We start from the raw sequence: 57,671 nt of genomic DNA on the forward strand, positions 1-57,671 counted from the left end.
TAGGAATTCTTCATATAGACTATTACCATCAACATTTATTTCCAGAGCAATGGAATTGGCTACATCTTGTACCAAATCTTCAAATATAGCATTATCGATAAAATGTATTTGTGAACGAACAATTGTCTGGTTGAACGGATCATCCTGGCGCAATCCTTTCTCACGCAAAATCATCATAAACTCATTTTCTAGTTCATCGTGCTGATGTTTGCCCAACAAAGCAAACCAGTGATAAATAGCTCCTTCTCTTTTTACTTTGGATCGAAAGAAAAATATATACCACAAGTATGCAAGAATAATGGTAATTAAAGTAAATGCTAGCGCTCCCCATCCCATAAAAAACATTAGAGCCAGCGAAGAAATAATACCGAATATTTGCATCCATGGATAAAGGGGCGAACGATAGCCGGGATCGTATGAAGCTATTTTACTATTTCGAAAAACGATGACAGAAAAGTTTATAGCCATGAATATGAACAATTGAAATGTACTTGCGAGTTTAACAATGCCCTCTTCGGAAAGGATGATAATAAACATTATAATTAATCCTGTGGTAAGGAGAATTGCAGGAACGGGGGTTCCCCAGCGACTGATCATGCTAAATTTTTCAGAAAATAATTTGTCCCTAGCCATGGCTAGAGGATAGCGCGAAGTGGCAAGAATACCTGCATTTCCCGTAGAAGCAAAGGCAAATAAAGCAGCTATTACAATAATATACAAACCTGTTTTTGGCGGTAACCAACTGAATAACTGCTGCGCTGCAGTAGCAGCAGGCGAAAGGTCTTGTGAAAGTGCTTCATTACCAATAACACTTACCATAACAAACACACCAAACACATAGATCAAACCGGTTACCAATAGCGACAAGGCCATTCCTAAGGGTATATTCCGTTCCGGGTTTTTAATTTCTTCGGCAACACTGGCTATTTGTGTAAGCCCTAAATAAGAAACAAAAACGAAACCAGTTGTAAAAATTAGGCCATTGACTCCACCGGTAAAAAATGGATTATAATTGTACTTGTCAAATCCTAAGGAGGATTTAGTTCCTGACAAAATATTCCAAAAACCATCCGCGATAAATGCCCCTAGAACTAAAAGTAACACAATCACTAATATTTTTTGAATACCGGAAGATTTTCGCGCTCCGAATATATTCAGAATAGAAAATATTATGGCAAAAATTACTGCGGTTTCTTTTATTGGGATATCCCAAAATATGGAACCATAAGCGCCAATTCCAACAAGCGCAAATGCTGTTTTTAAAAGAAGGGCTATATATGTTCCGAATCCGCCAATCGTCCCCATCAACGGTCCCAGACTTCGATCAAGAAAGAAGTAAGCTCCGCCAGAGCGTGGCAAGGCAGTGGATATTTCGGCAACACTAAACATTGCCGGCATTATTAAAATTCCGGCAAGAAAATATGCCAAAATCACCGATGGTCCGGTATGATAAGCGGCCAGCCCCGGCAATAGAAAAAAGCCAGAACTAAACATAGCTCCCGTACTTAAAGCGAAAACGTCAAACAATCCTAGTTCTTTTTTTAGTTTCATAGCTTTCTTCTAGTCGTATATATGTCTGCTTATACTTCAGGCAACCCCAAAAGTGGAGTATTTATACCTTGTCATAACTGGGGTTCCAATTTTAATGACTTCACTATTATGATAATCATTTAATTCTTGTGGCTATGCTGTTGCACCATTTTAATAGAGGACTAACCTACTAATTATCAATATCATCGGGTTAAATAAAGATAAGGGTTATTTTTAATTGAAATGCTTTTTCAGATTTTATGGAATTTTTTAAAATAACATTTGAAGATTTACTAGAGTCAAATGCGACCATGATATTATTAAATAATTTCATAATAATTAATTTGTTTGTCACTTCAAGCTTGAAAAGGTTTGAGCTTCATTGATTGAATTTGATAAACGTTAATACTAATTATAGTAATGCCATTTTAATGATAGTATTCCCATCAGAATAAATAGTAAAACTTACGTGTCTTATTCTGAATAATGGATATTAATTATTCTTTTTTTTAGATCAATACCTCGCCTGACTGATGTATCTGGTAAATAAAATGATGCCAAAGAAGTCTAAACAATGTTGAATTATTTTGCAGATAAGCTGTTGTTAGAGAAGTAATGGGGTACGTTTTTATTCCTTAATCTCAAAATTCAGTAATTATTTTTAGTAAAGTCTGTATTTTTAAACGTCAGGTCCTAAAATAATTGTTAGCAAGGATTTCATTTTAAGAAATCCGCCTGTCAATAATTATACATATTGCTGGCAACCGTTTTTTTTATGCGTATTCAACCTCTAAATAGCCAAAATCGATAATCCAATTTTCGTGTTCAAAATCAGATGGTTAAAAATTAAATTCCCGATAAATAGAAAATTCATAATCCATAGAATCGCAACCAATGGTTCTAAAATGAAAAACCCTAACCATCCAATCGTAATTGCTTCTAAAAATAAAGCCATAAAAAAAACGGTTTAGAGTGAACTAAACCGTTGTCTTTGGTACATTTTATTAATGTAGCGAGAGGGGGGCACGATCCCCCGACCTCCGGGTTATGAATCCGACGCTCTAACCAACTGAGCTACCTCGCCATTGCCGTTTTAAGCGGGTGCAAATATAGAGTTAAATTTCTTCCCAATCAAAATTCAAAAGGAAAAAATAATATTGGGCAATTATTTTTTTATCATGTAGAAATATATATATTGTCCGACGAAAACATTATATAGAATGAGCGATAAAGTGAAGTTTGAAGTTGAGTTTGTGATACAATCATCTCAACCCTTATTATACCAATATATTTCCACTCCTTCCGGCTTATCAGAATGGTTCGCAGATAACGTAAACTCAAGAGGGGAACGCTTTACCTTTATATGGGATGGGGCAGAAGAGGAAGCTAAATTATTGAAGCGAAAGAGTGATGAATTTGTACGATTTGCTTGGAACGAAGGAGAAGAGGATACCTATTTTGAAATGAGGATCATTGTGGATGAAATAACTTCCGATGTTTCTCTCTTCATTACAGATTTTGCTGACGAGGATGAGGTAGACGAAGCCAAGATGCTTTGGGAAAACCAAATCTCCAGTTTAAAGCAAGTTTTGGGATCTTCCTAAAACTTTTAGGCTATAAATCGGTATCTTTGCGCCTTGAATTTTCAAGGCTTTTTTTATGGTTAATTTTAACGGTGACATTCTATCCAAAGACACATTTTTTCTCAACCACGAAAACAGGGGATTGAGATATGGGGACGGACTTTTTGAAACCATTAGAGTGGTCAATGGTAAGGTTTTCTTTTGGGAAGACCATTATCTTCGTCTTATGGCCTCTATGCGAATTATGCGCATGGAAATACCGATGAACTTTACCATGGAATTTTTGGAGGAACAACTGATGCTTACCATAGCCTCCAACGGATTGGAAAATGCACCTGCTAGGGTTCGCTTGTCCGTTTTTAGGAACAATGGAGGGTATTATTTGCCAGCAACCAATGAAATTTCCTATATCATAGAGGTAGGGCAATTGGAGTCGCCCTTCTATATGATGGACCAGCAGGACTATGTTGTGGAGTTGTTCAAGGATTTTTATGTTAACCCTGACATGCTCTCAACATTGAAATCGAACAACAAGGCCATTAATATCGTAGGCAGTATTTATGCCAAGGAAAATGGGTACCAGAATTGTCTGTTGCTCAATAATCAGAAACAAGTGGTAGAGGCCCTAAACGGCAATTTGTTCTTGGTCAAGGGCAATACGATCAAGACCCCTCCCAAAAAAGATGGTTGCCTAAATGGCATTATTAGAAAGAAACTGATTGAAATGTTGGGCAAATTGGAGGCCTATACCCTGGAAGAAGTGTCTATTTCCCCATTTGATCTTCAAAAGGCCGATGAATTATTTATTACCAATGCCATTGTTGGGATTCAACCTATTACCAAGTACCGAAAAAAGGACTTTGAAACCAAGGTTGCTTCGGATTTGTTGGGGAAATTGAATGCTGCCGCTAGGTTGGGCTAATTGAGGTTCGGGTTTTCCGGAAAATTGGACCATAGGACGTATTCCCCGCCCAGTTCAATCATCTTTTCCTTCCAAAATGTATTGGCAGATTTGTGGATGATGTCACTTTTGTATTTATTGTGCACGACCACCCATGATTTGGAGTTGAGCTCTTGATCCAATTGTAGGGAATTCCATCCGGAGTAACCCAAAAAGAACCTGATATCCTTTTCGGTAATAAGGCCTTTATTAATGAGATCCACTATATTTTCGAAGTTGCCTCCCCAATAGATGCCATGGGAAATCTCAATACTGTCAGCTATCAAATGTGGTACCTTGTGAATGAAGTACAAGTTGTCCTGCTCTACGGGACCACCGTTATATACCTGAAAGGGTACGCTGATTTCAGTGACCAATTCATTGATGCTGTACATTAAAGGCTTGTTGAGTATAAACCCTACGGAGCCCTCTTCATTGTGTTCCGCGATCAAGACTACGGACCTGTTAAAAGAAACATCGCCTGTAAGTGTTGGTTCTGCAATTAAAAGTTTTCCTTTTTTTGGTTTAATGCTGACCATGACACAATGGTTTTTACTAAAAATAAGACAAATCTTCTTAAAAACAAAAAGGCACCCCATTTTAGGAGTGCCTTTTTCAAATTTATAAAATATAAATTAGTTTACTGCACCTGCCAATTCAGCACCTGCCTTAAACTTCACAACGTTTTTAGCTGCAATTTGGATAGTTTTTCCAGTTTGTGGATTTCTACCTTCTCTAGCTTCTCTTTTAGATACAGACCAAGATCCGAAACCAACTAAAGAAACTCTTCCACCTTTTTTAAGAGATCCTTCAACATTTCCTAAAAAAGATTCTAAAGCTTTCTTTGCTGCTGCTTTTGTGATGCCAGCGTCTGCTGCCATTGCATCGATTAATTCTGTTTTGTTCATAATTGAATTAAATTAATTGTTGTTAAAATAATTTTATACTCTAACAAATTTATACGGATTTGTCGTTAACGCAAGTAAAATCAAGGGAAATACCCTATTTTGTTGATAACTTCGGGGGTTTGTTGATAAAGTAGGGTTTTTTCTACATTTCTTTCAGCCCTTTGATAGCAAGGCTTTAGCGCACATAAGCGTTTTTTGACAAATTAAGGCCATTTAAAACATCCTGGGTGGCCATTTTTCGTTTTCCGGGCAATTGAATTTCCATAAGCTTTAAAAAGCCTCCGTCAACGGCCACTTTAATGGTTTTTTTATCCAATACCAAGCTACCCGTTTCCTGTGAATGCGATTCTTCCTCTTTTTCAGCTGCATATATCTTTAAGAAGAGTTCCTCATCACCGTTGTACAAGGTGGTCCATGCGGCAGGATATGGGCTCAGGCCCCTGATGTGGTTGTAGATATCGGCTATGGGTAAGGACCAATTGATTTCACAGGTCTCTTTGTGAATTTTATGGGCCAATTTTAGCTCTCCCGTCTGTGGTTGTTTGATGGTCTTTACTTCTCCTGACTTGACGAGCTCAACGGTTTTTAAAACTAGATCGGCCCCAAGGTGCATCAATTTGTCGTGCAGGTCCCCAGCTGATTCCTCCGGACCAATAGTGGTTGCTTCCTGCAATATGATCTCTCCCGTATCAATTTTGTCATCGATAAAAAAGGTGCTGACCCCTGTTTCTGTTTCTCCGTTGATAATAGCCCAATTGATCGGAGCAGCTCCACGGTAATGGGGCAGCAGGGAGGCATGAAGGTTAAAAGTGCCAAATTCTGGCATTTCCCAAACGACTCTAGGCAGCATACGAAAGGCTACAATGATCTGTAGATTGGCTTCAAGGGCTCGCAGTTCTTTTAAAAAATCCTCGTTCTTTAGATTTGTTGGTTGTAGAACGGGCAGATCATGTTTCAAAGCGTATTGTTTGACCGCTGATTCCTGCAAATTTCTTCCACGTCCTGCAGGCTTATCGGGAGCTGTGATCACTCCGACCACATGGCAAGAGTTTTGGACAAGCTTGTCCAAAATGGCAACGGCAAAATCTGGGGTTCCCATAAATACGATTCGTAAATCTTTCATGTTATACTATTTTATATTCGTTTTTTGTGGTGATGGCTATGCGTCCATCTTCCAATAGGCCCTGTAATACGATCAAAATGGTTTCTTCCCTATAGGTCAGTGCCAAGGTTAGGTTTTTTGAGGACTGATCGCCTTTGCGCAATATTTTTAGAATATCGTCCACCACTAAATTTTGTATATCCGAATCTATCTTGTTTTTGCTCAGGCACACATCACAAATACCGCAGGCTTTCCTTTCTTCTCCAAAATAATGTAGTAATTGTTTGCTCCTACAAACCTTATCATTGTTGATATAGGACAACATACTTTCAATATTATTGATTTTGACCTGTTGCTGTTCCTTAACTTTTCTCGCGAAAATATTAATGGTCCGATCATCTTCCCGTGGGGCCAGAAAAATTATTTCCAGATCGCTGCTCTGTGCCTTATAATCAACAATGCCATCCGTATGCATTTCTTCAAGCGCTTGAAGGATTCGTTCCTCTGGGATATTGGTTTTTTTGGATATTAGTATGGGATTGATTTTGGTTGGATGTTCAAAAATGCCCCCATATGTCCTCAATATGGTTTGGATCAGTTGGGCAATAGACTTGTGGGTCTCCAAATAGTAAAATACCTGTGCTTTGGTGGCTATAAATTGAAGTGTGACCTTTTTGGCGAATGACTCTGAAAGGGAAATCACCGAATTTTGATCCAAGATCCGAAGCCCGTTATAGGTCAAAGAGGTATTTAATTTATAGGTGTCACAAAATCTATTGAAATGAAACTGAAACGTCTCAGCGGTACTTTCACCATAGGAAATTTGGAAATAGTTGTTTAATTTTCGATACAAAAGTTTTAGGAATTCAACATCCGGTAGAACGCTCAAAAATTGCTGTTTTACCTGGGTTTCATCCGCTTTGTTAAGAATCATCACAGCCTTGGCAGGTGCACCATCCCTTCCGGCCCTTCCGGCCTCTTGAAAATAGTTTTCCAAGCTATCAGGTATTTGATAGTGTACCACTAGTTCCACATCGGGCTTGTCTATACCCATTCCAAATGCATTGGTGGCTACCATGACCTGTACCTTGTTCTCCAACCATAATTGGAGCCGCTTCGTTTTTTCCTTTTTGGGAATGCCACCATGGAAAAAGGTAGTGGCACATTGATCGGAATTCAGGAGGTCCGACAGTTCTTGGGCAGACCTTCTTGTTCTCACATAGACTATGGCGCTTTTTTGCAGGCCTTGGCATAATTTTTTTAATTGGAACTTTTTGTCCTCATTCCAATTCACCTGAAAAGAAATGTTGTCCCTGGAAAACGAATCTTTGAAAACTGCAGCCGCTGATAATTGTAGGTTTTCCGTAATATCTTGAGCCACTTTTGGTGTTGCGGTAGCGGTAAGGGCAATTATCGGGACTTCCGGTAACAGTTCGCGAAGTACATTGCAATTGAGATAGGCTGGTCTAAAGTCGTTCCCCCATTGTGAGATACAATGTGCCTCATCAATAGCGATAAGGTTTACATTCATCCTTTGAATCCGTTCTTGTACAAGTTCTTGTTGCAAACGTTCCGGTGAGAGGTACAGGAACTTGTAATTGCCAAACATACAATTGTCCAAAAGGTCTATCACTTCATCGAAAGAAATACCTCCAGTTAAGGAGAGGGCCTTGATCCCCTTGTTTTTTAGGGCATCTACCTGATTTTGGATCAAAGCGATCAATGGAGATACCACAATGCAGAGTCCGTCCTTTGCCATGGCAGGGACCTGATAGCACAGTGATTTTCCACCACCGGTTGGAAGGAGGGCCAGAACATCCCTTCCTTGGATCACGGTCTCAATAATTTGTTCCTGTGACCCTCTAAATTGGGAAAAGCCCCAATATTTTTTTAATATTTCCTGAGGGTCCTTGATCACTATTAAATTTTTACTTTGTTGAGAATAAAGGACAACCTTTCTTCCACCGAACCCTTGGGCACGTGAATAGTGTTGTAGCCATATTTTTCATAGCTGGCCTCCAAGCAATCATGGATTCGAAGGGCCTCATCATAATTTTCATACCGTTCCCCGTCTGTCGCATAGATTTCCTTCCAAGGGGGCAAAAGAAATACCGTATCATAAATATACTTTTCACAGGCTTCAATATAGCTGTGGTCATAACTTTGGTCAAAACAGTCCAAATAGGCCACAACATCGGGTAGTCCACGATCCATAAAAACGTGCTCGGCCTTCATTTTTGATGCCTCGTGAAACTGGTTGATTCTGCCTTCGGTGATTTTTTTGCTGAACAATAGGGGGTCTGTCACAAACAGTTGTTCAATGCCCTGTTCCCTGGCTTCCAGGGTGACACTTCTGGATATTTCATGAATACAGGGCAGCCCCATCAATTCTATTTTTTCTACAATCGATGTTTTTCCGGTACTAGGACCTCCTGTGATAACAATTTTTTTTGGCTCCAATAAAAATGTTTTATGCGGCAAAGTTAATGAAATAGCTACTAGAGTAAAAAATTGCAGCGGTTACTTTATATTTGCAAAAAGAATTATATGGATCCTGAAAAATCGGAAGAATTTTACAGAAAGCTAAAAACCCAATTGGAAGAAACCAGCACATGGCCTTCCAATTACCTCTATAAATTTATTGTTCCCACTGATCAGGAACGTATTGTCCAAATCCATAAGATCTTTGATAATACGGGTGCGGTCATAGAGTCCAAACAATCCAAAAAAGGGAAATACACCAGTTTATCGATTACTGTAAATCTCAAAAATGCCGATGCGGTCATCGAAAAATATAAGGAAGTAGGGAAGGTCAAAGGGGTTATATCACTTTAATAATAGTAATTGTACCATATTTTTGTTAATTTGCAGTCCTTATAAGTTTACTTCACTTATTATTATTTATTTAAGCAAATTCTTTTAATTTGAATCTAGTAGAAAACATAGAGTACAATACTGAGCGCCCACAGCTCATTATTCCTGAGTACGGAAGACATTTCCAAAAAATGGTGGACCATGCCATGACCATCGAAGATAGATCGGAACGCAATAGGATTGCCAAGGCCATCATCAGTGTCATGGGTAATATTCAGCCGCATTTGAGGGATGTTCCGGACTTTCAGCACAAATTATGGGACCAACTGTTTATCATGTCCGATTTTAAGTTGGATGTGGATTCACCGTATCCCATTACAAGTAAAGAGATCCTTCAGAAGAAGCCGGATCCTCTTGCCTATCCACAAAATTTTCCGAAATACCGTTTTTATGGGAACAACATCAAAAGAATGATCGATGTGGCCGTGAAATGGGAAAAGGGCGACATGCGTGACGGTCTTGAATATGCCATTGCCAACCACATGAAAAAATGTTACCTGAACTGGAACAAAGACGTGGTAGATGATAGTGCCATATTCAATCATTTGTATGAACTGAGCAACGGACAGATCGATCTAAAGGGTGAAAACCTCACAGAAAGTGGACAGTTCCTTAAGAACAGGGTTGCCAAAACCCCAAGGAGCAGCAGTTCCAAGAAGAACCAAAGAAGCAGTACTAACCGCGGTAAAAAGCGATATTAATATTTTCAACGTAAATGGGAACATTTAGGATTGAAGGTGGACACCAACTACATGGTGAGATTACACCACAAGGAGCAAAAAATGAGGCACTACAAATTTTATGTGCCGTTCTATTGACTCCAGAAAGCGTTACAATCAACAACATACCCGACATTGTAGATGTCAATAAACTGATTTCCCTTTTGGAGGACCTTGGGGTCAAGATCCAAAAGAAAGGCAAAGGATCCTTTACCTTTAAGGCCGATGATGTGAATTTGGAATACCTCCAATCCGACCAGTTCAAAAAGGACGGTAGGGGTCTTAGGGGCTCCATCATGTTGGTAGGGCCTTTATTGGCTCGTTTTGGAAAAGGGTATATCCCAAAACCCGGAGGGGACAAAATAGGTCGTCGTCGTTTGGATACCCATTTCGAGGGGTTGATAAAACTGGGAGCAAAATTTAGGTACAACAAGGAAGAGTTGTTCTATGGGGTAGAGGCGAAAAAATTAAAAGGCACTTATATGCTTTTGGATGAGGCTTCTGTTACTGGAACGGCCAATATCCTAATGGCAGCCGTATTGGCAGAAGGGGAAACCACCATTTACAATGCAGCCTGCGAGCCTTATTTACAACAGTTGTGCAAAATGCTCAACAGGATGGGGGCAAAGATCACAGGAGTGGGCTCCAATTTGTTGAAAATTCAAGGAGTAGAAAAATTGGGTGGGACGGAGCATACCATGTTGCCCGATATGATTGAGATTGGAAGCTGGATTGGTCTTGCTGCCATGACCCGTAGTGAACTGACCATAAAAAATGTAAGTTGGGACGATCTGGGCCAGATCCCTACCGTTTTTAGAAAACTTGGGATTACCTTGGACCGCAAGGGAGACGATATTTACATTCCAGCCCATAAAGATGGGTACGAGATACAGAACTATATTGATGGATCCATTTTAACCATAGCCGATGCCCCATGGCCTGGTCTAACACCGGATTTGCTGAGTATAATCTTGGTGATGGCCACCCAGGCAAAGGGTGAAATATTGGTACATCAAAAGATGTTCGAAAGCCGTTTGTTCTTCGTGGATAAGCTGATAGATATGGGAGCAAAGATTATTCTTTGCGATCCGCATAGGGCAACGATCATTGGTCACGATTTTAAGTCGACCTTGAAGGCAACAACCATGGTGTCACCTGATATTAGGGCCGGAATTTCCCTGTTGATAGCGGCGCTATCGGCGAAAGGAACCTCTACCATCCATAATATTGAGCAAATAGATAGGGGTTACGAAAACATAGATGAACGTCTTAGGGCCATTGGTGCCAAGATCGTAAGGTTGTAATTTAGGGTTTTATCCATTCCAGGATACTCCAAACACAGATTAAATTCCATAACATAGTACGAATCCAATTTCTTTTTTCCAGTTGATGTAGATCTTCCGGGAAGAAGGAGTTGGATTCTATTTTTCGATGTAAGGGCACAAAAATGGAGAAGGTAATGACCCAAAGGGATAGTACAACAATAAAACTTCCAATAGTATATAAGGATTGGGCCCGGTAAACTTGGATGCCACTAATGATAAGCTGCCCGAGCATTAGGGGAATTACAATGTAGGCGATGCACGTCGTGTATTTGTGGTGCCATTTGACCAGATCAGGAATAGCAAAGAATTTAAAACTGGGATATACCACCAGTTGTACCATCCAGATCAGTACGACAAGGCCAAAATCAATTAAAACTCTTAAATTTTCAATCATCTATAGATGTAACTTGAAACAATTTATTTTTCAACGATAGATCCATCAGGGTATTGGGCAAACCTGCCTTTTTCTCGGGGGTGAACATGATCTGGATAGGGCCACGGCCATCCCCCAAATTGGGTCAATTGGTATTCTTGCATGGCCTGTTGTATCTCCTGGTCCGTATTCATTACAAAGGGGCCATATTTGGCAACCGGTTCATCTATTGGTTTTCCTTGAAGCATCAGAAAGGAAGCCTTGCTCGAGCTACTTTTTAGTACTGTTTCTTGGTCCGATTGCAAATCGATTCCATGAGAGGAAGCAATTTCCTTTTCGCCCACCAGGCAGTGGTCACCTTCATAGAAATATAGGCTCCTATTTACAGCTTTGCTAGTGGGGGGCAATACAAATTCGGAATTGGGTTCCAAATGGATATTCCATACCGCAACCTCATTTTCTGGATCTGCAGCCCATGAATTGGGAGCGGGTTTCGGTGCTACATTTCCTTTGAAGCTCCCAGCTATGACCTTGACCTTGGATCCATGGCTTTGTACCATGGGAATATCTTCATGCCATAACATGGCAAAATGGGGGTCCACAAATTTATTGGATTTGGGCAGGTTCAACCAGATCTGGAATAGCTCCAAGGGGTTTTCTTCCGCTGTTTTAAGTAACGGGAACATTTCGGAATGTTGTACCCCTCTGCCCGCTGTCATCCATTGAACATCTCCCTCTCCAAAGCGTCCCGCTGCGCCCAAAGAGTCGGAATGGTCACAGTACCCCTTGTTGACAATGGTAATGGTCTCAAACCCCCTATGTGGATGATAAGGAAAACCAGGGATGGTCTGTCCGTGATACATGCGCCATCCATCCTTTATGGTAAAATCATTTCCTAGATTTCTTCCTGCAAGGGAAGCAGCAGGTCCCATATCCTCATTGCCCTTGGGATAATGGTCCAAATGGAACACACAAAATAAAAAAGGATCCTGTGTTTGCCATGGGAAGCCCAAGGGGTACATGTTTTTGATGGAGTCTTTCATGATTGAAGAATTTAAATAAGGCGTAAAATATGCAGATTCAAAACTGTTAATATGCGGCATCGTTAATTTCTATCCAGTATCCTTCGGGGTCTCGGAGATAAATCTGTTTCACTCCATCGGCCCTTAGGGTAATGGCGCTCTTGGTTCCGGGCCAATCCTCATATTCAATATTATTTTTGTTCAGATGGGTGATAAACTCATCCAATTTCTGGGTAGAAAGGCAGAGATGCATGGACTTGTGTTTTTTCATGACCACCGTATCCTTTAAAATAAGGTGTAGCTGGGTATTCCCATGTACTTTGAACCAGCGGAATCCAGGATCATTGGTAGGATGGGGAATTTCTTTTAGTTGTAGGACGTTGGCGTAAAAATCACCACTTTTTTGTAGATCGTTCACGATCAAGGACGAATGGTCAATGGCAAAATCAAAGCTTTGGGCCTTGATCGTGGCAGTGCAAAGTAAGAGGAGCAATAAAGGAAAATATCTCATGAAATATAAGTTGTATTATGAGGATACAAGATACTCAAAATAACCAAAGCTCATGGCAGTGTTTTTTCCATGACCACATAGTCTATATGATCTTTTCTAAATGTGATGGACGTCTCCTGCAGACCAAATTTATGGTAAAAACCAACTTTATCCTTTCTAGCATTGCACCATATTCTCTTGACGCCTTGTTTTTGTGCTTCCTTTAGTACATGCTCCAAAATCTGACTACCATATCCCTTGTTCTGTTCTTGCGTCATAGTGGCCAATTTCCTAAACTGTGCCATATCCTCTTTTACGAATAAAGAAACAACTGAAAGAAGTTTTTCGTTCTCATATAGCCCAAAATGTCTGCCTTCCAGATCTTCGGGCAATTTTACGTACTCCAAAGGTTTATTGGGCCACATGACCTCCTGTCTCAATTTCCAGGTAGCATTTGCTGGGATGATTTTTATATGAATACCCATTTATAAATTGTATTTTCCTTTAATATCAATTGTTGGATCGGTTTAAATAGATGAAGATGAGATATTAAAAGCAGGTAAGGGCATTATTTTTAAAATTCTTAGGTCAGTCCGATTTATAAATGATTGTCCTATTCTTGCCTATACTTTGTCATAATTTCTTTAAAGAGTTCACCGGTGGAGGGTGGGGTATAGGATATGGCATTTGCCCCACATTGAATAACCCTTAAGATACTTTCATCATCTTTTCCCCCAGTGGCCAAAATGGCTACCTGATCATTGTACTCCCTGATACGATTTACAATTTGGTCTGTTTTATCGGCTCCGGAAACATTGAAGATGTCCACTCCGGCTTCAATTCTTCCTTTGAAATCGTCCTTTTCAGAAACAACGGTAATGGTCACCGGGATATCTATTTTCTCCTTTAGGCGTTTAATAAGATCATTGGGGGTAGGCTTATTGAGGACCACACCCAAAGCTCCTTGGTATTCTGCCTGCATGGCCAGTTCCAAAGACCTTTTTCCTGTGGTCATTCCGCCTCCCACACCACAAAAAATAGGTTTGTCGGCCGCAAGGATCAAAGCGTGGGCAATCATGGGTTGAGGTGTAAACGGATACACGGCAATAATAGCATTGGCATTGGTGTTTCGTATGATGGCCACATCGGTTGAAAAAAGGAAAGACTTTAAAAGCTGTCCAAAGACGCGGATGCCCGAACACTGTTCAATAGATTCGGGTACGGTAACAATGTTGTTCCGGAGCTTACTACCAAAGGAAGGGATGTCTCTCATGGCTTTTGTGATGGTACGATTTATAGTTCCTTATAACTTGACATTTTCAGATCTAAAAATAGGAATTGGCAGGAAACAATTTGCGTTTTATACAATCATCTTTTAACTCCATGCGTGGTGAAGGAAATTCCCTGTTGTCCCGTAGTGGAAATCATGACTGCCTCAAAAAGAGGTTCGTGTATGTTTTTTTTGGTCGCCCATTCAAAGGTGAAGTTGGCACCTGTTCCACCGTGCATATCATCTTGGTCTATGACAATGTGAATGGTTTCTAAAGGCTTAATGAAAATGGGCTCTTTAAAATACGTCCTTATCAATTTTCCTTTAGTATCAAAATAGTCCGTACGAAGGATATACACAGAATCTTTAGAACTGATATTGCGCAGACTCGCCGTAGCGGTTAAACTATGTGTCCCTTTTTCACTTCTATCATAGATTTCTGAATAGATGGACAAATACGTACTTCCCTTGACCAGACTATCGGTGGGATTGAGCTTTATTTTTCGCTTTTCCCAGTTTACGGGGTCCATATGACTTACTTCCTTGGATTCCTCACATCCAACAGTAATTAAAATACAGAATAGGAGTAGGCTTATGGACCTCATAATCACTAGTTTTTTAATCATAATATAATCTTTATAACAGTCAATCTTAAAATACGCTGACCTTGCTGTTTATGATTTTAGCTTAGTTGGTGCCTATTGGAGGAGGTCCTGCCGGTACTATGGCCTCGTAGACCTCGCTTCCTTTTCGTTCCTTGTATTCCGCTTTTACCTTTTCAACCAATTTAGGGTTTTCGAACAGGTCTAACATGGTCATTCCCATGGCTTTGGCTGCGTGTGCCATGCCTTTATGACCAATGCTCATTCCAGCACAGGCAACGACTGCCCAGGAGTGCCAAGGGGTGTCTTTGGGAGCAACCGTTACTCCCAAATTAATGTTTGCTACATTCCAACTGACATCTCCTACATCCGTAGATCCACCACCAGGATTTTCAATGGTTTCTTCCAAAGGGGTAATATTGCTGTCCATACCTACTTGAGCTTTTCCCGTTGCCTCTTGGATTTTTTTGCCAAAGGCGGTCTCTTCATCTGTATAGGTAATTGGTCCCAAAAGTTCTAAATTCTTCTGCATGATCTCTCCTCCGGAGCGGTTTACCAAGGTTTCATATATACCTGAAATCAAGGATATCTTATAATCCACATTGGCCATAATAGCAGCACCTTCTGCCATTTTCTGAACCCTTTCATAAACTGGCATCATGCCACTTCGCTTACTATCACGTACTCGGACCCATATTCTGGAGTAATCTGGAACCACATTGACCACTTGCCCCCCGTCTTGAATGTGGTAATGGATACGTACGGTTGGCTTAATATGTTCTCTATAATAATTGATACCATTGGTATACAATTCCAGGGCATCGGAGGCGCTTCGGCCGTTCCAAGGATCCATGGAGGCATGGGCTGCCTGCCCAAAAAATTCTACTTTAAAATCTACCAACGCCAAGGTACTTTGGACATCTGCCTTCGTATCCGCACTTGGGTGCCAACTAACGTTTACATCCACTCCATCCCAAATGCCTTCTCGGACCATCCAGATCTTACCAAAGAACTTTTCTTCTGAGGGGGTACCCATAAATTTGACGGTCCCTTTTATTTTTCCTTGTTCCATCAATTCTTTTACGGCAATGGCCGAACCTAAACTGGCTGCACCAAAAAGGTTATGTCCACATCCATGTCCGGCAGCCCCTTCGTTCAAAGGGTCTTTGGTAGGCAGCGCCTTTTGCGATATTCCGGGAAGGGCATCAAATTCTCCCAAAACACTAATAACGGGACTGCCGCTACCGTAGGTGGCAACAAATGCTGTGGGAATTCCTGCGACGCCACGCTCCACGGTAAAACCATTTTTTTCGGCATAGTCCGCCAATATTTTTGAGGATTGTTTTTCCTCGAAGGCTGTTTCTGCCAATGCCCATATAGAGTCGCTAATCTTGATCAAGGACGCCTCATGTCGTTCCACGGAAGCAATGATAGCCTTCTTGTTAGTGTTCATTTTTTGGGCAAATACCGTGGTGGAGGCCAGCAGTATCATGAGAAGCATTGTTTTTTTCATGTGTTTGGAATATTTATGCATTATTTTTTTGATCAAAATGGTTATAAGAGGTTGTAATCAGTTCAGTGAGAATATCCATGTCAATATCTGATAAATTTTTAATATAGAGGCAGGATTTTCCCGTTTTGTGCGGCCCCAATTTATCCATTAGTTCTTGGAACCCTCCAAAACCAGACATGATATAAAGTGTTAGATTTTGTTTCCTGGGAGAAAAGCCGGTAAGAAGTATATCGCCTTCCCTACCACTATCGTATTTGTAATGGTAGCTGCCAAAACCTACAATGCTGTCTCCCCACATTACAGCAGGTTCACCTGTAATCCCTTCCATTAGCTGGCGCATGGCGAAAGAGTCTTTCCTTCGCGTCTCATTCTCAATGGAATTTAAGAAATCGGTAACCGGGGCATTGGTAGGTGTTGTTTTATTTCCGGACATCTTTTTAAGCTTTCCTAAAGATAACAATTATGAAAGAACGCCAAAAATAAAACAGCTCTACTGTTTATGTTGATTATGGGGTTTTTGCTTGTCCCATACAGGTCTTCCCGGCAACGTATGCTTGTTTATAATTCTGGCACCTTCTATTTTTACTTGCCTGGAATTTTTAGACTTGTACAGGGTATCACTGGCATATATTCTTGCCTGATGTAGATCAACAATGGGATGTGGATAATCTATACCAAGAGCGAAGTTTAAAAACTGTTGTTCCATGCTGGGAATGTTCCATGGCTCGTGGACGTATTCCTTTGGAAGATTTACCAATTCTGGGACCCATTTTTTTATGAAACGACCTTCTGGGTCGTGCTCTATTCCGTTTTTAACGGGATTGTAAATCCTGATGGTGTTTATTCCTGTTTCCCCTGCCTGCATGTTGAGTTGTGGAAAATGTATGCCTGGTTCAAAATCCAAAAAGTGTTGTGCTAAATGTTCCGTACAATCTTGCCATGGCTGCCATAATAGATGGGTGAAGAACGATGCCAGGAGGGCCCGTAGCCTAAAATTGACAAATCCGGTCTGTACCAGACAGCGCATAGCGGCATCAACCATGGGCACTCCCGTACGACCTTCCCGCCATGCCTGTTGAAAATCTGGCCTTATGGGTTTGACCAGCTGGTGGTACCCTGAATTTATACTTACAAATTCCATGCTTCCCTCCATTTCAAATTTTTGAATGAAGTGTGCCTGCCAACGAAGGCGGGAAAGAAATGAATTTAAGGTTCTTTTATCCTTGACGTCATTTTTATGGTTGGCCGCGAATTGACACACCTGTATCATGGATAGATTTCCCCAAGCCAAATAAGGGGAGAGTCTACTACTGTGCTTTCTGGACGATAGGGGTTTGGAATAATGAAAATTGTATCCCGATATCCTTTGCTCAATAAAAGAGCGCAAATATTTGACACCTTGGGAGGTGCCTCCTTTTTGTAAATTGGGTTGATGGACCCATGAAAGATCTGGAGCACTAAAAATTGGTTTGAATGTGGTGTGGAGTTCTTCGGTCGAATAAAACCGTCCGGCTTCCATACTTGGGTTGATAGGATTTTGATTCATGAAGGACACCCAATCTTTCTGCCATTCCGACCTATTTTTACGACCTCGGAAAACTCCATTTTGGATACTTTCCTCCCAAGTAATATTATGGTTTCTGCACCATTGGGCAACTTGTTTGTCCCGCTGATAGGTGATGAGCATACCCGTTTCCTGATGTGAGAACAAATGGGTTATTTTTTCCACGTCCTGCAGTTTCTGCAATGCCTCGGGAATATCTTCGGAAATACAGAACACTTCGGTATGGTGTGCTGCCAGTTGCATGTTGATGTCTATGAGACTTTGCTTGATAAAGTTAAAATGTAATTCGCTATAATGCGGATCTTTTGTCCAAAAAGGCTCGAAGCTATAGAGCAACAAAATTTTCTGCTTTGTCGCTATAGCTTTTGCCAAAGGCTCATGGTCCATGAGTCTTAAGTCCCTTTTAAACCAAACAATGACCATTATGCCAAAGCCTGCTTATAGGTACTTAAACAGCGTTCCCTTGCCTCTTTATGGTCTACCATTTTATCAGGATAAGAGCTTTTTTCCAATTCAGGTATCCATTTATGAATGTATTGCTTTTGCTTGTCGAACTTATCAATCTGGGTCATGGGATTGAAAATCCTGAAGTAAGGAGCAGCGTCCACGCCGCTTCCCGCTGCCCATTGCCAGTTCCCCACATTACTGCTCATTTCATAATCCATAAGCTTTTCTGCAAAGTACGCCTCTCCCCAGCGCCAATCGATCAACAGGTGCTTGCACAAAAAGCTAGCCACCAACATTCTTACCCTATTGTGCATATAGCCCGTAGCATTGAGTTCCCGCATCCCAGCATCTACAAGGGCGTATCCTGTTTGTCCATTTTTCCATTTTTCAAACTCCTCTTCATTGTTTCTCCAAGGAATCCGGTCGTATTTAGATTTAAAGGCATCGGTAACCGTATGTGGAAAATGCCACAGGATCTGCATAAAAAATTCTCGCCATACCAATTCGCTCCAGAAGACATCATTTTTTTCAGCCAAGGCCTTTTTCATCATTTTTCGGATCGATACCGTTCCAAATCGTAAATGAGGTCCTAATCTGGAGGTGCCATTTTCCATTGCCGGGAAATTACGGGTATCCTCGTAGTTTTCTATAAGGGTTGGAGTTACATCGTAATCATGGACTTTGATGTCCGATGCTTTAAACCCAATATCGGATAAGGAAAGATTGGGAAGCCTACTATGTTGAATTAGGTTTTGAAGGTATTGGCTAGTGTAGTGAATTTTCAGATCTTCTTTCTCTGAAAAGGCTTCTTTCCATTTTTTTTTATAAGGGGTGTACACCACATAAGGATCTCCATCGTCTTTGACCACCTCGTTTTTTTCAAAAATCACCTGATCTTTAAAGGTATGAAATGGGATATTGATTGTTTCCAAAAGTTCTTCAATCCCAGAATCCCTCTTCAAAGCATATGGCTCATAATCCCTATTGGTATAAACTTCGGCAATTTCGTATTCTTCAAGAAGTTTTTTGAAGGTGTCCTTTGGTTTGCCCTTGAGAATGGCAATAGAGCTATTGTGTTGATTTTGGAGCTCGGACCGCATCTGTTGCAACGTTTCATGTATAAAGTTTACTCTAGGGTCATCTTCAGGGAGTTTTTCCAGAATTTCACTGTCGAAAATGAAAATGGGCAGCACAGGGTATTCACCTTTCAACGCCGCTAAAAATCCCACGTTGTCATCGAGGCGTAAATCCCTTCTAAACCAAAAAATGGAAACCTTCTTACTCATGTACAATGTTACTTTTTAATTGATATTCAAGGTAGATAGACCTCCATCTACACCAATAATCTGTCCGGTCATCCAGCTACTATCATCGCTCAATAAAAATACGGCTATATTCGCAATATCTTCGGGTGTCCCCACTCTTTTTAAAGGGTGCCTGTCGGCCATGGCCTCTCTCTTTTTCTCGTTGTTCAAAAGTCTTGTGGCCAACGGAGTATCTACAAGGGAAGGAGCTACTACGTTTACCCTTAATTTTGGAGCATATTCAGCAGCGAGCGACTTAGCAAATCCTTCAATGGCACCTTTAGAGGCAGAAACACTGGTGTGGAATGGCATACCACTGGTAACTGCGACCGTACTAAAGAAAACCATGCTGGCATTATCGGCCATTTTTGGCATAATGGTTTTTAAGACCCTTACAAGACTAAAAAAGTTCAACTGCATATCTTGTTCAAAGGTATCCAGTCCCATCATCTTGAACGGTTTTAAGTTGATACTACCCGGGCAAAATACAAATCCATGGATTTCTTCCGGTAATTGATCAGTGCCTATCTCGTCTTTGGTAGCATCAAATAAAATATGTTCTACATCAAGGTTGTCCAAGCCTTCATTGGTTCTTGAAGCAATAAATAAATTGTGATCTGAAGCTATTTGTGAAACAATAGCATGTCCTATTCCATGTGTTCCTCCAATTAATACAATGTTCTTTTTCATATGTTCTGTTTCTTATTTATAATATATCCGTTTTGTTAAAAGGAATCAAAAATTAATTCATTGGGCATATTCTCCATGGATCCAAATAAACTGGTCAATTTTTGCTCTCTGAATTTAAAAATTTGCTTGAGTTGATTTTTTACTAGTAAGGGATGGGCCATCTGTCCCAATATCCCCAAGGGTATCTTATAATCGATGATATCTTCCATGATCACGCCACCTTCAATAGGGTTGATAAAGTGCTTGTGGTGCCATAGGGCATAGGGTCCAAATAATTGTACATCCACAAAGTAATGCCCGTGGTCCACGTGGGTGATTTCTGAGACCCATTTGGTAGTAAATCCAGGAAATGGGGAAACCTTATATTGTATGATCTGACCAGGGAACATGGGCTTATCGGCCCCTGATAGAATATGAAAGCCCATATGCTCTGGGGTGATTTCCTTGAGGTTCTTAGGCTGGGATAAAAACTCCCACGCTTCTTTTTGAGTAATGGGCAATGCTTGTTTGGAACGCAGTTGGTACAATTTCATGGCTTAGGTTTGTCCAAAGATAAGTGTATTTATGTTTAAATTATAATTATAAAAGTTAAACAAAATTAAAATATCAAGAATTTTGAAAGCATCATATTGAGGAATGGGTTTTATGTCATCGGGATATTGAACACAGATAGCCGAATTTATTTATTCGTTGGTTCTAAATTTGTAAATTTCCCCAAGCGTTATAATCATGAAAGCAGTTGGTTTTGTTTATTTCTTTTTTTTAGTTGTTGCCATCAGCCAGGCGCAGGACAATGTGAGGGAATTGGGTATGATGCCCCAAGCTGTTTTTGAGACTTCGGGGTTAATCTACCACAACAATAAACTAATCACCCACAATGATTCTGGCAATACCGCCCAACTTTTTGAATTGGATACCCTTACCTTGGAAATAACGCGTATCATCAATATTGACAATGCAATCAATGTAGACTGGGAGGACATCACGCAGGATGACACCTATATCTACATTGGGGATATAGGTAACAACAATGGCAGTAGGCAGGATTTATCCATATATAGGATATTGAAAAGGGATTATGACCGGTCCGATATTGTGATGGCCGAAAAGATAGAATATGCCTATACTGACCAGACCAACTTTGATTCAAGTCCCAATAGCGATTGGGATGCCGAGGCTCTTTTTGTTTTGGGGGAGGAGCTGGTGGTTCTGACCAAACAATGGCAAAAAAATGGGACTGCAGCCTATTCCATTCCCAAAATCCCTGGGACCTATAAGGCATTAAAGATTGGGGATTATCCTGTAAATGGTTTGGTTACCGGTGCCAGTTTTAATCCAGATACCGAAGTCCTTTACCTCATTGGGTATTCAAAATTCTTACTTCCTTTTACCGTCCGGGCAGACAACTTGGGTTCGGAGAATTTGTTTTCCGGTTCTGTGGTGAAAAAGGAGTTGAACTTAGGTTTTTTACAAGTGGAAGGGATTACCTATAGGGATGAAAACCACTATTATTTTTCTTCCGAAAGGTTTACCAGCAATAGTCCTATGATTACTTCGGAATCCCGGCTCTTTTCCTTTGATACATCCGATAACGTTATTGTAGAACCAGCCCCTGTAGAAGATAAACATGGCCTACGCATATATAAAAGATTTGGCTCCAATGAACTGGAATACGATATTAATAGCGAAATTTTGGGGAGGGCCATTTTTGATGGTAATGGGAGGAGAGTAAAATATATTTTGGGAAAGGATATTAGGGAAAATACCGTCAACCTGGCCACCCTGAGTTCAGCCATCTATTATCTTACCTTTTATACGGACAAGGGGATCGTTTCGGCACCCTTTTGGATGAATTGAAAAGAAAGCACCACACTATTATTTAAGAAACCCTTAACAAATCTACCCTTGTATTATAAGTAGTTTTGAGGAAACGTATAAATCGTAATCAAATGAAAAAAATAGTACTAGTATTATTAGCTGTTGTTGCCACATATTCAGTACAGGCGCAAATTGAGACTCCAGCTCCAAGTCCTGCTGCAAAAGTATGGCAGACTGTGGGATTAACAGAGGTAACCTTGGAATATTCCAGACCATCCATGAGAGGAAGAACCGTCTTTGGAGATTTGGTTCCTTTTGACATGCTATGGCGTACTGGTGCCAATGCAAGGACAAAAATCACTTTTAGTGACGATGTAATGGTAGACGGACAGACCCTTAAGGCTGGTTCTTATGCCATATTCACTAAGCCCGGTGCAACTTCTTGGGAGGTATTTTTCTACACAGATACTCAAGGAGGAGGAACTCCAGCAACTTGGGATGAGTCCAAAGTAGCTGCAAAGACTACAGTAGAAGTATATAACATGGAAATGCCCATTGAAACATTTACCATGACTTTCGATGATTTGACGAGCAATTCTGCTGTTTTGGGAATACTTTGGGAAAAGGTTTATGTAGGTGTTAAGTTTGAAGTTCCTACCGATGCCATGGTGATGAAGGATATAGAAAAAACAATGGCTGGTCCAGATGCTGGAGATTATTATGCCGCTGCTGTATATTTCTATAGTGAAGGAAAAGACATCGCAAAAGCAAAAGCTTGGATGGATAAGGCAATGGCCATGACCGCCAAACCGGCATTCTGGCAATTGAGACAACAATCATTGATCTTGGCCAAATCTGGGGACAAGAAAGGTGCTATTGAAGCCGCCAAAAAGTCTTTGGCCGGTGCAGAAGCTGCGGGGAATGCAGATTATATTAAAATGAACAAAGATTCCCTAAAAGAGTGGGGTGCAAAATAAATGGAACCCCTAAAAAATACCAAAAAGCCCAACTGTACTGCAGTTGGGTTTTTTTTATGTACCAAATAAAGAATATGGATTCCTTAAATAGGAGGTAACAGTTGGGTGGCATTTTGTCTGGATTACCTTTTTGATCCAATGAACATTTTATGTGGAAAGCAATTCTAAACTATTCCCTATCTGGACAGGGTAATGGATAGCGGTTATACCTGTTTTGGCCTTATAGGCTGTAATAATTTCCTTTATGGCCTTCGCTGCAAGTTCCTTTTTGATCAGATTGATGGTACAACCGCCAAAACCGCCTCCCATCATTCTAGATCCGATTACGCCCAACTGTTGTACGGCAATATTCACCAAGAAATCCAATTCTTTTGTACTAACGTCATAGTCTGTGGATAGCGATGAGTGGCCTTCCCATAGGAGGGTTCCCACACCTATTGCATCTCCTTCCTTCAGGGCTTTGGCCATTTTTAGGACACGATCATTTTCTTGGATAACATGAAAGGCCCTCCTGTAATCTATCTTCGAGATAGTACCTTCTATGCTCTTCAGATCCTCTAAGGAAGCGGCCCTTAATGATGTTATGTTCTTGTTGCGTTCCTTTAGTCTATCTAAGACGGCTTCGCATGATTTTCTGCGTAAATTATATTCGGAATCCACGGCCAATTCATGTTTCACGTTGGAATTGATCAATATCCATTGATACCCTTTTAATTTGATGGGAATATATTCAAAGCTTAGATCTTGGCAATCCAAGAATAGGGCGTGGGATTTTTTACCGAACAATACCGCATATTGGTCCATCAAACCGCAGTTCAAACCTATACGGTGTTCTGCTGCTTGCGCAATAAGGGCTATTTCTGATCTGGGGATATTTAAATTGAAGGTCACAGAAACGGCATAGGTAAAGCCGCAGCAAAGTGCAGCCGAAGAGGATAGGCCAAAACCGATGGGAATATCACCCCCAAATACACAGTCCAACCCCTGAACGGGATATTTTCTTTCCAACAAGATTCCCCATATTGCCTGGAAATAATTTCCCCATGGAGATTCAAATTTACCCGGCGTACCATCTACGGATAGCGTGATTTTTTCTGGCTGACTTAAAAAAGCTTCAATCTGAAGGGATTTGGTGTTATTTTTTTGAATGGCAAAGTAGATCGATTTTTCTATGCTAGCCGGCAATACATAACCTAAATTATAATCGGTATGCTCCCCAATAATGTTGATCCTGCCAGGGGCTTTCACCATGATGGGATGGCGACCGTAATGTTCTTTAAAGTATGCCGCTACTATTCCTTGTGTCATCTAAAAATAAAATATAAAAACAATGGAAGGTGTACCTTACTGATGAGGATACCTCCTGCCAGTAAGCTATAACGTTCTATCCCTACTTACAGTGCATTAGGGGTCATGGTTTTAACAAAAGATATGTTGTACTAAAAAATCTTATTCCTCGTGAACCGGTATTTATAAGTCTTCAGGCTTGATGGGCGGATTTTTGAGCAACCTATCAAATCCTTCCAGGATATGGGCGAGAAGAATGACCAGGGCACAACCAAAAGCATTTAACCAAAGGTAGGACATCCAATCGTATTTAAATCCTATGATCACTATTATCTGTGTGATAATGGCCGCAACAAAAACACCATTCCCTTTAATAAATTTAAAGAAGAATGCAATGAGGAAGATACCCAATACATTTCCATAGAATATAGAGCCAATAATATTCACCAATTGGATAAGATTATCAAATAAATTTGCCACGCAGGCAATCAAAATAGCTACGATTCCCCATAATAGGGTGAACAACTTGGATACCTTCACGTAATGCTCTTCCGTAAGTCCGGCCGTCTTGTACCGCTTGTAAAGATCCAGTGCGGTTATGGTTCCCAAGGCATTCAGCTCCGAAGCAGTGGAGGACATGGCAGCAGATAATATTACGGCCAACAATAGTCCCACAAGTCCCTTGGGGAGGTAATTTAAGATAAAATGTATAAATACATAATCCTTGTCATTGGTTTCAATGGCACCATCTGCTTTTTGGATCATGGCTTTGGCGGCGTCCCTGTTATATCTTTCTTTTTTATTGATGGAAATAATATCCTGCTTAGCATCTTCAGTGGCACCGTACTCCTTAAGGTCCAAGGCTGCTGAATACCTATTTTGGGCCATTTTCTTTTCTATTTCCAACTCCAAATGGCCTTCCTCCAAGATTTCATAGTCTTTTGCCAAGGGAGATTGCATTACGGCATTGGTTGCAGCGGGATTGAAATTCAAAGGAGATGGGTTGTATTGGTAAAAAACAAAAACCATCACCCCGACCAAGAGGATAAAGAATTGCATGGGTATTTTTAAGATCCCATTGAAAATTAATCCCAATTGGCTTTCCCTGATTGATTTCCCGGATAGATAACGCTGTACCTGACTCTGATCCGTGCCGAAATATGCTAGGGCCAAGAACAATCCACCGGTAATACCGCTCCAAAAAGTATATCTGGTATCCGTATCGAATTCAAAATTCAGGATGTCCAATTTATTGCTGGCACCTGCAATTTTCAGGGCCTTACTAAAATTAATATCGTTGGGTAAGTACCCCAGGATAAAAAAGAAGGCAATGAACATTCCTGTCATGATAATGAACATTTGCTGCTTTTGAGTGACACTGACAGCTTTTGTTCCACCGGAAACGGTGTAGATGATCACCAAAATTCCAATGATGATATTCAAGGTCCTTAAATCCCATCCGAGAACTGCCGATAATATAATGGAAGGGGCATAAATGGTAATTCCAGCGGATAAACCGCGTTGAATCAGGAAAAGGAAGGCTGTTAGGGTCCGCGTCTTTAAGTCGAACCGGTTCTCCAAAAGCTCATATGCGGTATATACCTTTAATCTATGATAAATGGGGATGAAAACAATACAGATGATGATCATCGCCAATGGAAGTCCAAAATAGAATTGGACGAATCCCATACCGTCGTGGAATGCCTGTCCGGGCGTGGATAAAAAAGTAATGGCACTTGCCTGGGTTGCCATTACGGAAAGGCCGATAGTCCACCATTTTGCCTCGCTTCCTCCTAAAACATAGTCATTGACACTTTTGCTGCCCCTTGTTTTCCACACCCCATAACCTACAATAAATAATAAGGTTCCTATCAGGATACTCCAGTCTAATGTTCCCATATTACTTATTCAATGTCATTATAAAGTAAAAAATAACGATATAGATTACGTTTAAAATAATGACCGCGGTATATTCTTTTTTCCAATCAAATTTATCTTGCATGGTTAGTTTTTTGGCGTGTTATCCAGGTTGCTATTAGTTTTGCCTAAAGATAACATATTTGCGAATAGTTTATAGGCGCCGGCAACACCTTCCGGTAATTCCCTAAAGAAGCTCAAACCGGTGTATATATAATTACCTTTTCCATATGGTGCCACCAAAAGGCTTCCCTGGGTAGCGGACTCCCCTTTGTCGTGCATGGATAGAATAGGGGTGAACTCCTTGCCCCATTCGTTTGGAAAATACAATCCCCTTTCTTGAACCCATCCCTTGAAATCATTTTCGGTGATCTGGTTCGGGACATTGACCAAGGGATGGTTATTTGCCAATATGGTCACCGGAGAATTTTCATCGGTCACGCGATCCCTGGAAACGGTAAGGGGGTAGGGGGCGAGATTAGGGAAATCCAGACCACTTCTTCCAGAGGTATTGTACTGGATTATAAGATTCCCACCATTTTTTACATAGTCCAGCAAATATCTTTGCTTAAACCTCAGGGCATCCACAACGTTATAGGCCCTTATCCCAACAACAATTGCATCATAATTGGCCAATGTACCTTCCTGAACCTCATTCAGATCAATGGGAAACACCTTGTAACCGATCTGTTCCAAGCTTTTTGGTACATCATCACCTGCTCCCATGATGTAACCTATATTTTCTCCTGCCTTTTGGATATTAAGGCGGACTGCTTTTATGGAGGCTGGCAATAATACGGATTGCCTTGGAATATGATCGTAATTGATGATTACCAATTCTTGGGAGTATACCTTTTTGTCTATGGTCACTTTGGGAGTTATTTCCCCCTCACTTTCTTTATTTGGAGGTGTTACTTTAAAGTGTACCGTGTTTTCATCACCTTTCTGAGCAATGGAGAAATCAATTTCAGAGGGGGTCACTTTCCAACTTGGCGGAACGGACAATGAAATCTTTCCGGCAACATTATCTCTCCCAGCCCTGATCTGAACTGGAATATCCTTGGAATTTGAGTCAGAGAATATGATGACCTTATCATTTATTCTGGCAGTAATTTCCGGTAATACTTCAAAGGGTTCATAAAGTTCTCCCTTGTCCGGTTTTGAATAATGATGGACCACTGGTCTTTTAAGGGCTATGGGCGTACCTTCAATTGCCATATGGAAGGTTGCCATAAATGGAATTGGGGTTTCTGCTCTTCCAATAAGTTCTTGGTCATCTACGGTATACATTCCCAGACTACCTTTTTTGGCAAGCCAATAGGGACTGGTATAATTGGTGTTCTCAGGGATTTTAAAATCTATTTTAAAGTTCTCCTTGATATTGGTTTTTAAGGGTATGTTTGTTGAAAGCGATGTTGCATTCCCCGTGATCGAAACACTGTTCAACTTAAGATCTGCCTTACTGCGTTTCAATGCTTCCACATCAATGGTAATCTTGCTTCCGGGAACTGCATCGGTCTCTTCGGAGGAAGCTTCCAGATAGAGTCCTAGGACATTGGCAATGACTTCCTCCAATTCTAAGGTTTTGATAGCCTTCCAATGCTCATCCGAAATATTCTGGAGTAGCTTGTAGGCCGCTAACAATTGCGGTAGGTGTTGGGAGGGGTCTTTGAAATTGAAGTTGTTTTCTACCCCATACAATAGTTCTCCAATGGCTTTTCCCCCTTTCACCCTGGACCAAGAGGTGTCTATGCCATCAAATATATTGTCCTTATTTTTGGGCAAGTCCCCTTTGAGCAGTTCAATATATTCATTTTCACTACCTCTACTTGAAACACGACCAAATCCTTGACATAAATGCTGACTGCTGGCCATAGAGGCAATCTCATTATTGGAAAGGCCCATCAAAGGGTAATAAACACCTACATCCAACGAAAGCATCTTGGACTTATCTGCATTTCTAAAATTCTCTTCACTGCCATAAAACCACCAGCTGGTATTGAAGAACAATCGTTTCGGTTGCCAGGTATCTGTTAGGGATAATTGCGATGCATAGGCACTCTGGTCACTGGCAAGATCAAACGCCTCTACACTCAGCATGGCTGATGAGGTATGGTGGCCATGCGTGGAGCCGGGAGACCTATGGTCGAACCGATTGATGATCACATCTGGTTTAAGAGTCCTTATGGCCCAAACAACATCGCCCAATACAGCCTTTTTGTTCCATATTTCCAAGGTTTCATCCGGATGTTTGGAGTAACCAAAATCGTTGGCCCTTGTGAAAAATTGCTCACCTCCATCTATTCTGCGGGCGGCCAATAATTCTTCTGTTCTGAGCACCCCCAATAATTCCCTCAACTCGGTTCCTATAAGATTTTGCCCTCCATCACCACGGGTCATGGACAAATAGGCCGTTCTGGCCTTGACCTCGTTGGATAGGTATGAAATAAGCCTTGTGTTTTCATCATCTGGATGGGCTGCGATATATAGGGCAGTACCCAAAAAATTTAACTTTTGGACCGAATGGTAAATATCGGATGTGGAGCTTTTTTTTGGCAGTTGGGCTATGAGCAGATTGGTGGAAAAGATGATCCCAAAACAAAATACCAGAAAATGGCGCATACGGAAGATTTTTAGTTGGCTTTCAAATATAGAAAGATTAACAACCAACCTCCATTTTTTAGAACTTCTTTAACAAGACTATAGTATTCCACTGCCATCCTCATCCAAGTGCACCTGTTTCTCAATAAGGACCACTCCTTTTTGCAGTAATAGATTATTGGGGTAGGTAAGCTGTTCCCCTTGGTCGTTCATCAGGTGAAAATAAAATGCCTTAATATCCAATATCACGGCCTCATCGGGGAAGTCCTTATCCAAAATTCGAATTCTGTCACCAATTTTGAATGGAAAGGAGAAAAACAGAATGACCCCTGCCGTAATATTGCTCAAAATGGACCAGTTGGCAAATAAAGCGACACCCAGTACCGCGAAAACAGAGGAAAATACGACACCTAATTCCTCTACATTGACACCCCATATAAAAATTAGTACACCAAGTCCTAACATGGTATGGCCTACGGAAACATATTTTATGACCAACCTTGTCCTGGCCTCATGGATATCTCCCAGTTTCCCGACTTTTCTTATCGCTTTGGTACTGGCAATTCTAGAAATGAGCAAAACCAAGATACAAATAGTGGTACCCAGTAATTCCCTTTTGTATATATAAAAAAACTCCTCCATTATCTTAAACCTAAACTATCGCGCAAAAATAGGTCACTGTTGTGATTTTCTTGCCAATAAGGTGTGTTTAATGTTTTTATTTTTGTGGCGCGTGTCGTAAGTTGCTTTGCCCCAGGGCCAAAGCCACTAGGTGCCGTTTCCGACCAATTTTCAATGGTATAGGGAAAATGGGAGCTGAAGTTGATTTCCAAGGTCCTATCCAGTTCGGGATAGGAAATGATATAATTGTTCATGGTTCCTTTGTTGGTGAGAGTTGCCGATGCTTCATAGGCCCTTAATTCCTTATGGTTTAACCGCACATATTCCAAGGAAGGAATAATTTGGATGGTACCTGTAGGGAGGCTATTTGGATCAACCCTGATCTTGTTCCATAATTCATCCTCCAAAAGGGCCTTTTCCAATTGGAATTCTTGATCTGCCTCACTTTCAAAATAGGAATGGGACATAATGTCAAATTTCTCCCTATTGTTCAATTGGGCATATACATGACCGCACCATTCCTGCACGCTATTGGAAATTTTGATGGCATGGCCATTATCATGTACGGGGTAGAAGGTACTCGTCATGATAGAGTAGGGGTAAATTCCCGTCAAAAACTTTTTGGTAGTATTTAATTTTAGCACTGGGATATTACTTGAAGCCGTCCTGTCTGCCTTTACTTGTTTATCCGCTAAAAATGGCTCCGTCACATAGATCAGCACAGCCTCACCACCTCTCATTTCCCCATACCTGGCCTGCTCCAATGTATATGAAGTAATCTCTGCCGTTCCCGAATACCAATAATCTTTAAAAGCTTGGGATAGTTCTTTTCTGGGAGCAACCCTATCTTGGACGCTGCTTTCTTTTGGTGATGTTTCCTCGGTCTTTGCTACTTTTCTACAAGACATAAAGGAGAGGGTCAGCAGAACAATACATAGGAAATGCTTTCTAAAAAGTAAAGGAAGTTTCATAGTGTGGTGTTTTTCTCAAAATTACCCAAAATCACCTAGGTGGCCATATCCATTAACGTTTTGTAAACGATGTGGGTGGGTAGTCCAACCACATTGGCATAGGAGCCTTCAATTTTTTCTATCCCAATAAGTCCTATCCATTCCTGTATTCCATAGCCCCCCGCCTTATCAAAGGGTCTGTAGTTTTCTATGTAGTACCAAATTTCATCATCCGAGAGTGGTTTGAATTTCACTTTGGTGCTGTGGTGCTCCGTTTTTTGCGTTGTGGTCGTAGTGAAACTGACAGAGGTGATCACCTCGTGCCAATCGTTGGAAAGGGTCTTGATCATCTTGTAGGCCTCTTGTGCATCCTCAGGTTTTGCCAAGGAAATAGCATTGTGCCATACCACGGTATCAGAGGTGATCAAAATTTCATTTTCTTTTAGCTCGTTTTTCAAGGGAGAGGCTTTTAATGCCGCCAAGTAGTCTGAAATTTCCGATCCCTTCAAATGACCGGGGTATACCTCTTCTACAGGCTTCAGCCGTATCTCAAAATCCAATCCCAGTTCCTTGAAAAACTGTTGACGTCTTGGAGAGCCGGAAGCCAAAATGATTTTGAAATTAATTAATTGTTCTTTCAACATAAAGGCTAATCGTTTCTGGCGCTAAAGTTCCCTTCCCAATCACCGCGCACTTTTAATACCTGCTCTATAACGTCCCTGACACAACCATGTCCACCATTGATGTGTGAAATATACTTACAGACCTCCTTTACCTCAGGCACCGCATCTTGTGGGCATGTGGGTAATCCCACCATTTGCATGACGGGAACATCGGGAAGGTCATCGCCCATGTATAGGATCTGCTCCGCTTTAATTCCATAAACATCCATATATTCCTTTAATGGGTCCTCTTTGTAATGGGCCCCCAGGTAAATATCTGTGACCCCAAGACCTCTAAAGCGGCTTCTGACCCCTTCATTGGTACCTCCAGAAATGATGCATACATTATATCCTTTTTGTATGGCGGTTTTGAGGGCAAAACCATCCTTAATGCTCATTTTTCGTAACATTTCCCCAGTGGTGGTGATGGTTACGGTACCATCTGTGAATACCCCATCTACATCAAATACAAAGGTGTTGATATCTTTGAGGTATTCCTTATAACTCTTGCTCATAATCTTTCTTTATTGAATTGCTAAGTAAGGAATAAATTTCCTTTTGGGTTTTGTTTTTGAGTAGGCCCAGGTGATTTTCAATAGTCGTAATATCTCCTCTTTTGGCCGGGCCAGTTTGTGCCTCATGTGGATTTAGGGTATTTATTTTATCCGCGGTTTCGGTAATAAGAGGCTGTAATAATTCAAAAGGAATATGCTGTTCAGTACAAAGATCGTTTCCAATCTTGTAGAGGTGGTTGGTGAAATTATTGACAAATACGGCTGCCAGATGTATCGTTTTCCTTTGCTCTGATGTAATATGGAACACCTGGTCAGAAATCAAATGGGCCAAATGGTCCAATAGCAGATAATCTTTTTGTAACGTGGCTTCCAAACAGATCGGAATTTTCCTGAAATCAACTTTTTTTCCTTTGGTAAAGGACTGTAAGGGATAAAATACGCCTCTTCTTTCTATGGCCAACATGGAGTCCATAGGGTAACTTCCCGAGGTATGAACGACCACTCCTTTATTGTTGGCCAATCTCCCGGATACCTCTCCGATGGCATCGTCACTGACAGCGATAAGGTATATGTCCGCTTCTTTGATCTGTTGAAAACCAGTGGTTACCTCCGTGAATTTTGAGAATTCCAAAAGCTGTTTCTGGCTTCGGCCCACTACCTGAAGTATCTTTACTTGGTCTACTGCCAAAAAGGCATCGAACAAATGTTTGGCCACATTGCCGGTGCCGAGTATTACAATTGAAATCATGCTCAAAAATACAAATTAATGCAGTGTTGGCTTGGGAAATAATTAACAAACTTGTTTAACTTTTTAAATGTGGCATTGACCGCTAAAATCATAAAAAGACCGTATTTTTGCGTCCTGAAATAAAACTTTTATCCTAGCGATGACAGAACTGCTCAAAAAGATATTCTTTTCCACACGTTTAATGGCCATTCTTTTTATCCTATTTGCTACAGCTATGGCGTTTGGCACCTTCATTGAAAGCTGGTACAGTACGGAAACAGCAAGAATTTGGATTTACAATGCTACTTGGTTCGAAGCCATTATGGTTTTTTTTGTAATCAACTTCATCGGAAATATCTTTCGATACAAACTTCTGAGAAAGGAAAAATGGCCAGTGCTGATGCTGCATCTGTCATGGATATTGATCATCATAGGAGCTTTTGTGACCAGATATATCAGTTATGAGGGAATGATGCCCATAAGGGAAGGAAATTCAGAAAATGTATTTTATTCCGATAAAACCTATTTGACCGCCTTCGTGGATGGGGATATTAATGGGCAATTGCAAAGACGCCGCTTCGAGGATGATTTGATCGTAACGCCGGAGGCAATGAAGTCGAGCCTACCCTGGAATTTTGATTTTAACGGGCAGGACTTCTCCATTTCATATGCTGGTTTTATAAAGGGTGCCGAAGAAGGACTGATACCTGACGAGAATGGGAAGCAATATTTGAAAATTGTTGAGGCCGGAGACGGTGATAGGCACGATCACTTTTTGGAAAGTGGGGAGATAACCAGTATCCACAATGTGCTTTTTGCCTTGAACAAGGAGACGGAAGGTGCAATCAATATTATGACCACGGACAGTACATACCTGATCAAATCCCCTTTTGAGGGTGATTTTATGAGGATGGCGGATCAGTTCCAGGGCCAGTTGATCAAGGATAGTGTTCAAACATTGCAATTGCGGTCGCTCTATAATACCGCGGGGATGCAGTTTGTGATCCCAGAGCCATTGATCAGGGGATCATACGGCGTTGTAGCCCTTCCGGAAAATGAAATAACCAAAAACTCCCAAGATGCGCTGATCTTGGATATTACTTCCAATGGGCAAACAGTTCAAAAAAAGCTATTGGGCGGTAAGGGCGCTTCCAATTTTTCAGAAAAATTTAATGTTGGGGGATTGGACTTCTCACTTTCCTACGGTTCCAAAATCAATGAATTGCCCTTTCATATTAAGTTGAATGATTTTATAGCCGAAAAGTATCCTGGTACGGAAAAGGGCTATGCCTCTTTCATGAGCAAGGTGACCGTGGAGGATGAGCGTCCGTTTGATTATGATATTTTCATGAACCACGTATTGGACCACAAGGGGTATCGATTTTTCCAATCCAGTTTTCACCCAGATGAAAAGGGGACAGTTTTGTCCGTAAACCATGATGTTTGGGGTACGTGGATCACCTATATAGGATATTTTTTATTGTACATCGGATTATTGGGCATTATGCTTTTTGGTAAAACCCGTTTTAAGGATCTTGCCCAGTCCTTGGATAAATTGAAGGCCAAGAAGAAGACTATGGCCATGCTGGCCCTATTCGCTTTTACGTTACCGGGTTTAGCTCAGGAAGCCGATGATCATGACCATACGGCCATTCCCAAAGCGGTAAATGTGGATTCTATGTTACAGGCCACGGCGGTTTCCGCGGACCATGCCGAAAAGTTTGGGGAGCTGGTCATACAGGATGATGGTGGGCGAATGAAACCCATCAATACCTTTGCTGCGGAATTATTGCGAAAACTAAGTTTCAAGAACAATTTTAAGGACCTTAATCCAGATCAGGTATTCCTATCGATGATGGCAAACCCATCGCTTTGGTACAATGCAGAATTTATAGCGTTGGACAAAAAAGGTCAGAACGATAGTATCCGTAATATTATCGGGATCCCTGAAGGGCAGAAATATGTAAAGGCAACCGACTTTTTTGATGCCAAGGGGCAGTATAAATTAGCACCCTACTTGGAAAAGGCCTATGCGACCAATTCGCCCAATAAATTTGAGCAGGATTTTAAGGATGTGGATCTTCGATTGGGCTTGTTGAACCGGGCATTGAGCGGAGAAATCATTAAAATATTTCCTTTGCTCAACGACGAGAACAATAAATGGATCTCTACCATTGAATACCGTTCAGGAAATTTCCAGATCCAAGATTCCCTCTACGCCAACTTTGTAAAAAATGCCATCCCCTATTATCTGATGTCTCTGGATAAAGCTAGGGAAACAGGTGATTATTCGGAAGCTGAAAAATTATTGGCCGCTTTCAAGAAAAACCAGCAAAACCACGGTAGTGAGATATTGCCTTCCGAAAACAAGATAAAGGCAGAGGTACTCTACAATAAATTGGACATATTCAACCAATTGTATAAGTATTATGCCCTAGTCGGGGTTTTGATGTTTTTCTTTTTGATCTTTCAAATATTCAAGGATCGTTCTATTTGGAGGGTGGGGATCTATTTCTTCAAAGGAACCATAATACTTTTGTTCCTATGGCATACAGCAGGATTGATTTTCCGCTGGTACATCTCTGGTCACGCTCCTTGGAGTGATGCCTATGAAAGTATCCTCTATGTAGGGTGGGCCACCATGGGTATTGGTCTGGCCTTTGGAAGAAAGAGTGACATGACCATAGCATCAACAGCATTTGTGGCATCTATGCTCTTGTGGATTGCCCACCAGAGCTGGGTAGACCCTTCTATAGCAAATCTCCAGCCTGTGTTGGATAGTTATTGGTTAATGATCCACGTGGCCGTTATTGTGGGCAGTTATGGCCCCTTGACCGTAGGGATGATCCTAGGGGTGGTTTCATTGATCCTGATTACCCTCACCACCAAGAAGAACAAAAAACGGATGGAGATCAACCTTAAGGAGCTGACCATTATCAATGAGCTGGCCCTTACATTGGGACTGATCATGTTGACCATTGGAAATTTCTTGGGCGGACAATGGGCCAATGAAAGTTGGGGCCGCTATTGGGGCTGGGACCCAAAAGAAACTTGGGCCTTGATTTCTATCATGGTCTATGCCTTTGTAATCCACGGTAGATTAGTACCGGGATTGAGAAGCAAATGGACCTTTAACTTTATGAGCGTCATTGCATTTGCCAGTATTATGATGACCTATTTTGGGGTAAACTTTTACTTGGTGGGATTACACAGTTATGCCAGTGGCGATCAGGTGATAACCCCTACCTTTATTTGGTATACCGTGGCAGCGGTCTTTGCTCTTGGAGCTATTAGTTTTTGGAGGTACCGCGTAAATTATGCCAAAAATTAAGAATAGAAACTATTCATTTTGTAAATTTAGGTTTCAATAAAGGTGTTTTCGGACACCTTTTTAATGTGATAACAAATACGATACAATGGACAACAATAAAAAAGGTCTCAATACCATTTGCACCCATTTTGGGGAAATCCAGGATGAGCAGTTCAAAGGGGCTGTATCCCCTCTATTTATGAGTACCTCCTATGCTTTTGAGGATGTAGATGTAAAGCGCTATCCCAGATATTTCAATACCCCGAACCAAGTAGCCCTTTCCAAGAAGATTGCGGCATTGGAACATGCAGAGGCAGCCATGATATTTGGTAGCGGAATGGCGGCAATCAGTACGGCTCTGATGGCCTTTTTAAAAGCTGGGGACCATATTGTTTTACAAAATACCCTCTATGGTGGGACTTATAATCTGGTAACGGAGGAATTTCACAAGTTTGGGATAGAATACTCTTTTACTTCTGGACTGGAACCTGAAGATTTCGAGGAGCAGATCAAGGAGAATACAAAAGTAATTTACATTGAGACCCCATCCAATCCATTGCTGACCATTACGGATCTTACGGCTGTGGCCCAAATTGCCAAAAAACACGGTTTGGTATCCATGATCGATAATACCTTTGCCAGTCCCGTGAATCAGAATCCTATTGATTTTGGAATTGATATAGTCCTACACAGTGCCACCAAATATATGGGCGGGCATTCGGATATATTGGCAGGGGCGGTTGCCTCTTCCCAAGAGCATATGGAACGTATTTTCCATTTGGCCAAGAACTTTGGCGGCAGTTTAAGTGATTACACCGTATGGTTGTTGGAGCGAAGCATAAAGACCATGGGCATACGTGTCAGGGCTCAAAATGAAAACGCCATGAGTATGGCCAAATACCTAAAAGGTCACAGGGATATACACGCTGTTTATTACCCGGGATTGGAGTCGCACCCAGGACATGAGTTGGCAAAGGCCCAAATGAAAGGGTTTGGGGGTATGTTATCCTTTGAATTGGATAAAAGCTTGAATTCCTCCATGTTTCAGAAATCATTGCGATTGATTAAATCCTCCATGAGTTTGGCAGGAGTGGAAAGTACTGTTTTGTCCCCTACTTTAACCTCTCACTCCCTCTTAAGTGCTGAGGAGCGCGAAAAACAGGGAATAGCAGACGGATTGATCCGCTTTTCTGTGGGAATTGAAGAAACAGAGGATCTTATTGCCGACATAGAACAGGCCTTGGAAGCGGTAAAAGCAAAAGCAAAGACATTGCAAAACAACGAAGTATAATTTAAAAATTAGAATCTTTGAAACTTGATATTTTAGTATTTGGGGCTCATCCAGATGATGCCGAATTGGGGGCAGGGGCAACCATAGCAAAGGAGGTAGCCAATGGTAAAAAAGTGGGGATCATAGATTTGACAAGAGGGGAGTTGGGAACAAGGGGCACCGCCGAAATCCGCGATAAGGAAGCCGCGGCGGCCGCAAAAATTCTGGGGGTTTCCGTAAGGGAAAACTTGGAATTTGCCGATGGCTTTTTTGTGAACGATAGAAAACATCAGATGGCCATTATCCAGGTTTTAAGAAAGTACAGGCCAGATATTGTACTTTGCAATGCCATTGAGGACCGCCATATAGATCATGCCAAAGGCAGTAGCTTGGTAAGTGACGCCTGTTTCTTGAGCGGATTGGTGAAAATTGACACCAAACTGGAGGGTATTGAGCAGTGGCAGGAGGCGTGGCGACCCAAACACGTATACCACTATATTCAGTGGAAAAATATAAAGCCCGATTTTGTGGTGGATGTGACTGGATATATCGACAAAAAGACAGAGGCTATTTTAGCCTATAGTTCCCAATTTTTCGATCCAAAGAGCAATGAACCCGAAACCCCTATCAGCAGTAAAAATTTCATTGATAGTGTAAACTATAGGGCTAGAGACCTAGGCAGGTTGGTGGGTACGGAATATGCCGAGGGATTTACAGCCGAAAGGCATGTCGCCGTACAACGTTTGGATCATTTGATCTAACCTACATTTTTGTAGCTTTTTTGCGATTTTGGTAAGGTAAAGTAGAAGCATGTGCCATTTCTCAAAGCACTTTCTACCCAGATTTTTCCGTTATTTTTTTCTACCATTTCCTTACATAGGGAAAGACCAAGACCGGTTCCTTTTTCATTATTGGTGCCATAGGTGGTATGGTTGGAATTGGGTTGGAAGAGTTTGTCCTGCGTTACCAAGTCCATTCCTATACCAGAGTCCCTCACCGATACCTCCCAGTGGTTATTTTGTTCTACAGCATCAATGGTGACCATTCCATTTTCCGGTGTAAACTTCAGGGCGTTGCTAATAAGGTTCCTTATAACAATGTCTATTTGGTTGACATCGGACCAGATCATCGTATTGTCAGAAATCTTATTGATCAATCTGATGGATTTATTCTCAGCAATTTCCGATAATAATTTAATGTTGTCCGATACCAGTTCTTCCAGAGCAAAGGCGCTTGCCTTGGTGACAGCTCCCTTCATCTGGGTCTGCCCCCATGAAAGTAGGTTGTTCAGGGTAAATGATATATGGTCAACGTCATCGCGAAGTTTGGGGATGAAATCCATGAATTCCGATTGTTGTATTTCACCGGCCTTCAGCATTCTCAAAAGCTCTTGAAGAGCGCCAATGGGACCTCTTAGATCATGCCCAATTATGGAGAATAATTTATCCTTTGTTTGGTTGATCTCATTGAGCTCTATTTCCCGTTTTACCAGGTCACTTTTTTGGTTCTGAAGTTTTTTGTTCAGTTTTTTCTGGATTTTCTGATTTCTATGGACCAATAAGGTAATGATGATAAAGATCAAGATGACCACAATGGCAGCATAAACATAATAAGTCTGCTGGGCCAATGCCTGTTTATTTTTGAGGATAAGTTCCTCTTGCTCCTTATCATGATCTATTTTGGTCTTTAACATGGCAAGTCCACGTTTGTTCTCATCTCTCGATAAGGTATCCGATACCTGTTGATAGATTTCATGGTACCTTAAAGCTTCACTGAACTTGTTTTTGCTTTTATTGATCTTGTACAGGGTCATGGCACATTTTTGAATGCCTTCCGGAAAGTGGATCTTTTTAGAGATTTCCAAGGATTCTTCTGCGTATTTTTCAGATAGAGCAATGTCACCAAGACCATAATAGGCTTCTGCCATACCGTTTAAAAGGTCTATTTTACCACGGTCATCACTTATTCTCTTGTGCAAAAGGTTGCATTGATTGTACCAATGAAGTGCCCATTTGTAATTTTTCTGTCTTAGATAGGTTTTTCCTTTTAATTCGTAAGAGTACGCCAACCAATCCAAAATCTGATGTTTTTCAAAAATAGCAATACTGGCATTGACATTGAACATGGCATATTCAAAATTCCGCATGTCCGCATAAATGGAAGCCAAGTTGCTCATCGATTTTGCAGAATCTATCTCATTACCTTTTTCGTTGTTCAGCTGTTTTCCTTTTTCATAAAAAATGATCGCTTGTTCATAGTCTTTTTGGGAGGCATATAAATTACCCATATTTCCCAATAATTTGGAATATAAGAGGGTGTTTCCAACTTCTTCTGCCAATTCCGTTCCTTCCAGAAAAAGGTCTAGAGCCTTGGAATAGTCCCCAGCATAGTAATACTCTGTGGCAAATAAATTTAGGATGCGCAGTTTTAGATTGGGATCATTGATCTCATCAGCAATGGCAACAGCCTCTTTGTAATGGGATATCGCCCTGTCCGTTTCACCTTTATTGGAATGGTAGGAGCCCATATTCATTAGGGACAGACTTTCTCCTTTTTTATATCGGGCTTCTCTACTAAATTTTAAAGCCTGCCTGGTAAGTAGCACAAGACTGTCTGAGGGGTCAAAAGTTAATTCCCAACCTAGTTCGTTTAACGTGTTTATATAGGTCGTGTCCGAAGTGGAAAAATCCTTTTTAGCCTGTATGCTGTGAAGTACCTGGGTTAAACTATCCTTTACCTTATGCTGGGCAACCACATGGCCCATGGCACTATAGAGTAGTACCATGCATAGGATAACCTTTTTGGTAATTTTATTGTGGCTAATAGAAAATGGTCTTATAAAGGACATTTAAAACTTTAATTTTATATGGCTAAAACTAACATCTTAACGCATGAATTTCTAATTTATGTTGTGAAGAGTCAAAAAATGTGTGTTTTAATCGTGAAAAATGGCATTTCACCGATATTAAGTACCAAACTATGGGCCAAAAGGTCCTAGGACAAATGACCCCAAACCCTTAATTAATAAGGAAAATTCCTACTTATTTCAAAAATTCATTCGTTTATTTTCCATGATCACTTATTTATCTTTCAATAAAGACTTATTAGTACATGTGCCCAGGTGTAAAATGACCCATTCAGTAATGTACCTCTCTCTCAGAAGTTTAAAATATAAATGGATGAAATTGATGGTGTGGGGGTATTAAAAATTAAAAAAATGGAATATTTTATTTTGAAAGAAGGTTTTAAAAAATTACATTTGCATCCGCTTACAAATGGTGGTTGTAGCTCAGCTGGTTAGAGCATCGGTTTGTGGTACCGAGGGTCGCCGGTTCGAACCCGGTCTTCCACCCAAATTACAAGCCTCATCTTCATTGATGGGGCTTTTTTTGTGCCTTGGGTTTTCTTGAACATGTAATCCAAAAAGTACCCGTACCAATAAAAAAAAAGCCCCAATTAGGATTAATTGGGGCCTTCTTGGTTTTAAGACTATATTATTTTATCGCTTTGTCCACCACAATTCGGTTTTCACGGTTTGCAAGTTCCCAAGCGGTATAAAAAACCAATCTCGACCTGTTTTCCAATAGGTCGTAATTAATTTTATCAGGGGTATCCCCGGGCCTGTGGTAATCATCGTGGGTACCGTTGAAGTAAAAAATAATCGGGATATTGTTTTTGGCAAAATTGTAATGATCGCTTCTGTAGTAAAAACGGTTAGGATCGTTTTCATCATTAAAGGTATAATCAAATTCCATATTTGAGTACTTTTTATTGACGGCCTCAGATATATCGTGCAATTCTGTACTTAATTTATCCGAACCAATAAGGTATACATAATTTCTGTCCCCTTTTCTATTTGGGTCTATCCTCCCGATCATATCAATATTAAGGTTGGCCACAGTTTGGGCCAACGGAAATATGGGATCAACATCGGTATAGTACATAGATCCCAATAATCCTTTTTCCTCTCCAGTAACGTGAAGAAAAACTACGGATCTCTTTGGACCGTGGCCTTCATCTGCTGCCTTCTTAAAGGCTTGGGCTATTTCCAATAGACCAACGGTTCCTGATCCATCATCATCCGCACCATTGTTGATGTCTCCATTTTTGCTCACCCCAATATGATCCAAATGGGAAGAGAGGACAATGTACTCCTCTGGTTTTTCGGAACCTTTGATATAGGCTGCCACATTTTCAGAGCTTACCTCAATATTGGAACTCTCTACCGATAGGGAGATAGTAATGGGCAGAATTTTTGGCGTATTATCCTTTTCTATGGCCGGCATCAACGTTTTGGCCAGGTCAACATTAATGAAAAAACTACTGAATTCTTCCTCATTGGAATCCTTTAGGCCCATTCTACCACTATCATTTTTTAACATATAGTCATAACGCGTCTTGAATCTTGAAAAATTGTCCGAATCAAAATAAAGAACTCCTTTTGCTCCCTTTTCCAAAGCCAATTCCATTCTTAGACCGATGGATTCTGACATGTTGCTCCAGACCGACTTCTCTTTGGTTCCAGAAAGAATGTAATTGCCATCTTCCATAGTTGGTTCCCCAGCTTTGATCAAAATCAATTTTCCTTTCACATCCAAATTGGAGTAATCCGAATAATTATCGGTTTCTATTCCAAATCCTGCATAGACCACCTCATTAAAAGTGCCCTTAGCCTCTGAAAAAGTCAGAAATTCCTCCCCAATAGGATATTCTTTTCCCTTAATGGTGATCGTACCGGTTGGCAGTTTACTCATTTGAAGGGGAACATTTTGAAAATAATCCCCATTGGCCTGAGCGGCAGGGATACCCATTTTTTGGTATTGTTGTCTGAGGTATTCAACCGCCTTCTTTTGTCCCGGTTGTCCTGTTTCCCTACCCTCAAACTCATCGGAGGCATAGGTATAAAGATGGTCCTTGAGCTCTGATTCTGTAATACTCAGGGCATACGTTGTTGGGCTAACCTCTTTGATAGCCGCTGGTGTAGGTTCGGAAACGGTCTTTTGCGCCGTGTTACATGCAAAAGCAAGTCCGATTGCTACAAATGCTAATTTTTTCATGTTTTTTTCAGTTGTTAATTAACTAGTCGTTCCAAAAATAGTGAAAAGATGGGGATTGCATATCCATCCTGAACCGTAATTATCCGGATTTCTTAATGTTTTGATAGTCCGATGGCGTAGTTCCTTTTAGGGCCTTGAATTTTCTATTGAAATTGGAGATCGATTTAAATCCTGAGGCATCGGATACTTCCGTAATGGACAGGTCTCTTTTGGTCAAGAGCAACTGACAGGCATGCTCTATTCTAAGTTCTATCAGGAACTGAAAGAAGGTTTTGTTTGTCCGTTGTTTGAAAAATCGGCAGAAGGCATTTGGTGTCAGATACGCTACGGATGATATGGTATGGAGGGAAATGTCATTTTGAAAATTATGGATCACATAATCAAAGATGGTCCGCATACGATGACCTTCATCCATGGAAATGGTCTTCGGATAGACGAATGTTGTTAACACCTTGGTTTTCGCCCCGCTTATTGTTTTGAGAAGTTTTAGAAAAAGAAGGAACCTACTGAACTTATCTGTACCGCACATCTTGTGCATTATTTTTGTAACCTTCTTTTTTTTGGACAATAGCTGAAAACCGGATTCTGCAGTGGGAAAGAACGGGGCTATTTCCTCCAGTTCTGGATTATCAAAGAACGATTCGCCAAACGTATACTTGTTAAAAAATAGGGATATCATTTTGCAGGGATTCCCGTGGAGGCCTGTATTTTGAAACAAATGCGGACAGTTACGGCCTATCACAAATATATCCCCTACCTCGAATTGATGGACACTATTGGCTACAATTAGTTTGCCCTGACCATGGACGACCAAGCTCAACTGTATTTCTTCATGCTGATGTAGTTTGTCATAAAAATGAACTGCTTCATCAATTTGTAGCACGAGGTTTTCGTGTATGGGTTTCGGAATTTTAAAAGGATATACTTTCATAGTTGTTCCCAAATATGCATATTTAGCACAATTATTTTATCTAATTTAGTCAATCAAGGTAAGATAGTCTTAGTTTAGGTTAATATCCTTCCAATGTTTAGCACAGGGTGAGCCTATTTTTGTAGGGCAACTTCAATTTAAAATATTATGAAAGTACTTTGGGAAGGGGTAATGCCCGCGGTAACCACAAAATTTAAAGCTGATGATTCCTTGGATTTGGACGCTTTTGCAATAAATATAAATGCGCAATTGGAGGCAGGTGTCAACGGTATCATACTTGGGGGTACCTTGGGGGAAGCAAGTACCCTTTCCGATGCGGAAAAAAAACTCCTCATTCAGGAAACGGTCCGATTGGTGAGGGATCGAGTGCCAGTGATCATCAATATTGCCGAGCAAACCACCAAAGGGGCAATCCTGGCGGCCAAAAATGCCCAGACATATGGTGCCAGTGGATTAATGATGTTGCCTCCCATGCGTTATAAGGCAAATGATTTTGAGACCATGACCTATTTCAAGGAGGTTGCCCATAGTACGGATCTTCCCATTATGGTTTACAATAATCCTATTGACTATAATATTGAGGTGACCTTGGATATGTTCGAGGAGTTGCTCAAAAACGAAAATATACAGGCGGTAAAGGAGTCCACCCGCGACATTTCCAACGTTACTCGGATTAAAAATAGGTTTGGGAATAGGCTTAAGATTTTATGTGGGGTAGATACATTGGCATTGGAGAGTATTCTAATGGGAGCCGACGGATGGGTGGCTGGACTGGTAGATGCTTTCCCCGCGGAGACCGTGGCCATTTATGAGTTGGCCAAAGCAGGTAGGATAAAGGAGGCCATAGATATATATAGGTGGTTTTTGCCGTTATTGGAGTTGGATATCAATCCGCAGTTGGTTCAAAATATTAAATTGGCAGAGGTGGCCACCGGTATAGGTACGGAACGGGTACGTGCACCGAGGTTGCCTTTGCAAGGTGCAGAAAGGGAGAGGGTATTGGGTATCATCCATGAAGGCTTGAGAACAAGACCGGTATTGTCTGATTATAAATCCCTTAGGAAAGAATCGATATAGAATTAAATAATCATCAATCAATAGACTATGCTCACTGGAAAAAATTTTATAGGGAACACACTTTCTTCAGAAGGGGAACATACTTTTAAGACCTTTGATCCGGTCAAAAATAAGGAGAACAAATGGGAATTTAAGGAAGCTTCCGGCTCAGAAATTGATGAAGCGGCAAGATTGGCTACCAAGGCCTTTAAGGTATATAAGGATTTTACACCCTCCAAGAGGGCGGTATTTTTGAGGACCATTGCCGAGGAAATTGAAGGCTTGGGAGATTTGCTGATTGAGATGTACATGGCAGAATCAGGATTGCCGGAAGGGCGTGCCGTAGGGGAGAGAGGAAGAACCATAAACCAATTACGTGCTTTTGCAATCCTTTTGGAGGAAGGCTCTTGGGTAGAGGCCAGCGTAGATACGGCCCAACCGGACCGCATGCCCCTGCCCAAGTCCGACATTCGCAAAATGCTGCTTCCTTTGGGACCCATTGCTGTTTTTGGATCCAGTAATTTTCCCTTGGCATTTTCAACGGCTGGCGGCGATACTGCCAGTGCTTTGGCAGCAGGATGCCCTGTCATTGTAAAAAGCCATCCCATGCACGCTGGAACAGGGGAACTGGTAGCGTCAGCAATTATAAAGGCGGCGAGGAAGACCGGTATGCCAAACGGGGTGTTTTCCAACCTGAACAGTTCGGGCATAGCGGTAGGCCAAACTTTGGTGATGCACCCCGGGATAAAAGCCGTGGGTTTTACGGGTAGTATAAAAGGAGGAATGGCCCTCTATAAAATGGCTGCTGAACGCAAGGAGCCCATTCCCGTGTTTGCGGAAATGGGAAGTATCAATCCGGTCGTAGTACTTCCTAGGGCCATTGAGGAAAAAGGAGATTATTGGGCAAAACAATATGCTGGGTCCATAACCCTGGGAGCTGGACAGTTCTGTACCAATCCAGGGTTAATCTTGGGATTGGAGGGAACAGCATTTGATACTTTTACGGACAAGTTGGGGCGGGAATTGGAGGAAATTGCACCTTTAAGTATGTTGCATCCCAACATACAAAAGAGTTATGAGGAATCAATGGAGGAGGTTTCCAGTCAAATAGGGACCCATATTGTTGCTTCCTATGAAGGTAAGCTTCCTCCCAATTATGCCCAACAAAAAGTTTTATCGGTCAAAGGAGAACAGTTTTTGGCAAATCCAAACCTGCACCAGGAAGTATTTGGGCCCTTCTCATTGGTCGTGAAATGTAAGGATGCGTCAGAATTGAAAAGTATCCTGGAGCATTTGGAAGGCCAACTGACGGGAACTGTCCTTGGCGAAAAGGAAGAATTGGAAACCTATGGCGAAATAGTGGATGCTTTGACCGACCGGGTTGGAAGAATTATATTTAACGGTGTCCCAACAGGGGTGGAGGTTTGCCCTTCGATGCAGCATGGGGGACCTTTTCCTGCTTCAACGGACAGTAGGTTCACTTCTGTAGGGGTCTCCGCCATAAAAAGATGGTGCAGGCCAGTGGCCTTTCAAGATTGGCCCAATGAATTGCTGCCTCCTGCATTGCAAAACAATAATCCGTTGGGGATCGTAAGGCTTGTCAATGGCTTATATACCAAAGATCAGTCTGGTCCAACCTCCAAAAAATAATAAAGATGCACATAATTGAAGCGGCAGATGAGTAAAAAGACCTTCTTTTGTATTGATGCCCATACTTGTGGGAATCCTGTACGTGTGGTTGCCGGTGGCGGACCAAATTTGATAGGGAACAATATGAGCGAGAAACGCCAATATTTCCTCAACAATTATGATTGGATCCGCCGGGGTCTGATGTTTGAACCCAGGGGCCATGATATGATGAGTGGTAGCATTCTTTTTCCTCCCCATGATCCCAAGAACGATATGGCCATTTTGTTCATAGAGACTTCTGGATGCCTGCCCATGTGCGGCCATGGAACCATAGGCACCATCACCATTGCCATAGAAGAAGGACTTGTGATCCCCAAGAATCCTGGAAGAATATTCATGGAGGCCCCGGCCGGATTGGTGGAGATAGAATACCACCAAACGGGCAAAAAAGTAGATTGGGTCAAATTGGTCAATGTAAAGAGTTACATGGCAGCAGAAAATTTGACCATAAGATGTCCGGAATTGGGAGAAATCTGCTTTGACGTGGCCTATGGCGGTAATTTTTACGCCATTGTAGACCCTCAAAAAAACTTCTCGGGAATCCATAATTTCACAGCCAATAAGATCATCCAATATTCTCAGGCGATCCGGGACGATATCAATAAAAAGTATCCAAACCTTTTTATACATCCAGAAAATGATACGATTAGGGATGTTTCCCATATCCTATGGACAGGAGATCCTATAGACCCAACTTCTTCGGGGCGCAATGCCGTTTTCTATGGTGAAAAGGCCATAGACAGATCGCCCTGTGGGACAGGTACTTCCGCCAGAATGGCCCAATTGTACGCCAAGGGAAAACTGCAGGTTGGGGAAGCGTATATCCACGAGAGTTATATTGGGTCCAAATTTACAGGGACAATAGAATCTGTCACCAGCCTGGATGGCAAAAAGGCCATCGTACCCAGTGTTCAAGGTTGGGCCTTTGTATATGGCTATAATAATATTATCATTGACGATGATGACCCCTATGCCCATGGTTTTCAGGTGATTTGATCGTTAATGCCGTAGCCCCTTTTTTTAGAGCAGGGTAGAATGCAGTTAGAACTGATAATTATCATGGAAAATTACGCCTTACCGTTATAGCTTTGGTTAGAACCCCATTTTTTTATTAACTACAGAGTGCAAGATTTTATTGACTTCAGCAATCACGACCACATATGGAATTCATAGATTATTATAAGGTATTGGGTTTAACCAAGGGGGCATCTGAAAAAGATATCAAAAAAGCATATAGAAAGCTCGCACGCAAATACCATCCTGACCTCAACCCGAATGACAAGGAAGCCGAAAAAAAATTTAAGCAAATCAATGAAGCCAATGAAGTACTGAGTGATTCGGAAAAACGCAAGAAGTACGATCAGTACGGGAAGGACTGGGAGAATGCGGAAGCCTTTGAAAAGGCCAAAAGAGAACGCTCCCAATCCTCCGCAAATGGGGCAGGAGGTTTTGAGGGCTATAGTTATAGTGGAGGGCAATCAGCTGAAGATTTCTCGGATTTTTTTAACGCGATGTTCGGTGGGCGAGGAAGAAGGGCCGGGGGCAGATCAGTTAAATTTAGGGGGCAGGACTATAATGCAGAACTACAGCTTGGACTTATGGATGCCTATACAACCCATAAGCAGACACTCACTGTAAATAATAAGAATATTAGGATTACGATACCTGCCGGAGTAGAGGATGGGCAGACTATAAAAATAGCGGGCCATGGTGGCCCTGGTGTCAATGATGGTCCTCCTGGGGATCTGTATATCACCTTTTCCATTGTGAACAATACAGCCTTTAAGCGCGAGGGCGATAAATTATATAAAACAGAAGAAATTTCCCTGACAAAGGCTGTGCTAGGGGGCGAGATAACAATAAGTACGTTGACAGGGGTGGTAAAGTTAAACGTGAAGCCAAATACACAGAATGGAACCATGGTAAAATTGAAAGGAAAAGGCTTTCCCAAATATAAAAAGGAAGGTCAGTTTGGAGACCTTTTTGTGACCTATTCCGTAAAAATACCCTCCTACCTGACCCCTAGACAAAAGGAGTTGTTTGAAGAATTGGCCAAAACCAACCTATAACCTTTAAACGAAGAAGATGATGAGTACATATTATATTACCATAAAGGATTTCTGTAGTAGTCATGATATAGAAGAGTCTTTTGTTTTTTCTTTGAGGGAATTTGAACTTGTGACCCTTGAGCTAAAGGAACAGGAGCTCTATATCCATCAAGAAGAATTGCCCAAACTGGAGAAAATGGTTCGGTTATATCGGGATCTTGGCATCAACCTGGAAGGCTTGGAAGCCATTTACTACCTGTTGGAGCGTGTGGAGCAGATGCAGATGGAAGTTAACCAACTCAAAAATAAACTACGCAGGTGGGAAGATTGATCAAGGTACCGTTCGTAAAAGCTATTGTTTAATAATCCTGCCGTCTTCCATTTCTATGATCCGGTCCGTTCTTTGTGCAAAATCAATATCATGGGTAACGATCAATAGGGCCATTCCTTCCTTTTCTTTTAAATCTTTTAATATTTGAAACACGTTTTCGGAATTATGGCTGTCCAAGTTTCCGGTGGGCTCATCGCCCATTAACAAGGTAGGATTGTTGATCAGCGCCCTTGCTATGGCCACTCGTTGTTTCTCACCTCCCGAAATTCTAGAGGCCTTCTTGAATGCCAGGTGATCTATATGCAACATTTTTAGTTTTTCCATAGCGTTGTGCTCTATTTCCTGAAAGGATTTTTCTCCCAACTTTTTGGCAGGGAGCATCACATTTTCCAAAACTGTAAATTCGGAAAGCAAGTAATGGAACTGAAAAACAAAACCTATGTTCTTGTTTCTAATTCTAGAGAGCTGTTCGTTGGTTTTACCGGTAACCAGTTCTTGGTTGAAATAAAGTTCTCCCTCATATTCGGTATCCATTGTGGAGAGAATATATAATAGTGTGGATTTTCCGGAACCCGATTTGCCCATGATGGAAACAAATTCCCCATTTTTTATTTGAAATGAAATATCCTTCAGAACATGAAATGGCACTGGTTTTTTAAAATGTTTATTGATGTTTTTTACTTCTAAAACGTACTTCATTTGTTGTGTTTATGATCCTCTTATTATCTGTACCGGATCTATGCTCTTGGCCTTGTTGGCAGGCAAATACCCGGCTATAAATGTAGAGAGAAGGGCGAATGCGATACCTATGACATAGTACCAACCATTAAAATTAACTGGATAGGTGGTAATGGTGGGTAAAGCTTCCGTTTCAAATGGAACTTTGTCAATGATGGTAGAAAGGATATACCCAACAATAAGTCCGCTAATTCCTCCGATGGTCCCAATGATCATGGCCTGGCTCATAAAAATGAGTTTGACATCCCTTCCCGAGAAACCTGTTGCTTTTAATATGGCAATATCCTTCATCTTTTCATAAATGAGCATATTGAGAATATTATAAATTCCAAAACCAGCCACGATCAGTAAGGTAATGGATACCGCATAGGTTATTAAGTTTCTGATATTGGAACCCGTTTCGAATTGGGCATTGGCCTCATTGATGTCGGTAGCCTTAACCTTAAATTGGCGTTCCAAAGTATTGGCCATGGATTCCGCCTTGCCTATATCATGTAACTTTACATTGATATCGGTAATGTAGTTTTCTGCCTCTCCTAATATTCGTTGTACGGTTTTAAGGTTGGCATAACTTTGTACATTGTCCAAATCTGCGATACCACTTTGGTACAATCCTACGATTTTCAGAGGGAATACATCACCGGATACCGTACTTATTTGAACTCTGTCCCCAGGGGCCAAGGACATTTTTTTGGCCAGTCCGGCTCCCAACAGGATTCCGTTTTCATTATTTTTTAACGCCAAGGGGGTTCCAAGAATAATATAGTCCTGAATGTTGGAAAGTCGCTCTTCTTCCAAAATATCTATTCCCGTAAGTTTACCTCCCAATTCTATGGAACCGGATAGATAAAAGATTTGGGCTCCCAATTGTGGGGTGGCTCCGAGAACATTTTTTTCCGCTCTTAGGTAATGTAAGATGGGAACGGCATTATGGATTTTTTTTTGGGTTTGTTTTGGTTTTACGGAATGAACCATATTAACGGCATTGGCATAATCCTGATATAGGCCTATGGGTAGTTTTTCACTAGGCTCAATTTCATTGTAAATATGGATATGAGGGGTCTGGTTTAGGATGAGATCGTCCAACATGGCATTAAGGCCGGTCATAAAACTTACCAAGGTAATATAGGCCCCAATACCAAAGGTCACCCCTAGGGATGCGGTTACGGTCGACTTCATCTTAGTGGTAAGATGCGTCTTGGCAATACCCAATATGACGTTCCAATTGGTCATTATTCTGGTTTGAGCAAAGAGGTTTCCTTGGAGATCCCCGATAAGATTTCTACCCGGTCCAAATTTTGTAATCCAATAGAAACTGAAACCGTTCCGTCTGGGGTCATTACTTTATTTCCTTCCAAAAGATATTCCTTGGGAATGGTCAGCGTACTTTCTTTTTCGGCAATAATAATATTTCCCTCGCCCGAAAGTCCGGGATATAGCACTTTTGGAGGGGAAACAAATACGGCTTCTATTTTAAAAGTTTGGGACCTCTCATCTTTTCTAGGGTAAATTTTACTGATTTCTGCTTCAAAGACTTCTGCTCCATAGGCATCCAGCGTAATGAGAGCTCTCAGCCCCAAGGATAATTTTACAATGTCCACTTCGTCCACCAACATTTCAATAACAAAGGCATCATTTTTTCCAATACTTGCAATGGGTTCCATGGTGCTGACCAACTCTCCCGGATTTTTGAAAAGAGCATATACCTTGCCACTGATCTTACTGTCCACCGTAAAATCTTCTGTATTGATAAGGGAGGACCTATAGCTATTTTGTGCCTGCTCCAATTGGGTCTTCAGCTCATTTTTTGTTCGATTGTATTTGGTCTGTAAAAGCTGTAACTGATTCGTGGAAAGTTCATAATTCAATTTTTTTGTATCGTATTCCAATTTTGAGCCTATCTTTTGTTTCCAAAGGTTCTCCTGCCTATAAAAATTGATGGAATCGTTTTTGTAACGCAAAAGGGCAGCTTTCATTTCATCTTCAATGTCCCTTAGAACTGCAAAATTCCCTTGATAATTTTCTTGGGCCAACTTTACATTCAATAGTGCATTATCCGAACTTAACTTTGTTGAGGTATTGATAATCTGTAAAATGGGCTCACCTTTTTTTATAAGATCACCTTCCTCTTTTAAGTTGACATCCAGAATTCCATTAACGGCAGAATAGACGTTATAAAGGCTATCGGGTTGAATGGTTACAGAGGAATAGACGGATTCAGTAATTTTGGATTCCAAGGGGCGTATGGCCTCATGATTTTTGCCACAAGCGACCAAAAATAGCAGACACGGTATGATTTTTTTGAGACACATCGGTATTATGGGTTGGATTTAAAAACTATGAATTCACTGATGTTCGTCATATCAATGGCACCAACCAGTTCATTATTACGGGTCACTGGAAAAAAAGTACTCTTTTCATTTCTGATATATTCCAAAACAGTGGTGATGGCCTGTGAAATATCTACAGTTCGGATATTGGTTTGCATGACATCCTTGATCAAAGTAGCGGGTTTACCGGCATTTTTAATAATGTCCTTATGGTACAAAACACCAACTATTCTGTTATTGTCCGTGACCACGAAGTCTTTTTCAGTACTGGCCAAAACCGCATGTACTGCTTCCTCCATGCTGTTCCAAGGATGAAGGATAGTGAGTTTGGTAAGCATGGCTTCTTTCACAATATGGCCTTCCAAAACGGACTGCTGTTTCACCATTTGATTTTCGCCATAGGCCCCCATAAAAATGAACAATGCAATCAATATCAGAAATGGATTGATAAGAATGCCCAACATAAAAAATAGGACCGCCAATATCTGACCGAGGCCAGAGGCTATCTCCGTGGCCTTTACCCTTCCCAATTTATACGCCAAAAGGGCCCGGAGTACCCTGCCGCCATCCATAGGGAAAGCAGGTATCATATTAAATACCACCAACATGATGTTGGCGATAAATAGGAAAAGCAGAAAACTTTGAAAGCCAGAAGTATTCAAAAAGTCTTCCAGACCGGCAGGATCCAGTGCAAAATAGTTATGAAAGGGAATAAAGAATGATAGTAGCATGGCGATCAAAACATTTACTGCCGGACCAGCAATGGCCACCAATAGTTCTTGACCTGGCTTTTCGGGCATCTTTTCCAGTAAGGCAACCCCTCCAATAGGCAATAAGGTTATTTTTTTGGTGCCTATGCCAAACCTTTTTGCTGTGAGCGCATGGCCCAATTCATGGAGAACCACACAAATAAAAAGCATCAAAATTAGTAGGATGCTCAGGAGGGAAGAATTAAGGTCGCCCCCTTTTTGCATATCCAAAAATACCACCCAGATCAATAAGAAGGAAAAGGTCCAATGTATTTCTATTTTAATTCCGGCAATTCTGCCAAGGTGAAGCGCGCCTTTCATGAAAATTTCTTTTTAGTGAAAGTAGATACAACCTCATATTTTGGAAATGACAACCGTCATATCCAAACTTATGGGTTAGGGATATTTTTGCCATATCCATTGGTATATGTAAAGCCATGGGATCAAAACACAATTTTTAGATTAAATGAAAAGAATTCTGACATTGACCATAAATCCAGCGCTGGATAAAAGTACTTCCGTAGCCGGAGTGGTGCCTTTTAAAAAGTTGCGATGTAATATACCCATCTATGAACCTGGGGGAGGGGGCATCAATGTTTCTCGGGCTATCAAAAAGTTGGGAGGTTCCTCTATTGCCCTGTATCTTTCCGGGGGGCCAACGGGGGAACATCTGAATGAACTTCTGGACCAGGAGGGAATAGAAAAAAAAATAGTTAAAATATTGGATTGGACCAGGGAAAATTTGGCAGTAACGGATACGGTAAATGAACAACAGTTCCGTTTTGGAATGCCTGGTCCACATGTGGAAGAAAACGAATGGAAACAGATATTGGAGGAATTGTCCCTACTTCTAAGGGAAGATGATTATGTGGTTGCCAGTGGAAGTTTGGCCCCCAATGTTCCTATTGATTTCTATGCCCAGGTGGCTAAAGTGGCCCAATTGAAAAAAGCAAGATTGATTTTGGATACCTCTGGGGAAGCATTAAAGATAGGGGCAAGGGCAGGGGTTTTTTTGTTAAAACCCAACTTGGGGGAGCTTAGCTCGCTTTGTGGGGTATCCTCTATAACGACTCGGAATTTGGAATCCTTGGCCCTAAAGTTTTTAAAAGAACACCAGTGCTCGGCAATGGTGGTATCCATGGGGTCCAAAGGGGCCATGTTGGTAACGCCCAACATGGTGGAACATATCCCTGCCCCAACAGTTCACCATGTGAGCAGTATAGGTGCCGGGGACAGTATGGTAGCCGGAATGGTTTTCCGTTTGGCTGCGGGCCAATCATTTAGTGAGATGGCAAATTTTGGGGTAGCCTGTGGAACAGCTGCTACCATGACCCCTGGAACACAACTGTGTAAAAAAGATGATGTGGAACATTTATATCAGTGGCTGATACGTCAAAAGGCCAATATTTAACCACTTTTTCACAGGAACCCATGGGCCTAAAGCTTAAATTTGTGGTATCTTTTAGCCGCTGGCAGATTACAAAAATCAAAAAAAATTAAACCATTGATTACGAATGAGTAAAGCAATTTATATTGCCACCACGGGACCCAACAGTGGAAAATCCATTATTTCCTTGGGCCTGATGCAAATGTTATTGGGAAAGGCGGCCAAAGTAGGATATTTTAGGCCTATCATAGACGATTTCCATCTGGGACAAATGGACAATCATATAAAAACAATGATAACCTATTTTGATCTGGAATTAGCATTTGAAGATGCTTATGCCTATACCCGAAGCCAGATCATTCAGAAGAAAAACAAAGGGAAAGAAGACGAGATCATCAGTAAGATTATCTCTAAATATAAGGCGATAGAGGATCGGTTCGATTTTATGCTAGTGGAAGGTACCGATTTTTCTGGAGAGGATAATATCATTGAATGGGACATCAACGTGCTGATGGCCAAGAATCTTGGAATTCCTACCATTCTACTATCGAGCGGGGTTGGCAAAACGGTTGAGGATCTGGTTGGGAACCTACAGATAGCCTACGATTCTTTTAAGGAAAAAGGGGTGGAGGTATTGTCCGTAGTGGCCAATAAGGTGAATCCAGAAAATCTGGTCGAAATTAAAGAGGGCCTTTTGGCAAATCTCCCGACCAACGTTTTGGTCAATGTCATACCGTTCAATCCGGTATTGGCAAATCCCACCATCAAAGAAATTGTGGAAGAATTGGACGGGAAGGTGCTTTTTGGAGAAGCTTATTTAAATAATCAAGCGGGCTATTTTAGCGTTGGGGCCATGCAATTGCGGAATTATCTGACCCACTTAAAAAATGATAGTTTGGTGATAACCCCGGGCGATAGGGCCGATATAATTCTGGGGGCATTACAGGCCAACGTTTCTGCCAATTACCCCATGATATCGGGAATCGTCCTCACGGGTGGTTTATTGCCCGAAGAATCCATCATTAAATTGATAGAAGGTCTTTCAGAGATCGTTCCGATAATTTCTGTGGAAGGGGGAACTTATTCCATTACCAATCGTATTGGGGATATTAGACCCCGTATGTATGCCGAAAATTTGCAAAAGATCACGACCTCCATCCATGCTTTCCAAAATTATGTTGAGGTCAATGCCCTTGAAGAACAACTGATCACCTTTAAAGCCTCGGGTATTACCCCAAGGATGTTCCAGTACAATCTCGTGAAAAGGGCCCAATCCAATAAAAAGCATATTGTTCTGCCCGAGGGTATGGACGAACGTATTTTAATGGCCACAAAGGAATTGTTGGACACCAATACGGTGGATATAACCTTATTGGGCGATCCGAAGGAGATAACTGAGAAAATTTCAAGGTTGGACCTGGCATTGGATCTTGAAAAGGTGTCCATTGTGATGCCTACAGAATCCCCTTATTTTGAAGATTATGCAAAAACATTGCATGAATTGCGCAAGCATAAAAATTTAAACCTGGCCATGGCAAGAGACCTAATGGAAGATCCCTCTTATTTTGGGACTATGATGGTGTACAAGGGACATGCGGATGGCATGGTCTCGGGAGCGGTGAACACCACCCAACATACCATTAGGCCCGCACTGCAATTTATCAAGACCAAGCCAGGTATTTCAGTGGTTTCCTCAGTCTTTTTTATGTGCTTGGAGGACAGGGTGACCGTTTTTGGCGATTGTGCCATAAACCCCAACCCAACCGCAGAGGAATTGGCACAAATTACCATACTTTCGGCAGAGACCAGTTTGGCTTTCGGCATTGAGCCTAAAGTGGCCATGCTCTCCTATTCATCCGGTACATCGGGTATGGGGGAAGATGTGGACAAGGTGAGAAGGGCCACGGAATTGGTGAAAAATATGAAGCCCGATCTAAAGGTAGAAGGACCCATCCAGTACGATGCGGCTGTAGACATTAAAGTTGGTAAGACCAAGTTACCCGACTCCGAAGTGGCTGGTCAGGCCAGTGTATTTATTTTTCCCGATTTGAATACGGGCAACAATACCTACAAGGCTGTACAAAGGGAAACAGGAGCACTGGCCATTGGTCCCGTATTGCAAGGACTGAACAAACCGGTGAACGATTTGAGCAGAGGATGTACCGTCAATGATATTTTTAATACAGTAGTGATTACTGCCATTCAAGCACAGGGAATTTAAGAATTTGTGAACATGAAGATATTGATATTGAATTCTGGAAGCTCTTCCATAAAATACCAATTGATAAACATGCCTTCAGAGGATGTTTTATGTAAGGGGTTAGTGGAGAGAATAGGATCAAAAGAAGCCATATTGCAATATAAAACGGATATGGTATCACTGGAGGAAACGCAGGAAATAAAAACACACAAGCAGGGATTGCAAAAAATTGCCTCCTTATTGGTGGATCCAAAGAAGGGCATTGTGGGCGAAGCGAACGAAATTCAGGTCATTGGACATAGGGTAGTGCATGGTGGCACCACCTTTTCGGCCCCAACCTTGGTGACTCCTTTTGTAAAAGATAAAATCAAGGAGCTTTTCGCTCTGGCCCCATTACACAATCCCCATAATTGGGAAGGCTTGGACCTAGCGGAAGAAATATTTCCGCAGGCAAAACAAGTGGCAGTCTTTGACACGGCCTTTCATCAGACCATGCCGGTTAAAGCCAAAAAATATGCAATTCCGGAACAATTTTTTGAAGAGCACAACATTCAAGTGTACGGATTTCATGGAATAAGTCATCAATATGTCTCTAGAAAGACCATGGAACACCTCAAAAAGCCCAAATCCAAAATTATTTGCATTCACTTGGGCAATGGTTGCAGCATGACTGCGGTAGTTGATGGGTTAAGTGTTGACCATAGTCTGGGGTTCACTCCGGCAAACGGACTCATTATGGGCACCAGAAGTGGGGATATTGACCATTCTATTGTATTTTATTTGGTGGAAACATTGGGGTATGACCTTAAGGAGGTGAATCGTATATTGCTGAAAGACAGCGGAATGATGGGTCTTACCGGTTTTAATGATTTAAGGGATGTCCAAGCTGCGGCTGAAAAAGGGGACAAAGCTGCTGACCTGGCCTTGGAGATGAATGCCTACAGGATAAAAAAATATATTGGGGCCTACGTGGCTGCAATGAACGGCCTCGATGCCATTGTATTTACTGCCGGGATAGGTGAGAATTCCAGTGAGCTCAGAAAACGGGTTTGTACGGGAATGGACTATATGGGTATCCATTTGGATGTTTTGGCGAATGAAAAAAGGGTAGCAGGTATCCATGGAATACACACCCCAGATTCTCCGGTCAAAATATTGGTCGTTCCCACCAATGAGGAGTTGGAAATAGCCAAACAGTCCTTCCAATTGGTTTCCCTGATCAGGTAGTCCACGGGAGTTTAATAAGCACCAACTCATTAAGGGTCTTCCTTATTTCATTATGATTTTTATCATATTAGTCCTATTTATTTTAAAATAGCTTTGGTCTATGGGATGTTGAGACCGTAATCGGTTATCTCATATAAACCTGTTGATTCTTCCCATACTACCTAAGGGTAGCATTCTATTTTAACCTAAATGAACAATGATTGATGATTTTATTGTACAATACGAAAGTCTGCAACTCTCAGAAATGGAGTTTTTGTACAGGATGTTGGTGGCTGCCGGAATTGGTTTTATACTGGGGTTGGAACGGGAGTTTTCAAAACTTAAAGAAAAGGAAGAGATTTTTGCTGGCGTTAGAACTTTCACTATTGTTTCCTTGTTTGGGTTTTTGGCTGCCTTACTGAGTTTTGTTTTAAATGAATGGATATTTGCAGTTGGCTTTTTTGGGGTCCTCCTAATGGTTGCACTCGCCTATTGGATCGAAGCCAACAAAGGTCAGACAGGTGGTACCACTGAATTTGCCATAATATTCACTTATCTGCTGGGAGGGCTTACCTTTTTGGGGTATTTGACAGAAAGCCTGGCATTTATGGTGATTTTGATCGTTATATTATCCTTAAAACTCAAACTGAGAAATATTATCGGCCAATTGACACAGGTAGAGATCTATGCCTTTGTAAGGTTCGTGGTCCTCGCCCTGTTAATATTACCCTTCTTACCGGACAAAGACTATGGTCCGTTCCTTGTCATCAACCCTAGAGAAATTGGATGGGTGGTGGTCTTGACATCAGGGATTGGGTTCATCGGTTATATTTTAATGAAATTTATGGGGCCTAATAAGGGTATACTTTTGACAGGTATTCTGGGAGGAATGGTATCCAGTACCGTGGTTACCTGGACTTTTTCCAAGAAAAGCAGGGAAACACCTTCCCTCTCAAGCAATTATTCCATGGGTATTTTTGCTGCTGCCACCTTGATGATCGTGCGCGTCATGGTCCTTATCTTTATTTTTAAGAAGAC

General features: G+C 41.3%; 53 protein-coding genes and 2 tRNA genes (2 of these 55 only partly in view). 21 read left to right on the top strand and 34 right to left on the bottom strand.

What is annotated here, in order from left to right; genetic code table 11:
• On the bottom strand, window positions 1-1,551 hold the 5' portion of the coding sequence (locus WAA86_RS06560) for an amino acid permease (protein ID WP_337300193.1). The gene continues 549 nt to the left of window position 1, outside the view; 1,551 of the gene's 2,100 nt are visible here — the first part of the coding sequence; it begins with the start codon at window positions 1,549-1,551; its stop codon lies beyond the left edge, outside the window.
• Window positions 1,552-2,540: 989 nt separating this feature from the next.
• Window positions 2,541-2,614: transfer RNA gene (locus tag WAA86_RS06565), tRNA-Met, on the bottom strand.
• A gap of 136 nt (window positions 2,615-2,750) precedes the next feature.
• Here WAA86_RS06565 and WAA86_RS06570 point away from each other — a divergent pair.
• Together WAA86_RS06570 and WAA86_RS06575 are read left to right on the top strand one after the other, a co-directional pair.
• A complete protein-coding gene (locus WAA86_RS06570) occupies window positions 2,751-3,134 on the top strand; it encodes an START-like domain-containing protein (RefSeq protein ID WP_337300194.1) in 384 nt (127 codons plus the stop codon).
• A 55-nt stretch (window positions 3,135-3,189) separates the two neighbouring features.
• Window positions 3,190-4,035 carry an aminotransferase class IV gene (locus WAA86_RS06575; protein WP_337300195.1) on the top strand — a complete coding sequence of 282 codons (846 nt, stop codon included), beginning with the start codon at window positions 3,190-3,192 and terminating at the stop codon, window positions 4,033-4,035.
• On the opposite strand, the gene WAA86_RS06580 is transcribed toward WAA86_RS06575, so the two are convergent.
• The 5 genes from WAA86_RS06580 to WAA86_RS06600 all read right to left on the bottom strand — a co-directional run bounded on the left by WAA86_RS06580 (window position 4,032) and on the right by WAA86_RS06600 (window position 8,523).
• Complete coding sequence (locus tag WAA86_RS06580; protein WP_337300196.1) at window positions 4,032-4,592, bottom strand: YqgE/AlgH family protein; 561 nt, start codon at window positions 4,590-4,592, stop codon at window positions 4,032-4,034. The two genes, WAA86_RS06575 and WAA86_RS06580, sit on opposite strands and share 4 nt — an antisense overlap.
• A 96-nt stretch (window positions 4,593-4,688) precedes the next feature.
• On the bottom strand, window positions 4,689-4,961 hold the full coding sequence (locus WAA86_RS06585; protein WP_337300197.1) for an HU family DNA-binding protein: 273 nt from the start codon (window positions 4,959-4,961) through the stop codon (window positions 4,689-4,691).
• Window positions 4,962-5,136: 175 nt separating this feature from the next.
• On the bottom strand, window positions 5,137-6,084 hold the full coding sequence (gene fmt / locus WAA86_RS06590; protein WP_337300198.1) for a methionyl-tRNA formyltransferase: 948 nt from the start codon (window positions 6,082-6,084) through the stop codon (window positions 5,137-5,139).
• A gap of 1 nt (window position 6,085) precedes the next feature.
• Window positions 6,086-7,981, bottom strand: coding sequence for a RecQ family ATP-dependent DNA helicase (locus WAA86_RS06595; protein WP_337300199.1), 1,896 nt, complete (start codon window positions 7,979-7,981; stop codon window positions 6,086-6,088).
• Between the two features lie 2 nt (window positions 7,982-7,983).
• Window positions 7,984-8,523, bottom strand: coding sequence for an ATP-binding protein (locus tag WAA86_RS06600; RefSeq protein ID WP_337300200.1), 540 nt, complete (start codon window positions 8,521-8,523; stop codon window positions 7,984-7,986).
• Window positions 8,524-8,610: 87 nt separating this feature from the next.
• Here WAA86_RS06600 and WAA86_RS06605 point away from each other — a divergent pair, with 87 nt between their 5' ends.
• The 3 genes from WAA86_RS06605 (at window position 8,611) to murA (ending at window position 10,960) form a co-directional block, all read left to right on the top strand.
• Window positions 8,611-8,898, top strand: coding sequence for a DUF493 family protein (locus tag WAA86_RS06605; protein ID WP_337300201.1), 288 nt, complete (start codon window positions 8,611-8,613; stop codon window positions 8,896-8,898).
• Window positions 8,899-8,987: 89 nt separating this feature from the next.
• Entirely contained in the window at window positions 8,988-9,638 is a 651-nt protein-coding gene (locus tag WAA86_RS06610; protein WP_337300202.1) for a DUF4290 domain-containing protein, read from the top strand.
• A gap of 14 nt (window positions 9,639-9,652) precedes the next feature.
• Entirely contained in the window at window positions 9,653-10,960 is a 1,308-nt protein-coding gene (murA, locus tag WAA86_RS06615; protein ID WP_337300203.1) for a UDP-N-acetylglucosamine 1-carboxyvinyltransferase, read from the top strand.
• 1 nt (window position 10,961) lies between these two features.
• Here murA and WAA86_RS06620 read toward each other — a convergent pair whose 3' ends face one another.
• The 12 genes from WAA86_RS06620 to WAA86_RS06675 form a co-directional block, all read right to left on the bottom strand.
• Window positions 10,962-11,375: a hypothetical protein gene (locus WAA86_RS06620; protein ID WP_337300204.1), complete on the bottom strand. Its 414-nt coding sequence runs from the start codon at window positions 11,373-11,375 to the stop codon at window positions 10,962-10,964.
• A 23-nt stretch (window positions 11,376-11,398) separates the two neighbouring features.
• Window positions 11,399-12,397: a pirin family protein gene (locus WAA86_RS06625; RefSeq protein ID WP_337300205.1), complete on the bottom strand. Its 999-nt coding sequence runs from the start codon at window positions 12,395-12,397 to the stop codon at window positions 11,399-11,401.
• 46 nt (window positions 12,398-12,443) lie between these two features.
• Entirely contained in the window at window positions 12,444-12,887 is a 444-nt protein-coding gene (locus WAA86_RS06630) for a VOC family protein (RefSeq protein WP_337300206.1), read from the bottom strand.
• Window positions 12,888-12,937: 50 nt separating this feature from the next.
• The gene (locus WAA86_RS06635; RefSeq protein ID WP_337300207.1) at window positions 12,938-13,351 is read right to left on the bottom strand and encodes a GNAT family N-acetyltransferase; all 414 of its coding nucleotides are present in this window, start codon (window positions 13,349-13,351) and stop codon (window positions 12,938-12,940) included.
• A 128-nt stretch (window positions 13,352-13,479) separates the two neighbouring features.
• A complete protein-coding gene (locus WAA86_RS06640) occupies window positions 13,480-14,139 on the bottom strand; it encodes a hydrolase (RefSeq protein WP_337300208.1) in 660 nt (219 codons plus the stop codon).
• Window positions 14,140-14,234: 95 nt separating this feature from the next.
• Window positions 14,235-14,762 carry a DUF3124 domain-containing protein gene (locus WAA86_RS06645; protein WP_337300209.1) on the bottom strand — a complete coding sequence of 176 codons (528 nt, stop codon included), beginning with the start codon at window positions 14,760-14,762 and terminating at the stop codon, window positions 14,235-14,237.
• Window positions 14,763-14,823: 61 nt separating this feature from the next.
• A complete protein-coding gene (locus WAA86_RS06650; protein ID WP_337300210.1) occupies window positions 14,824-16,251 on the bottom strand; it encodes an amidohydrolase in 1,428 nt (475 codons plus the stop codon).
• 13 nt (window positions 16,252-16,264) lie between these two features.
• Window positions 16,265-16,684: a DUF1801 domain-containing protein gene (locus tag WAA86_RS06655; protein ID WP_337300211.1), complete on the bottom strand. Its 420-nt coding sequence runs from the start codon at window positions 16,682-16,684 to the stop codon at window positions 16,265-16,267.
• A 57-nt stretch (window positions 16,685-16,741) separates the two neighbouring features.
• Entirely contained in the window at window positions 16,742-18,238 is a 1,497-nt protein-coding gene (locus WAA86_RS06660) for a cryptochrome/deoxyribodipyrimidine photo-lyase family protein (RefSeq protein ID WP_337300212.1), read from the bottom strand.
• Complete coding sequence (locus tag WAA86_RS06665; protein ID WP_337300213.1) at window positions 18,238-19,548, bottom strand: cryptochrome/photolyase family protein; 1,311 nt, start codon at window positions 19,546-19,548, stop codon at window positions 18,238-18,240. The genes WAA86_RS06660 and WAA86_RS06665 overlap by 1 nt, the downstream gene beginning before the upstream one ends.
• A 15-nt stretch (window positions 19,549-19,563) precedes the next feature.
• Window positions 19,564-20,256 carry an SDR family NAD(P)-dependent oxidoreductase gene (locus WAA86_RS06670; protein WP_337300214.1) on the bottom strand — a complete coding sequence of 231 codons (693 nt, stop codon included), beginning with the start codon at window positions 20,254-20,256 and terminating at the stop codon, window positions 19,564-19,566.
• Between the two features lie 35 nt (window positions 20,257-20,291).
• Entirely contained in the window at window positions 20,292-20,789 is a 498-nt protein-coding gene (locus WAA86_RS06675; protein WP_337300215.1) for an SRPBCC family protein, read from the bottom strand.
• Window positions 20,790-20,985: 196 nt separating this feature from the next.
• Here WAA86_RS06675 and WAA86_RS06680 point away from each other — a divergent pair, with 196 nt between their 5' ends.
• Window positions 20,986-22,113, top strand: a complete 1,128-nt coding sequence (locus WAA86_RS06680; protein WP_337300216.1) for a T9SS C-terminal target domain-containing protein — start codon at window positions 20,986-20,988, stop codon at window positions 22,111-22,113.
• 92 nt (window positions 22,114-22,205) lie between these two features.
• Window positions 22,206-23,051, top strand: a complete 846-nt coding sequence (locus tag WAA86_RS06685) for a DUF2911 domain-containing protein (protein WP_337300217.1) — start codon at window positions 22,206-22,208, stop codon at window positions 23,049-23,051.
• Between the two features lie 147 nt (window positions 23,052-23,198).
• Here the strand turns inward: WAA86_RS06685 and galK are convergent, their stop codons facing one another.
• From galK to WAA86_RS06725, 8 genes are all read right to left on the bottom strand, one after another.
• On the bottom strand, window positions 23,199-24,359 hold the full coding sequence (gene galK / locus WAA86_RS06690) for a galactokinase (RefSeq protein ID WP_337300218.1): 1,161 nt from the start codon (window positions 24,357-24,359) through the stop codon (window positions 23,199-23,201).
• 162 nt (window positions 24,360-24,521) lie between these two features.
• Window positions 24,522-26,237 carry a sodium:solute symporter gene (locus WAA86_RS06695; protein ID WP_337300219.1) on the bottom strand — a complete coding sequence of 572 codons (1,716 nt, stop codon included), beginning with the start codon at window positions 26,235-26,237 and terminating at the stop codon, window positions 24,522-24,524.
• A 105-nt stretch (window positions 26,238-26,342) separates the two neighbouring features.
• The gene (locus tag WAA86_RS06700; protein WP_337300220.1) at window positions 26,343-28,877 is read right to left on the bottom strand and encodes a PIG-L family deacetylase; all 2,535 of its coding nucleotides are present in this window, start codon (window positions 28,875-28,877) and stop codon (window positions 26,343-26,345) included.
• 78 nt (window positions 28,878-28,955) lie between these two features.
• On the bottom strand, window positions 28,956-29,498 hold the full coding sequence (locus WAA86_RS06705; protein WP_337300221.1) for a mechanosensitive ion channel domain-containing protein: 543 nt from the start codon (window positions 29,496-29,498) through the stop codon (window positions 28,956-28,958).
• Entirely contained in the window at window positions 29,498-30,448 is a 951-nt protein-coding gene (locus WAA86_RS06710) for a septum formation inhibitor Maf (RefSeq protein ID WP_337300222.1), read from the bottom strand. Before WAA86_RS06710 ends, WAA86_RS06705 begins: the two co-directional genes overlap by 1 nt.
• Before the next feature lie 35 nt (window positions 30,449-30,483).
• Window positions 30,484-31,071, bottom strand: coding sequence for a Maf-like protein (locus WAA86_RS06715; RefSeq protein WP_337300223.1), 588 nt, complete (start codon window positions 31,069-31,071; stop codon window positions 30,484-30,486).
• Between the two features lie 5 nt (window positions 31,072-31,076).
• A complete protein-coding gene (locus WAA86_RS06720) occupies window positions 31,077-31,604 on the bottom strand; it encodes a KdsC family phosphatase (RefSeq protein ID WP_337300224.1) in 528 nt (175 codons plus the stop codon).
• The gene (locus WAA86_RS06725; RefSeq protein WP_337300225.1) at window positions 31,588-32,352 is read right to left on the bottom strand and encodes a Rossmann-like and DUF2520 domain-containing protein; all 765 of its coding nucleotides are present in this window, start codon (window positions 32,350-32,352) and stop codon (window positions 31,588-31,590) included. Before WAA86_RS06725 ends, WAA86_RS06720 begins: the two co-directional genes overlap by 17 nt.
• Before the next feature lie 139 nt (window positions 32,353-32,491).
• Here WAA86_RS06725 and ccsA point away from each other — a divergent pair, with 139 nt between their 5' ends.
• The 3 genes from ccsA to bshB1 all read left to right on the top strand — a co-directional run bounded on the left by ccsA (window position 32,492) and on the right by bshB1 (window position 37,672).
• On the top strand, window positions 32,492-35,662 hold the full coding sequence (gene ccsA / locus WAA86_RS06730) for a cytochrome c biogenesis protein CcsA (RefSeq protein WP_337300226.1): 3,171 nt from the start codon (window positions 32,492-32,494) through the stop codon (window positions 35,660-35,662).
• An 85-nt stretch (window positions 35,663-35,747) separates the two neighbouring features.
• Window positions 35,748-36,932 carry a trans-sulfuration enzyme family protein gene (locus WAA86_RS06735; protein WP_337300227.1) on the top strand — a complete coding sequence of 395 codons (1,185 nt, stop codon included), beginning with the start codon at window positions 35,748-35,750 and terminating at the stop codon, window positions 36,930-36,932.
• 17 nt (window positions 36,933-36,949) lie between these two features.
• Window positions 36,950-37,672, top strand: a complete 723-nt coding sequence (gene bshB1, locus WAA86_RS06740) for a bacillithiol biosynthesis deacetylase BshB1 (protein WP_337300228.1) — start codon at window positions 36,950-36,952, stop codon at window positions 37,670-37,672.
• Here the strand turns inward: bshB1 and WAA86_RS06745 are convergent.
• The gene (locus tag WAA86_RS06745; RefSeq protein WP_337300229.1) at window positions 37,669-39,696 is read right to left on the bottom strand and encodes a tetratricopeptide repeat-containing sensor histidine kinase; all 2,028 of its coding nucleotides are present in this window, start codon (window positions 39,694-39,696) and stop codon (window positions 37,669-37,671) included. The genes bshB1 and WAA86_RS06745 overlap by 4 nt on opposite strands.
• A gap of 390 nt (window positions 39,697-40,086) precedes the next feature.
• On the opposite strand from WAA86_RS06745, the gene WAA86_RS06750 reads away from it, so the two are divergent.
• Window positions 40,087-40,212, top strand: a complete 126-nt coding sequence (locus WAA86_RS06750; protein ID WP_337300230.1) for a hypothetical protein — start codon at window positions 40,087-40,089, stop codon at window positions 40,210-40,212.
• Window positions 40,189-40,264: transfer RNA gene (locus WAA86_RS06755), tRNA-His, on the top strand. Before WAA86_RS06750 ends, WAA86_RS06755 begins: the two co-directional genes overlap by 24 nt.
• A 141-nt stretch (window positions 40,265-40,405) precedes the next feature.
• Here the strand turns inward: WAA86_RS06755 and WAA86_RS06760 are convergent.
• Both WAA86_RS06760 and WAA86_RS06765 read right to left on the bottom strand, forming a co-directional pair.
• Window positions 40,406-41,968 carry a M28 family peptidase gene (locus WAA86_RS06760; protein WP_337300231.1) on the bottom strand — a complete coding sequence of 521 codons (1,563 nt, stop codon included), beginning with the start codon at window positions 41,966-41,968 and terminating at the stop codon, window positions 40,406-40,408.
• Window positions 41,969-42,047: 79 nt separating this feature from the next.
• Window positions 42,048-42,899 carry an AraC family transcriptional regulator gene (locus tag WAA86_RS06765; RefSeq protein WP_337300232.1) on the bottom strand — a complete coding sequence of 284 codons (852 nt, stop codon included), beginning with the start codon at window positions 42,897-42,899 and terminating at the stop codon, window positions 42,048-42,050.
• A gap of 147 nt (window positions 42,900-43,046) precedes the next feature.
• Here WAA86_RS06765 and WAA86_RS06770 point away from each other — a divergent pair, with 147 nt between their 5' ends.
• From WAA86_RS06770 to WAA86_RS06790, 5 genes are all read left to right on the top strand, one after another.
• Complete coding sequence (locus tag WAA86_RS06770) at window positions 43,047-43,976, top strand: dihydrodipicolinate synthase family protein (protein ID WP_337300233.1); 930 nt, start codon at window positions 43,047-43,049, stop codon at window positions 43,974-43,976.
• 27 nt (window positions 43,977-44,003) lie between these two features.
• Window positions 44,004-45,605, top strand: a complete 1,602-nt coding sequence (locus WAA86_RS06775; RefSeq protein WP_337300234.1) for an aldehyde dehydrogenase (NADP(+)) — start codon at window positions 44,004-44,006, stop codon at window positions 45,603-45,605.
• A 27-nt stretch (window positions 45,606-45,632) separates the two neighbouring features.
• On the top strand, window positions 45,633-46,640 hold the full coding sequence (locus WAA86_RS06780) for a 4-hydroxyproline epimerase (RefSeq protein ID WP_337300235.1): 1,008 nt from the start codon (window positions 45,633-45,635) through the stop codon (window positions 46,638-46,640).
• Window positions 46,641-46,804: 164 nt separating this feature from the next.
• Entirely contained in the window at window positions 46,805-47,713 is a 909-nt protein-coding gene (locus tag WAA86_RS06785) for a J domain-containing protein (RefSeq protein ID WP_337300236.1), read from the top strand.
• A 16-nt stretch (window positions 47,714-47,729) separates the two neighbouring features.
• Complete coding sequence (locus WAA86_RS06790) at window positions 47,730-48,023, top strand: chaperone modulator CbpM (RefSeq protein ID WP_337300237.1); 294 nt, start codon at window positions 47,730-47,732, stop codon at window positions 48,021-48,023.
• A 21-nt stretch (window positions 48,024-48,044) separates the two neighbouring features.
• On the opposite strand, the gene WAA86_RS06795 is transcribed toward WAA86_RS06790, so the two are convergent.
• From WAA86_RS06795 to WAA86_RS06810, 4 genes are read right to left on the bottom strand one after another with little or no spacing between them, the layout of a single operon-like run.
• Window positions 48,045-48,722 (bottom strand): ABC transporter ATP-binding protein, encoded by a 678-nt coding sequence (locus WAA86_RS06795; protein WP_337300238.1) that lies wholly within the window; start codon window positions 48,720-48,722, stop codon window positions 48,045-48,047.
• Between the two features lie 9 nt (window positions 48,723-48,731).
• Window positions 48,732-49,994 carry an ABC transporter permease gene (locus WAA86_RS06800; protein WP_337300239.1) on the bottom strand — a complete coding sequence of 421 codons (1,263 nt, stop codon included), beginning with the start codon at window positions 49,992-49,994 and terminating at the stop codon, window positions 48,732-48,734.
• Window positions 49,994-51,073 carry an efflux RND transporter periplasmic adaptor subunit gene (locus WAA86_RS06805; RefSeq protein WP_337300240.1) on the bottom strand — a complete coding sequence of 360 codons (1,080 nt, stop codon included), beginning with the start codon at window positions 51,071-51,073 and terminating at the stop codon, window positions 49,994-49,996. The genes WAA86_RS06800 and WAA86_RS06805 overlap by 1 nt, the downstream gene beginning before the upstream one ends.
• A 5-nt stretch (window positions 51,074-51,078) precedes the next feature.
• The gene (locus WAA86_RS06810) at window positions 51,079-52,161 is read right to left on the bottom strand and encodes a site-2 protease family protein (RefSeq protein ID WP_337300241.1); all 1,083 of its coding nucleotides are present in this window, start codon (window positions 52,159-52,161) and stop codon (window positions 51,079-51,081) included.
• Between the two features lie 145 nt (window positions 52,162-52,306).
• Here WAA86_RS06810 and WAA86_RS06815 point away from each other — a divergent pair, with 145 nt between their 5' ends.
• The 4 genes from WAA86_RS06815 to WAA86_RS06830 form a co-directional block, all read left to right on the top strand.
• On the top strand, window positions 52,307-53,251 hold the full coding sequence (locus tag WAA86_RS06815) for a 1-phosphofructokinase family hexose kinase (protein ID WP_337300242.1): 945 nt from the start codon (window positions 52,307-52,309) through the stop codon (window positions 53,249-53,251).
• 103 nt (window positions 53,252-53,354) lie between these two features.
• The gene (gene pta, locus WAA86_RS06820) at window positions 53,355-55,448 is read left to right on the top strand and encodes a phosphate acetyltransferase (protein ID WP_337300243.1); all 2,094 of its coding nucleotides are present in this window, start codon (window positions 53,355-53,357) and stop codon (window positions 55,446-55,448) included.
• Window positions 55,449-55,460: 12 nt separating this feature from the next.
• Window positions 55,461-56,654: an acetate/propionate family kinase gene (locus tag WAA86_RS06825; protein WP_337300244.1), complete on the top strand. Its 1,194-nt coding sequence runs from the start codon at window positions 55,461-55,463 to the stop codon at window positions 56,652-56,654.
• A gap of 196 nt (window positions 56,655-56,850) precedes the next feature.
• Window positions 56,851-57,671 carry the 5' portion of an MgtC/SapB family protein gene (locus tag WAA86_RS06830; protein ID WP_337300245.1) on the top strand. Its footprint extends 475 nt past the window's final position, so only the first 821 of its 1,296 coding nucleotides appear in the window; its start codon is at window positions 56,851-56,853; its stop codon lies off the right edge, out of view.

The sequence above is a fragment of the Sediminicola sp. 1XM1-17 genome (assembly GCF_037203765.1).
Taxonomy (GTDB): Bacteria; Bacteroidota; Bacteroidia; order Flavobacteriales; family Flavobacteriaceae; genus Sediminicola.

Bases quoted from the DNA above. Each gene is read 5' to 3' on its own strand.
- WAA86_RS06760 (WP_337300231.1), bottom strand. From the start codon at position 41,968: ATGAAAAAATTAGCATTTGTAGCAATCGGACTTGCTTTTGCATGTAAC.
- WAA86_RS06570 (WP_337300194.1), top strand. From the start codon at position 2,751: ATGAGCGATAAAGTGAAGTTTGAAGTTGAGTTTGTGATACAATCATCT.
- galK (WP_337300218.1), bottom strand. From the start codon at position 24,359: ATGACACAAGGAATAGTAGCGGCATACTTTAAAGAACATTACGGTCGC.
- WAA86_RS06640 (WP_337300208.1), bottom strand. From the start codon at position 14,139: ATGAGAGACATCCCTTCCTTTGGTAGTAAGCTCCGGAACAACATTGTT.
- WAA86_RS06695 (WP_337300219.1), bottom strand. From the start codon at position 26,237: ATGGGAACATTAGACTGGAGTATCCTGATAGGAACCTTATTATTTATT.
- WAA86_RS06825 (WP_337300244.1), top strand. From the start codon at position 55,461: ATGAAGATATTGATATTGAATTCTGGAAGCTCTTCCATAAAATACCAA.
- WAA86_RS06655 (WP_337300211.1), bottom strand. From the start codon at position 16,684: ATGTCCGGAAATAAAACAACACCTACCAATGCCCCGGTTACCGATTTC.
- WAA86_RS06680 (WP_337300216.1), top strand. From the start codon at position 20,986: ATGAAAGCAGTTGGTTTTGTTTATTTCTTTTTTTTAGTTGTTGCCATC.
- WAA86_RS06745 (WP_337300229.1), bottom strand. From the start codon at position 39,696: ATGGTACTACTCTATAGTGCCATGGGCCATGTGGTTGCCCAGCATAAG.
- WAA86_RS06620 (WP_337300204.1), bottom strand. From the start codon at position 11,375: ATGATTGAAAATTTAAGAGTTTTAATTGATTTTGGCCTTGTCGTACTG.
- WAA86_RS06735 (WP_337300227.1), top strand. From the start codon at position 35,748: ATGGACAACAATAAAAAAGGTCTCAATACCATTTGCACCCATTTTGGG.
- WAA86_RS06605 (WP_337300201.1), top strand. From the start codon at position 8,611: ATGGATCCTGAAAAATCGGAAGAATTTTACAGAAAGCTAAAAACCCAA.
- WAA86_RS06765 (WP_337300232.1), bottom strand. From the start codon at position 42,899: ATGAAAGTATATCCTTTTAAAATTCCGAAACCCATACACGAAAACCTC.
- WAA86_RS06715 (WP_337300223.1), bottom strand. From the start codon at position 31,071: ATGTTGAAAGAACAATTAATTAATTTCAAAATCATTTTGGCTTCCGGC.
- WAA86_RS06705 (WP_337300221.1), bottom strand. From the start codon at position 29,498: ATGGAGGAGTTTTTTTATATATACAAAAGGGAATTACTGGGTACCACT.
- WAA86_RS06750 (WP_337300230.1), top strand. From the start codon at position 40,087: ATGGATGAAATTGATGGTGTGGGGGTATTAAAAATTAAAAAAATGGAA.
- WAA86_RS06795 (WP_337300238.1), bottom strand. From the start codon at position 48,722: ATGAAGTACGTTTTAGAAGTAAAAAACATCAATAAACATTTTAAAAAA.
- WAA86_RS06665 (WP_337300213.1), bottom strand. From the start codon at position 19,548: ATGAGTAAGAAGGTTTCCATTTTTTGGTTTAGAAGGGATTTACGCCTC.
- WAA86_RS06770 (WP_337300233.1), top strand. From the start codon at position 43,047: ATGAAAGTACTTTGGGAAGGGGTAATGCCCGCGGTAACCACAAAATTT.
- WAA86_RS06670 (WP_337300214.1), bottom strand. From the start codon at position 20,256: ATGAAAAAGAACATTGTATTAATTGGAGGAACACATGGAATAGGACAT.
- WAA86_RS06585 (WP_337300197.1), bottom strand. From the start codon at position 4,961: ATGAACAAAACAGAATTAATCGATGCAATGGCAGCAGACGCTGGCATC.
- WAA86_RS06810 (WP_337300241.1), bottom strand. From the start codon at position 52,161: ATGAAAGGCGCGCTTCACCTTGGCAGAATTGCCGGAATTAAAATAGAA.
- WAA86_RS06700 (WP_337300220.1), bottom strand. From the start codon at position 28,877: ATGCGCCATTTTCTGGTATTTTGTTTTGGGATCATCTTTTCCACCAAT.
- WAA86_RS06805 (WP_337300240.1), bottom strand. From the start codon at position 51,073: ATGTGTCTCAAAAAAATCATACCGTGTCTGCTATTTTTGGTCGCTTGT.
- WAA86_RS06685 (WP_337300217.1), top strand. From the start codon at position 22,206: ATGAAAAAAATAGTACTAGTATTATTAGCTGTTGTTGCCACATATTCA.
- fmt (WP_337300198.1), bottom strand. From the start codon at position 6,084: ATGAAAGATTTACGAATCGTATTTATGGGAACCCCAGATTTTGCCGTT.
- WAA86_RS06635 (WP_337300207.1), bottom strand. From the start codon at position 13,351: ATGGGTATTCATATAAAAATCATCCCAGCAAATGCTACCTGGAAATTG.
- WAA86_RS06630 (WP_337300206.1), bottom strand. From the start codon at position 12,887: ATGAGATATTTTCCTTTATTGCTCCTCTTACTTTGCACTGCCACGATC.
- WAA86_RS06790 (WP_337300237.1), top strand. From the start codon at position 47,730: ATGATGAGTACATATTATATTACCATAAAGGATTTCTGTAGTAGTCAT.
- WAA86_RS06650 (WP_337300210.1), bottom strand. From the start codon at position 16,251: ATGAAAAAAACAATGCTTCTCATGATACTGCTGGCCTCCACCACGGTA.
- WAA86_RS06780 (WP_337300235.1), top strand. From the start codon at position 45,633: ATGAGTAAAAAGACCTTCTTTTGTATTGATGCCCATACTTGTGGGAAT.
- pta (WP_337300243.1), top strand. From the start codon at position 53,355: ATGAGTAAAGCAATTTATATTGCCACCACGGGACCCAACAGTGGAAAA.
- ccsA (WP_337300226.1), top strand. From the start codon at position 32,492: ATGACAGAACTGCTCAAAAAGATATTCTTTTCCACACGTTTAATGGCC.
- WAA86_RS06675 (WP_337300215.1), bottom strand. From the start codon at position 20,789: ATGAAATTGTACCAACTGCGTTCCAAACAAGCATTGCCCATTACTCAA.
- WAA86_RS06775 (WP_337300234.1), top strand. From the start codon at position 44,004: ATGCTCACTGGAAAAAATTTTATAGGGAACACACTTTCTTCAGAAGGG.
- WAA86_RS06660 (WP_337300212.1), bottom strand. From the start codon at position 18,238: ATGGTCATTGTTTGGTTTAAAAGGGACTTAAGACTCATGGACCATGAG.
- WAA86_RS06645 (WP_337300209.1), bottom strand. From the start codon at position 14,762: ATGATTAAAAAACTAGTGATTATGAGGTCCATAAGCCTACTCCTATTC.
- WAA86_RS06710 (WP_337300222.1), bottom strand. From the start codon at position 30,448: ATGAAACTTCCTTTACTTTTTAGAAAGCATTTCCTATGTATTGTTCTG.
- WAA86_RS06725 (WP_337300225.1), bottom strand. From the start codon at position 32,352: ATGATTTCAATTGTAATACTCGGCACCGGCAATGTGGCCAAACATTTG.
- WAA86_RS06785 (WP_337300236.1), top strand. From the start codon at position 46,805: ATGGAATTCATAGATTATTATAAGGTATTGGGTTTAACCAAGGGGGCA.
- murA (WP_337300203.1), top strand. From the start codon at position 9,653: ATGGGAACATTTAGGATTGAAGGTGGACACCAACTACATGGTGAGATT.
- WAA86_RS06720 (WP_337300224.1), bottom strand. From the start codon at position 31,604: ATGAGCAAGAGTTATAAGGAATACCTCAAAGATATCAACACCTTTGTA.
- WAA86_RS06625 (WP_337300205.1), bottom strand. From the start codon at position 12,397: ATGAAAGACTCCATCAAAAACATGTACCCCTTGGGCTTCCCATGGCAA.
- WAA86_RS06580 (WP_337300196.1), bottom strand. From the start codon at position 4,592: ATGGTCAGCATTAAACCAAAAAAAGGAAAACTTTTAATTGCAGAACCA.
- WAA86_RS06815 (WP_337300242.1), top strand. From the start codon at position 52,307: ATGAAAAGAATTCTGACATTGACCATAAATCCAGCGCTGGATAAAAGT.
- WAA86_RS06800 (WP_337300239.1), bottom strand. From the start codon at position 49,994: ATGACCAATTGGAACGTCATATTGGGTATTGCCAAGACGCATCTTACC.
- WAA86_RS06575 (WP_337300195.1), top strand. From the start codon at position 3,190: ATGGTTAATTTTAACGGTGACATTCTATCCAAAGACACATTTTTTCTC.